The 57,671-nt window shown below is 35.9% G+C and carries 54 protein-coding genes and 1 other RNA gene (2 of these 55 only partly in view); 7 read left to right on the forward strand and 48 right to left on the reverse strand.

Translation table 11 applies throughout. From position 1 onward, the window contains the following. From BN3004_RS07785 to BN3004_RS07875, 19 genes are all read right to left on the reverse strand, one after another. A protein-coding gene (locus BN3004_RS07785; protein WP_058260612.1) for a radical SAM protein crosses the window boundary here: on the reverse strand, positions 1 to 897 show its 5' portion. The gene continues 18 nt to the left of window position 1, outside the view; only the first 897 of its 915 coding nucleotides appear in the window; its start codon is at positions 895 to 897; its stop codon lies beyond the left edge, outside the window. Continuing rightward, positions 887 to 1,843 carry a radical SAM protein gene (locus BN3004_RS07790; RefSeq protein ID WP_058260613.1) on the reverse strand — a complete coding sequence of 319 codons (957 nt, stop codon included), beginning with the start codon at positions 1,841 to 1,843 and terminating at the stop codon, positions 887 to 889. Before BN3004_RS07790 ends, BN3004_RS07785 begins: the two co-directional genes overlap by 11 nt. Further along, positions 1,844 to 2,188 (reverse strand): hypothetical protein, encoded by a 345-nt coding sequence (locus tag BN3004_RS07795; protein WP_058260614.1) that lies wholly within the window; start codon positions 2,186 to 2,188, stop codon positions 1,844 to 1,846. A 279-nt stretch (positions 2,189 to 2,467) separates the two neighbouring features. Further along, complete coding sequence (locus tag BN3004_RS07800) at positions 2,468 to 3,547, reverse strand: IS30 family transposase (RefSeq protein ID WP_058259272.1); 1,080 nt, start codon at positions 3,545 to 3,547, stop codon at positions 2,468 to 2,470. Between the two features lie 66 nt (positions 3,548 to 3,613). Then, a complete protein-coding gene (locus BN3004_RS07805) occupies positions 3,614 to 4,897 on the reverse strand; it encodes a B12-binding domain-containing radical SAM protein (RefSeq protein ID WP_058260615.1) in 1,284 nt (427 codons plus the stop codon). Positions 4,898 to 5,166: 269 nt separating this feature from the next. Next, on the reverse strand, positions 5,167 to 6,126 hold the full coding sequence (gene cbiB, locus BN3004_RS07810) for an adenosylcobinamide-phosphate synthase CbiB (RefSeq protein WP_058260616.1): 960 nt from the start codon (positions 6,124 to 6,126) through the stop codon (positions 5,167 to 5,169). After that, positions 6,107 to 6,946: a cobyric acid synthase gene (locus BN3004_RS07815; protein ID WP_058260617.1), complete on the reverse strand. Its 840-nt coding sequence runs from the start codon at positions 6,944 to 6,946 to the stop codon at positions 6,107 to 6,109. Before BN3004_RS07815 ends, cbiB begins: the two co-directional genes overlap by 20 nt. Beyond that, positions 6,947 to 7,354: a hypothetical protein gene (locus tag BN3004_RS07820; protein WP_058260618.1), complete on the reverse strand. Its 408-nt coding sequence runs from the start codon at positions 7,352 to 7,354 to the stop codon at positions 6,947 to 6,949. Positions 7,355 to 7,356: 2 nt separating this feature from the next. Further along, positions 7,357 to 8,706 carry a sensor histidine kinase gene (locus BN3004_RS07825; RefSeq protein ID WP_058260619.1) on the reverse strand — a complete coding sequence of 450 codons (1,350 nt, stop codon included), beginning with the start codon at positions 8,704 to 8,706 and terminating at the stop codon, positions 7,357 to 7,359. Beyond that, the gene (locus BN3004_RS07830) at positions 8,696 to 9,373 is read right to left on the reverse strand and encodes a response regulator transcription factor (protein ID WP_058260620.1); all 678 of its coding nucleotides are present in this window, start codon (positions 9,371 to 9,373) and stop codon (positions 8,696 to 8,698) included. The genes BN3004_RS07825 and BN3004_RS07830 overlap by 11 nt, the downstream gene beginning before the upstream one ends. A gap of 89 nt (positions 9,374 to 9,462) precedes the next feature. Then, complete coding sequence (locus BN3004_RS07835) at positions 9,463 to 9,747, reverse strand: glutaredoxin domain-containing protein (protein WP_058260621.1); 285 nt, start codon at positions 9,745 to 9,747, stop codon at positions 9,463 to 9,465. A gap of 118 nt (positions 9,748 to 9,865) precedes the next feature. Beyond that, the gene (locus BN3004_RS07840) at positions 9,866 to 10,894 is read right to left on the reverse strand and encodes a hypothetical protein (RefSeq protein ID WP_058260622.1); all 1,029 of its coding nucleotides are present in this window, start codon (positions 10,892 to 10,894) and stop codon (positions 9,866 to 9,868) included. Positions 10,895 to 10,983: 89 nt separating this feature from the next. Further along, positions 10,984 to 13,395 (reverse strand): leucine--tRNA ligase, encoded by a 2,412-nt coding sequence (leuS, locus tag BN3004_RS07845; protein WP_058260623.1) that lies wholly within the window; start codon positions 13,393 to 13,395, stop codon positions 10,984 to 10,986. Positions 13,396 to 13,404: 9 nt separating this feature from the next. Continuing rightward, positions 13,405 to 14,787 carry an asparagine--tRNA ligase gene (gene asnS / locus BN3004_RS07850; protein ID WP_058260624.1) on the reverse strand — a complete coding sequence of 461 codons (1,383 nt, stop codon included), beginning with the start codon at positions 14,785 to 14,787 and terminating at the stop codon, positions 13,405 to 13,407. Between the two features lie 10 nt (positions 14,788 to 14,797). Next, the gene (locus BN3004_RS07855; RefSeq protein WP_242854201.1) at positions 14,798 to 15,538 is read right to left on the reverse strand and encodes a peptidylprolyl isomerase; all 741 of its coding nucleotides are present in this window, start codon (positions 15,536 to 15,538) and stop codon (positions 14,798 to 14,800) included. A gap of 8 nt (positions 15,539 to 15,546) precedes the next feature. Continuing rightward, positions 15,547 to 15,885 (reverse strand): DUF1667 domain-containing protein, encoded by a 339-nt coding sequence (locus tag BN3004_RS07860; protein WP_058260625.1) that lies wholly within the window; start codon positions 15,883 to 15,885, stop codon positions 15,547 to 15,549. Further along, positions 15,882 to 17,234 carry an MATE family efflux transporter gene (locus BN3004_RS07865; protein ID WP_058260626.1) on the reverse strand — a complete coding sequence of 451 codons (1,353 nt, stop codon included), beginning with the start codon at positions 17,232 to 17,234 and terminating at the stop codon, positions 15,882 to 15,884. Before BN3004_RS07865 ends, BN3004_RS07860 begins: the two co-directional genes overlap by 4 nt. Next, a complete protein-coding gene (gene map / locus BN3004_RS07870; RefSeq protein ID WP_058260627.1) occupies positions 17,235 to 17,993 on the reverse strand; it encodes a type I methionyl aminopeptidase in 759 nt (252 codons plus the stop codon). A gap of 121 nt (positions 17,994 to 18,114) precedes the next feature. After that, the gene (locus BN3004_RS07875; protein WP_058260628.1) at positions 18,115 to 20,133 is read right to left on the reverse strand and encodes a heavy metal translocating P-type ATPase; all 2,019 of its coding nucleotides are present in this window, start codon (positions 20,131 to 20,133) and stop codon (positions 18,115 to 18,117) included. A 213-nt stretch (positions 20,134 to 20,346) separates the two neighbouring features. Between BN3004_RS07875 and BN3004_RS07880 the strand changes: the two genes are divergently transcribed. From BN3004_RS07880 to BN3004_RS07890, 3 genes are read left to right on the forward strand one after another with little or no spacing between them, the layout of a single operon-like run. Continuing rightward, entirely contained in the window at positions 20,347 to 21,072 is a 726-nt protein-coding gene (locus BN3004_RS07880) for an ABC transporter ATP-binding protein (protein WP_058260629.1), read from the forward strand. Further along, positions 21,056 to 23,494 (forward strand): COG1361 S-layer family protein, encoded by a 2,439-nt coding sequence (locus BN3004_RS07885; RefSeq protein WP_058260630.1) that lies wholly within the window; start codon positions 21,056 to 21,058, stop codon positions 23,492 to 23,494. Before BN3004_RS07880 ends, BN3004_RS07885 begins: the two co-directional genes overlap by 17 nt. Beyond that, a complete protein-coding gene (locus tag BN3004_RS07890; protein ID WP_058260631.1) occupies positions 23,484 to 24,887 on the forward strand; it encodes an ABC transporter permease in 1,404 nt (467 codons plus the stop codon). The genes BN3004_RS07885 and BN3004_RS07890 overlap by 11 nt, the downstream gene beginning before the upstream one ends. Before the next feature lie 99 nt (positions 24,888 to 24,986). Here the strand turns inward: BN3004_RS07890 and BN3004_RS07895 are convergent, their stop codons facing one another. The 29 genes from BN3004_RS07895 to yedE all read right to left on the reverse strand — a co-directional run bounded on the left by BN3004_RS07895 (position 24,987) and on the right by yedE (position 54,460). Beyond that, positions 24,987 to 26,114 carry a phosphodiester glycosidase family protein gene (locus tag BN3004_RS07895; RefSeq protein ID WP_058260632.1) on the reverse strand — a complete coding sequence of 376 codons (1,128 nt, stop codon included), beginning with the start codon at positions 26,112 to 26,114 and terminating at the stop codon, positions 24,987 to 24,989. 114 nt (positions 26,115 to 26,228) lie between these two features. Next, a complete protein-coding gene (locus BN3004_RS07900) occupies positions 26,229 to 28,328 on the reverse strand; it encodes an S-layer homology domain-containing protein (protein WP_058260633.1) in 2,100 nt (699 codons plus the stop codon). Between the two features lie 14 nt (positions 28,329 to 28,342). After that, a complete protein-coding gene (locus tag BN3004_RS07905; RefSeq protein WP_058260634.1) occupies positions 28,343 to 29,098 on the reverse strand; it encodes a hypothetical protein in 756 nt (251 codons plus the stop codon). 337 nt (positions 29,099 to 29,435) lie between these two features. Then, positions 29,436 to 30,416 carry a tRNA dihydrouridine synthase DusB gene (gene dusB, locus BN3004_RS07910; RefSeq protein WP_058260635.1) on the reverse strand — a complete coding sequence of 327 codons (981 nt, stop codon included), beginning with the start codon at positions 30,414 to 30,416 and terminating at the stop codon, positions 29,436 to 29,438. After that, positions 30,409 to 31,185, reverse strand: a complete 777-nt coding sequence (locus BN3004_RS07915) for a type III pantothenate kinase (protein ID WP_058260636.1) — start codon at positions 31,183 to 31,185, stop codon at positions 30,409 to 30,411. The genes dusB and BN3004_RS07915 overlap by 8 nt, the downstream gene beginning before the upstream one ends. Before the next feature lie 2 nt (positions 31,186 to 31,187). Continuing rightward, positions 31,188 to 31,940: an ECF transporter S component gene (locus BN3004_RS07920; protein WP_058260637.1), complete on the reverse strand. Its 753-nt coding sequence runs from the start codon at positions 31,938 to 31,940 to the stop codon at positions 31,188 to 31,190. 154 nt (positions 31,941 to 32,094) lie between these two features. Next, positions 32,095 to 33,309: a DUF819 family protein gene (locus BN3004_RS07925; RefSeq protein WP_058260638.1), complete on the reverse strand. Its 1,215-nt coding sequence runs from the start codon at positions 33,307 to 33,309 to the stop codon at positions 32,095 to 32,097. Between the two features lie 386 nt (positions 33,310 to 33,695). Beyond that, entirely contained in the window at positions 33,696 to 35,507 is a 1,812-nt protein-coding gene (gene ftsH / locus BN3004_RS07930; RefSeq protein ID WP_082244146.1) for an ATP-dependent zinc metalloprotease FtsH, read from the reverse strand. Between the two features lies 1 nt (position 35,508). After that, entirely contained in the window at positions 35,509 to 36,057 is a 549-nt protein-coding gene (hpt, locus tag BN3004_RS07935; protein WP_196792499.1) for a hypoxanthine phosphoribosyltransferase, read from the reverse strand. Beyond that, positions 36,047 to 37,402 (reverse strand): tRNA lysidine(34) synthetase TilS, encoded by a 1,356-nt coding sequence (gene tilS, locus BN3004_RS07940; RefSeq protein ID WP_058260640.1) that lies wholly within the window; start codon positions 37,400 to 37,402, stop codon positions 36,047 to 36,049. The genes hpt and tilS overlap by 11 nt, the downstream gene beginning before the upstream one ends. A 90-nt stretch (positions 37,403 to 37,492) precedes the next feature. Continuing rightward, entirely contained in the window at positions 37,493 to 37,975 is a 483-nt protein-coding gene (locus tag BN3004_RS07945) for a S1 RNA-binding domain-containing protein (RefSeq protein WP_058260641.1), read from the reverse strand. Positions 37,976 to 37,999: 24 nt separating this feature from the next. Next, positions 38,000 to 38,308 (reverse strand): FtsB family cell division protein, encoded by a 309-nt coding sequence (locus BN3004_RS07950; RefSeq protein WP_058260642.1) that lies wholly within the window; start codon positions 38,306 to 38,308, stop codon positions 38,000 to 38,002. 19 nt (positions 38,309 to 38,327) lie between these two features. Further along, the gene (locus tag BN3004_RS07955) at positions 38,328 to 38,567 is read right to left on the reverse strand and encodes an RNA-binding S4 domain-containing protein (RefSeq protein ID WP_058260643.1); all 240 of its coding nucleotides are present in this window, start codon (positions 38,565 to 38,567) and stop codon (positions 38,328 to 38,330) included. 88 nt (positions 38,568 to 38,655) lie between these two features. Next, positions 38,656 to 38,949 carry an HU family DNA-binding protein gene (locus BN3004_RS07960; protein ID WP_058260644.1) on the reverse strand — a complete coding sequence of 98 codons (294 nt, stop codon included), beginning with the start codon at positions 38,947 to 38,949 and terminating at the stop codon, positions 38,656 to 38,658. A gap of 138 nt (positions 38,950 to 39,087) precedes the next feature. Then, on the reverse strand, positions 39,088 to 40,656 hold the full coding sequence (locus BN3004_RS07965) for a putative polysaccharide biosynthesis protein (protein ID WP_058260645.1): 1,569 nt from the start codon (positions 40,654 to 40,656) through the stop codon (positions 39,088 to 39,090). Between the two features lie 3 nt (positions 40,657 to 40,659). After that, the gene (locus BN3004_RS07970) at positions 40,660 to 41,343 is read right to left on the reverse strand and encodes a response regulator transcription factor (RefSeq protein WP_058260646.1); all 684 of its coding nucleotides are present in this window, start codon (positions 41,341 to 41,343) and stop codon (positions 40,660 to 40,662) included. 8 nt (positions 41,344 to 41,351) lie between these two features. Continuing rightward, positions 41,352 to 43,265 carry a selenocysteine-specific translation elongation factor gene (gene selB / locus BN3004_RS07975; protein WP_058260647.1) on the reverse strand — a complete coding sequence of 638 codons (1,914 nt, stop codon included), beginning with the start codon at positions 43,263 to 43,265 and terminating at the stop codon, positions 41,352 to 41,354. Further along, the gene (gene selA, locus BN3004_RS07980) at positions 43,265 to 44,647 is read right to left on the reverse strand and encodes an L-seryl-tRNA(Sec) selenium transferase (protein WP_058260648.1); all 1,383 of its coding nucleotides are present in this window, start codon (positions 44,645 to 44,647) and stop codon (positions 43,265 to 43,267) included. Before selA ends, selB begins: the two co-directional genes overlap by 1 nt. 7 nt (positions 44,648 to 44,654) lie before the next feature. Then, complete coding sequence (selD, locus tag BN3004_RS07985; RefSeq protein ID WP_082244149.1) at positions 44,655 to 45,698, reverse strand: selenide, water dikinase SelD; 1,044 nt, start codon at positions 45,696 to 45,698, stop codon at positions 44,655 to 44,657. Between the two features lie 4 nt (positions 45,699 to 45,702). Further along, a complete protein-coding gene (locus tag BN3004_RS07990) occupies positions 45,703 to 46,311 on the reverse strand; it encodes a helix-hairpin-helix domain-containing protein (RefSeq protein WP_058260650.1) in 609 nt (202 codons plus the stop codon). A gap of 305 nt (positions 46,312 to 46,616) precedes the next feature. Next, positions 46,617 to 46,965: a transfer-messenger RNA gene (gene ssrA / locus BN3004_RS08295) on the reverse strand. Positions 46,966 to 47,040: 75 nt separating this feature from the next. Beyond that, positions 47,041 to 48,165, reverse strand: a complete 1,125-nt coding sequence (locus BN3004_RS07995) for a hypothetical protein (protein ID WP_058260651.1) — start codon at positions 48,163 to 48,165, stop codon at positions 47,041 to 47,043. Next, positions 48,158 to 49,147, reverse strand: a complete 990-nt coding sequence (locus BN3004_RS08000; RefSeq protein ID WP_058260652.1) for a GNAT family N-acetyltransferase — start codon at positions 49,145 to 49,147, stop codon at positions 48,158 to 48,160. The genes BN3004_RS07995 and BN3004_RS08000 overlap by 8 nt, the downstream gene beginning before the upstream one ends. Before the next feature lie 2 nt (positions 49,148 to 49,149). Continuing rightward, entirely contained in the window at positions 49,150 to 50,196 is a 1,047-nt protein-coding gene (gene mnmA, locus BN3004_RS08005) for a tRNA 2-thiouridine(34) synthase MnmA (RefSeq protein WP_058260653.1), read from the reverse strand. Between the two features lies 1 nt (position 50,197). Continuing rightward, the gene (glmM, locus tag BN3004_RS08010) at positions 50,198 to 51,526 is read right to left on the reverse strand and encodes a phosphoglucosamine mutase (protein ID WP_058260654.1); all 1,329 of its coding nucleotides are present in this window, start codon (positions 51,524 to 51,526) and stop codon (positions 50,198 to 50,200) included. Further along, positions 51,526 to 52,845 (reverse strand): CCA tRNA nucleotidyltransferase, encoded by a 1,320-nt coding sequence (locus BN3004_RS08015; protein ID WP_148344918.1) that lies wholly within the window; start codon positions 52,843 to 52,845, stop codon positions 51,526 to 51,528. The genes glmM and BN3004_RS08015 overlap by 1 nt, the downstream gene beginning before the upstream one ends. An 86-nt stretch (positions 52,846 to 52,931) precedes the next feature. Further along, on the reverse strand, positions 52,932 to 53,204 hold the full coding sequence (locus tag BN3004_RS08020; RefSeq protein WP_058260656.1) for a putative Se/S carrier protein: 273 nt from the start codon (positions 53,202 to 53,204) through the stop codon (positions 52,932 to 52,934). Beyond that, positions 53,182 to 53,394, reverse strand: coding sequence for a sulfurtransferase TusA family protein (locus BN3004_RS08025; protein ID WP_058260657.1), 213 nt, complete (start codon positions 53,392 to 53,394; stop codon positions 53,182 to 53,184). The genes BN3004_RS08020 and BN3004_RS08025 overlap by 23 nt, the downstream gene beginning before the upstream one ends. Beyond that, complete coding sequence (yedE, locus tag BN3004_RS08030) at positions 53,384 to 54,460, reverse strand: YedE family putative selenium transporter (RefSeq protein ID WP_058260658.1); 1,077 nt, start codon at positions 54,458 to 54,460, stop codon at positions 53,384 to 53,386. The genes BN3004_RS08025 and yedE overlap by 11 nt, the downstream gene beginning before the upstream one ends. A gap of 262 nt (positions 54,461 to 54,722) precedes the next feature. On the opposite strand from yedE, the gene BN3004_RS08035 reads away from it, so the two are divergent. The 4 genes in view from BN3004_RS08035 to BN3004_RS08050 are tightly spaced (each overlapping or abutting the next) and all read left to right on the forward strand, a layout consistent with a single transcriptional unit that may run on beyond the window. Beyond that, positions 54,723 to 55,478: an acyl-CoA dehydratase activase gene (locus BN3004_RS08035; protein WP_058260659.1), complete on the forward strand. Its 756-nt coding sequence runs from the start codon at positions 54,723 to 54,725 to the stop codon at positions 55,476 to 55,478. Further along, positions 55,478 to 56,212, forward strand: a complete 735-nt coding sequence (locus BN3004_RS08040; protein WP_058260660.1) for a hypothetical protein — start codon at positions 55,478 to 55,480, stop codon at positions 56,210 to 56,212. Before BN3004_RS08035 ends, BN3004_RS08040 begins: the two co-directional genes overlap by 1 nt. Next, the gene (locus tag BN3004_RS08045; protein WP_058260661.1) at positions 56,205 to 57,482 is read left to right on the forward strand and encodes a double-cubane-cluster-containing anaerobic reductase; all 1,278 of its coding nucleotides are present in this window, start codon (positions 56,205 to 56,207) and stop codon (positions 57,480 to 57,482) included. Before BN3004_RS08040 ends, BN3004_RS08045 begins: the two co-directional genes overlap by 8 nt. Continuing rightward, positions 57,475 to 57,671: the 5' portion of a putative Se/S carrier protein gene (locus tag BN3004_RS08050; RefSeq protein ID WP_242854202.1), read on the forward strand. It continues 76 nt past the right edge of the window; only the first 197 of its 273 coding nucleotides appear in the window; its start codon is at positions 57,475 to 57,477; its stop codon lies off the right edge, out of view. Before BN3004_RS08045 ends, BN3004_RS08050 begins: the two co-directional genes overlap by 8 nt.

The raw sequence follows: 57,671 nt of genomic DNA on the forward strand, positions 1-57,671 counted from the left end.
AAATCTTTTAAAATTAATTTTACTAAATAGATAAGCACACAATTCACAAGATGATACAAATTTTTTAGGAAGTTCTATATCTAATTTATTTTCTGCTAGATCAACAAAATAATCAAAGCCAAAATTCCTAAGGCAATATAATAATTTGTTATCTCTAATTTTTTTAAGGGCACTATCTATATTCGCATTTTGACTAAGATATATATTATCAATATTTAGCTCAGTCTCATTTATATATGGAGAGCAACAAGGCCAAACAGTTCCATCTGCTTCTATCATGAAAGTACCACTTTTTTCACATAAAAGTCCCTTTTTATCACGACTCTTTATAAACATATCACTACTAAAATTTTTAGAAGCATTTCCGACTTGATAACAAGGAAAAAACAAAATATTAATATCAGGTAAATAGCTAACTAAATCATTTATCCATTTTTTATTATTGTTTTTATTTAATATAACAGTTTGAATAGAAACTGGAAGTTTTTGTCTTTTGCAAGCTTCCAAAATATTTATTATACACTCTATACTTATGAATTCATTGTGATATTCATCGTAACTTAATGTTAATTGATTCAAACCTAACTGTTTCAAATTCTTAACTATTTGATTTGCTTCTTTAATATCATATCCCCAAAATCCATTAGATACACAGTATGCTTTTTTATTACTTTCATTTATAAATTTAATCCACTTATATACTTTATTTATATCAAGAAATATTTCTCCGCCTGTTAAACATATTCTTTTTATATCGCTATTATATTTAAGTCCACGTAAAAAATGAAAAGCAATATCGTCATTTAAAACTTGGTTCGATTTTGGCATCCCACAGCAAATTTTACAATTAGCATTACAGTTGCTGTTTAAAGATATTGCTAACGTATCATAATGCATTTAATTTAACCTCCGAAACATTTAAATTATTATATAGATTTTTTTCATAAAAATTTTCATTAGAAATATCAAAAAATAATTTACATAACTCACAAGAAGATGTAATCATTTCTGGCATCGACAGACATCCGTAATCTTTGAATAATTTTATATAATAATTAAATCCTTTGTTTCTTAAAATTTTTAACTTTTTATTATCATTAATAGCTTTAAGAGCGTCAGCTACAGTTTTGATATCATAATATATGGAGCCTACAGATAAACTTGTACTATATACAACTGGGCAACAACACGGCCAAACAGTGCCATCATACTTAACGCTAAAAGTGTGTCCTTTCCTGCATACAGGCATTTGTTCCATATTTCTTTTTATTAAATCTTTTTCAAGCACTATATTATCAGCTCTTCCTACTTTATCACAAGACATAAAATTTATTGGAACATTAGAAATGCTATCACCTAATAAATCAATTAAATCTCCTATTTTTGAATTCTTCAATACAACTGATTGTACACTTGGATATAAGTTAAGCCTTTTAGCAACGATTAATATATTTTTGATGTTTTCACAAGATATATACTCATTATGAAATTCATCAAAACTTACACCGATTCGTTTTAACCCACAGATTTTTAATTCTGTTAAAGTATTAAGAACATCCAAAAAATCATTTGCCCAAAACCCATTAGTTATTACTGTAGTATTTTTATTATTTTCACTGCATATTTTAATATATTTTTTTAGTCTATTATAATATAAGAAAGGCTCCCCTCCAGAAAAATGGACCCATTGTATTTCTTTTGAATCTTTCAACGAATACAAATAATTACTAATATATTCATCATTAATTAGCTCATTAGACTCAATTGTTGAATCGAAACAGCATATGTTACATTTTGTAGTACATTTGTTTCCAATTAAAACAACCATTTCCGAATAATTCATCTAATCACTTTCTTTCTTAATTATATGTTTTACTTTAACATTTTTACCAATTCTATACAATTTAATATAATAATCTTCTTTAACATAAACCTTATCCTTCAATAATTTTTGAACATTAAATTTAAACATTTTTACATCTTCAATCTTATCTCCTAAAAAAAAGTTTAATTTAGATTCATCATAATATAATGATGCAAAATATATGTCTTTACTCTCATTTGGGACTTTCTCTTTTTCTAAATAATCTATAATTAAATCATTTATTTTAGGCAACAAATATTTTGATTTATCTACAGTTCTATCTATATAATCTATCGACCTATAAATATCAAAAAATTTCTTCAATATCTCGTCCGTTCTATAATATAATTCTTCTAACGAATAGATATTTAAAAGTATACATAAAGTATTATAATAAAAATCTGACATAGTATTTAATAGTTCTATAAAATAATCAAATCTACAAAATTTATTCTTTACTTCTGAATCGTATGTATAATATTGTGAAAAAATTTTTGGGTATTTAATTATAATATTTTTATAAATTGCAACAATAAGTTAGCCACCCAGACATCATATAGACTAAATGTATAGTATAGCTTAAAAGTATTTATTTTTATTAAACTAGATACTTTTAAGCTGTTTTATTTCCTTTATGAACTCTTCTTTTGCAGTTTTGTAATTAAAGATTTTTCTTGGCAAATTATTCATCCACTCGTTTATTCTGTATATTTTTTCTTTTGATACTTCTTCTATTGATGTGCCTTTTTGTATAAATCTTCGTATTAATTTATGTTGACATTCACTAGTTCCTCTTTCCCATGATGTATATGGATGACAAAAATATATATCTACATATTCTGCTAATTCTGATAAGCTTGAAAATTCTGAACCATTATCTGATGTTATACTTTTAAATATTTCTTTGTTTAACTGCGCATTATCTTTTAAGAATTTAAGTCCAATGTCTACTGCATCGGGTGTTTTTCCATGTATTTTTATCAGCTTTTCATATCTTGTTTTTCTTTCTACTAATGTAAGTAGTACTGGATCTGTCTTTTTCTTTTTACCTATAACTGTATCTATTTCCCAGTGGCCGAATTCTTCTCTTGTTTGTATTTTATCTGGTCTTTCTTCTATGGATATGCCAAGCTTTTTCTTGTTTTGTCTTGTTCTTCTTGTGCTATTTTTGTTTTTTCTCTTTACTTTTTCTAGTAGATCTATATTTTTTGTTTTCATTAGTGACTTATTTATCCAGTTGTAGAGGCTTTTTGTTGATGGTATTTCTGATGATGGAAAGAGTCTATTTGCTTTTGCGTATCCAACACATACATCTGGAGACCATTTATCTTTTAACATTTTATTGTCTGCCCATTTAAGAAATTCGACTATATCTATATATTTTGGTCTTCTTCCGCAAGAAGATCTATTGTTTATATATACCTCATAATTAGTTAAGGCAAAGTATTTTTCATCGTAGTAAGTATATGTTTTGTTATTACTTTTTATTATTCTCTTTTGCTTTACTGTGCCTTTCTTTATTGCGTTGTTTATTGTCTGCGGGGCTCTATTTAGCCTTCTTGCTATCTCTCTGTTGCTATGTCCATCTATTTTCCATGCCTGTATTAATGACATTTCATGTAGTGATAGATGTGAATTTTTCTTGCGTTCTGTAAATTCTATGGTATAATTTATATGAGTCATGTGTACCTCCGTATAGTTGTTTTTTTGTTTGTTACTAATACTATACCATATGTACACATGATTTTTTTATTTGGTGGCTAAGTTAATTATACAATCTTCCATTATAATATTTTTTATTTCTTTTAAATTTATATTTAAATATGTCATTTCAGTGGCTTTTTCATCAAAATACATTCTGTTTATAATCTTTTCAGTATCTGCTGTTCCAGGTAATGGCATAAATTTATGTAGTTGTATATTAGTTACTCCAGATTTGAATAAATTTTCCATTAATTTTATAGTCTCTCTAAAATCTTCTATAGTCTCATCTGGCAAACAAAATATAAAAGATGTTGTTAGCTTTATATTAGTATTTAGAATAATATGTTTAATTTTAGTCAATGCGTTGCTTAAATTTAGATTTTTATTCATAACTTTTTGCATACGTTTAGATCCACTCTCTAAACCTAAGTAAATTGATTTACAACCAGACATATCCATAAAATCAATTAACTCATTATCCAAAGTGTCAATTCTACAAGAACATTTCCAAGTATAATTTTTTCTGTTTTCGATTAAATGTTTACAGAATTTAATAATATAATCTCTATCTGCTGTAAACATATCATGTTGAATTGCAAAATCTTTAATACCATATAATTTATTAGCTTTATCCATTTCTTCAAATATACTATTTAATTTTTTTACTCTATACTTTCTTCCCCAAAAAGTACTTGTCGTACAAAATGAGCACCCGAAAGGACATCCCCTTCCACCTTCAATGTTAAATTCGCTTTCTTCACTCAAGGTAAATGGCGAAAAATCAAAAACTGTATAGTTAGATAAATCTTCATCAGTCAGTATATTCTGATTTTTTATATAATGTATTTTTCCATTTTTAACAGATGCTACTCCTGGCAATAATGATATATCTTCTTCTCTCATCATTTTATCAATTAAAATTTTTATATATTTTTCTGACTCGCCAATACAAATTGCATCTATAAAATCAAAATTCTCAAAGCATTCTCTATATACAATTGATGCGTGTGGCCCTCCAAATATAATCCTAATGTTTTTATTTTTTTCGTTTATGTATTTAGCTGTAAGAAGTGTGATAACGAAAGCATTGCATATTGTATAAAATCCAACTACTTTAGGTTTTCTACTTAATATGTAATCTCCCATTATTCTTATATTTTCTTCTAAATTATCTGAATATTTTAATTTCCCAATCTTATTCATTAAATCAAAATTGATGTATTCAACATCATAAGTCTCTTTTAGTATATCCCTTATTATGAATTGACCAATATGAAAACTATCCTTATCAGAAAAATAAACTGCGTTTACTAATAAAATTTCACACATATATATTACCTCATTTGAAATTAATTTACTTTCTTTATGTTTATTCTAAGCCTTAAATATAAAGTTTAAGTAAAGTTTGTATAAAGTTTGTGTAAACTATTTTAAATAAAGTATTAAATTAATTTTCACCTTCGTGATTCAAAACACGGACAAAGGCATTTGAGTGCTATATAATATGAACATACTTTTCAAAAAATAATTTCCTAAAAATTTAGCTTACTAAAAAATGCACAGATGTAAAACAATTGTTTTGACATAAGTGCATTTTTTTATTTTAGTATTAATTTTAAATATATAGCTGCGATAACTATAACTAGTAAAGCAAGTGCCTTATACATCGCCTTTATGGTGAAGTAAACGCCAAGGCTATTAACTTCGCCATCTATATCGCCAATATATGGTTTATCGAATATTTTGGAAAAATATTTATGTGGTCCACCTAAACGAATTTTTAAAAGTCCCGCTATAGGCGCTTCAAGGAAGGCACTATTTGGGCTTGCGTGTGCATATCTATACTTAAAAAACGTTTGACACGCGTAGAGAATATTTTTATTGAAGATGTTCGTGATTAATATTAGAAGCGCACTTAATCTTGCTGGCACTAGATTGACCAGGTCATCTATCTTTGCTGCGAAAAAACCAAGATCGCCATATTTTTCGTTCTTGTAGCCCCACATCGAGTCCATGGTATTGATAAATTTATAAACCAAGCCAAGTGGTGTATATATCGCGATGTAGATAAGCGGCGCGATGACGCCATCAGAAGTATTTTCAGCGACTGTCTCTATACACGCTTTAAGTATCTCTTCTTCACTTAATTCACTTGTGTCACGGCCAACTATGTAGGAGAGCCTCTTGCGGCCTCTCTCTAGCGAATGGCCTAACTCTTTTACGACCATATCTGCCTCGAAGTGAAGCGAGCGTGCTGCTAAGCACACGTAGACCATGTATGAAGTGTAGATTAGATACAAATATTTATTGATCTTAAATAATATTATTGCCAAGTAACCAAACAAAAAGGCAAGGCTCATGTTGAATAGTACTGCGATTAAGCCAAGTACTTTCATATAGCCGCCTCTTGCTCCTGTCCTTCGAATTAATTTTTCTTCATAGCTAATAATATTACCCATGACCTTAACTGGATGAAAAAAGTTATATGGGTCGCCTAAAATCAAATCAAGTACCACGCCAATAAGTATGGCGATGAGTTTATAAGCCAAGTATTGCATTTAACTTATCTATATCGATGGCTTCTTCAAATACTTTAGCTAGCCTATCGATCTCATTATTCATCGCATCGTGCTCTGCCATGTGAGCGTTGACCGCCTTTTCGTAGTCATGTAGCGAGTCTTCGTCCGCTATCTCAAGCTTTGTATATGGCACTATGCCGAGACAATCAAGGTCTGTTAGCTCGTGAAGCTTTTTTATGCCTTCATCAAGTAAGCTCGCATCGCCTCTAAACTTGTTGATGATGTAGCCCTTTATTCTTGATCTATCTTTTTCGTCAAGTATCATGTATGTGCCGTAGATTGAAGCAAAGACGCCGCCCTTATCTATATCTGCGACTATAATTGCGTTACTATCAGCAAGTTCAGCCATGCCAGTATTAACGAAATCATCCTCAAGTAAATTTATCTCAGCTGGTGAACCAGCTCCTTCTATAATCATGACATCATATTTTTTTTCAAGCTCTTCAAAAACTTCTTTAACCTTAGCTTTTAGTTCTTTCTTAATCGAGTAGTACTCCTTTGTATTCATGTGCTTATATAATTTGCCAAGCACATAGACGTCGCTACCTGTATCTGACGATGGCACTAGAAGTATCGGGTTCATGTACTCGTCCGCCTCTATGCCAGCAGCGTAGGCTTGTATCGCTTGTGCGTTGCTAATCAGCTTTCCGTCTTGAAGCTTAAATGAGTTTCTCGACATGTTTTGTGATTTAAACGGACATACCTTGTAGCCCTTGTCTTTATAGTATCTGCACATAGCAGTCGCTATCGTCGACTTACCTGCGGACGATGTCGTTCCATATATCATTATCTTTGCCATTTAAAATTCCTCTTCGTTGTATTCGATAGTGCCTAAATCAGTTTCAATCGCAATTAAACTTTTCTTCCACTCTCTATATTTAGCCACTTCTTCGCTTATAGACTTAATTAGTATTGACACGCCAAATATTTTCGATGCTATAGTGAAGAAAGCATTTTTCTTAAATGAATTTGGATACAAAACTATAAGCAGACCCGAAATGATAAATACTAAGTTTTTATTGTCAATACCTTTGTACTTGCCATTGTAATAGTCTTTGACAAGGTCCAAAAAGTCATTCAATAGGTCTTGGTACTTTGCCAAATCAGTATTTGTTTTGATTGCTTCACCAATGCCTTCAATCTTGTTCATGGCTTCATCCTTATTGAAATTACCAATGTTCATGTCTTTTAAAAAATCAAAGTTCATATCTACACTCCCTTTTTTAATACAAAATAAAAATTCGATCCTTTTCCGTAACTGCTCTCTACGCCAAACTCTGCCTTGTGAAGCAAAAGCACTTCGCGTGCGATGTATAGGCCGAGTCCTGTCGCATACTTTTTAAGCTCATGGTTAGCGCTCGAGATGTAGTAGCGGTCCCAAACCCTCTTGATGTCCTCTTCCTTGATGCCCATGCCGTGGTCGATAACCTCGTATCTAACGCCATTTGCCTCCTCAGTGATCCTTACAAGAACATCTTTATCCTCTGGTGAGTAATTTATAGCGTTTGATAAATAATTATATATAACGCTTCTAATTTTCTTCTCATCAGCCATGACCATGGTAGAGCCACTTACGTCTAATTTAATTCTCTCTCTATTTTCAGCAGTATTTAATTTATCTATAAGATCCTTGGAAATGGCTTCGAGCGAAATTCTTTTTAATTCAAGTTCACCAAGGGCGCTTACGTTCTTTGATGCTTCAAGCATCTCGTTAATCATGCCGTTTAATCTATCTGCCTCTGTGATGATGGTGTCGAGATTATCTTCACGCTTTTCTTTATTATCGCCTGTTATGTCCTTAATCATCTCAGCATAAGACTTTATCACGCTTAGAGGCGTCTTGAAGTCATGCGATACATTAGCAATGATATTCTCGCGAAAGTCCATAGTCCTCTTTAAATCGTCATTTGCACTCTCGAGACTCTTCTTTAGCTCTTCAATCTCTTCGTAGCCGCCCTCTTCTTCTATGGAAAAGCTCTTTGTACCAAGAAATTTGGACGCTTCTGAAAGATTTTTGATTGGCTTAGTAAGTTTCTTTGCCAAAAAATACGAAAGAGCAAGAGCTAAAACTATTGCAACGAGACTTATGTATAAAAGTTCTTCCTTTAGCATCTTCTTTACTGAGCCATCTTCATCGAGATTGTCAATAAGCTTCATATATAGTTTTGCATTAACTGTTTCGTATCTCTTTAAAAAGACTAGGTACTCTCTATCGTCATGCTTCTTGATGTAGTCTATGCTATCCTCATTGCTTTTAACAAAATCAAGGTCTTCCTTATCAAGCTCAATTAGATAATTTGGGTACAAAACTAGACCATTCTCATCAAAAATAATTATGCCAAGCCTTGTTTTGCTCGTGGCGTTATTTAAATATGAGACGAGATCAGTTCCTGAATAAGAAGAAATTTCTTTTTCAGTGTTTTGAATGAGCTCCCTCTTCTTTTGTGTGTATATCTCTTTGAAGAAAACTATGTTAAACAGCCACATTGTTGATAGTATCAGTATTGTGAATATCAAAAAGTAGCTTATTAACTTTGTGAATAATGATTTATTCTTCATCTTTTTTCTCCAGCTTATATCCATAGCCGCGAACCGTGCTTATTATATCCTTTTCAGAGCCAAGTGAGTTTCTAAGCATCTTGATGTGAGTGTCAACAGTTCTATTGTCCCCGAAGAAATCGTAGCCCCAAACATTTTCAAGTATAGTCTCACGCGATAGAGCTATGCCTTCGTTTTGAGCTAGATAAGCAAGTAGCTCATACTCCTTTGGTGTTAAATCTAATTTTTTGTCATTAATAAAAGCTTCTCTCGCATCAAAATCTATTTTCAAGCTTCCATTGTGATAAATATTTGCCTTTACATTGCTCACGTGTCTTGCAAGTATCGCCTTTACCCTCGCCATAACTTCACGCGGGCTAAATGGCTTAACAACGTAATCATCGATACCTATCTCAAATCCATAAAGCTTGTCGTACTCCTCGCCTTTTGCGCTAAGAACAAGAACTGGCACGTCCTTTACTTCCTTAATCCTCTTGTAAGCCGAGAAGCCATCAAGCTTTGGCATCATTATATCTAAGATGATAAGGTCTATATCATTATTATTAACTTTGTTAAGAGCGTCGATGCCATCAACTGCCTCGATCACGTCATAGCCATTAATGACGGAGTACTCCTTAAGCACGTTTCTTATATTTTCATCATCATCAGCTATAAGTATAGCCCCCATATCATCACCTCTATCAATTTTTACCCGATAATAATCTTTTTAAACGCTTTATATACAAGTAGAGCCTTGCATTAACAAGGCCCATGTAATTATTTTAAACTGTCTAGATATTCCTTAAGCTCATCTATATCTAGTATGGCTCTTTCGTTGTCACCAAGTATAAGAGCTGGTATGCCGATGTTGCCAGCGCTCTTTACTCCGTCAAATTCGCTCATTGTGTCTCTTGCCTTTAAAAACTTTTTCATGCTCGCAAGATTTTCTGTTATGTCTAGGTACAAGAAGCGTACGCCCGACTCGTCCATCACTTCTTTAAACGGTCCGCAGTCTGGACACATAGAGCTACCAAAAACTATCTTCTTTTGTACTTTACTCATTTCATTTCTCCTTTACTAATATATTTACTATTTATCTTATCTTCATTGTAATGGTAATGGCAGTTTTTGTCAAGAAAAAAGAAAGAGCTAAGTTAATAGATCTTTCTTCAAATCAATACTAATTACTAAATACACCAAGTTTATCTGAAATAAATTCTTGCTTGCCGTCTCCATCTATCTTTATGGTGTAGACGCTTTGAACGACATAGCCTTTGTCACTATCGCCTCTTTTCATAAGAAGTGCAGAATATAATTTACCATCTTCAATATCATAAGTGACTTCTGTAAGTATCATATCATCTTCTTTGTGTGCTGACTTTTTATTAAGTTTAACTTCATTAATGAAGCCGGACTTAAAGTTTTCAAGCTCCGCAATCTTCTCTTTGATGTACTCTTCATCAGCTACTTCATCAAAAGTTTTATCATAGTCTTCATCAGAGACAGGTGAACTTGGTGCTTTCCAATCAAAGTCTTTATATTCCTTTTCAAGGGCATATTCTTTGCCTTCATTCCACCTTTTCAAATCAATTTTAAATATAGGCATCTTAATATTATTTTCTATGCTAATATCATCAATCGCATCTCTATCGACATTATCTAAAGCTATATCGTGCTCTTTAATTTTCTTAATATCATCTAAACTCACATTGCCCGCTGCAATTATGACAGGCTTAATCTCACTTGTATCTACATAGTTAATACCATCTTTTCTTTCAAGCTTGTAATCATTAACTGCTATCACTATAGACTTAAGAAAGTCTTTATAATAAATTTTTCCTATGCTATTTGTGTAGTTTTTATTAAAGACAGAGTTTTGATACTCACCATCAACAAAGCTGTTCTTGACATTATATACAAGTTCTTTAACGTTCCAAGCGTCCTTTTTAGCTGATTGGCTAAATCTTGAATAATCCTTCCAATACTTCATTATGTCAAGGTCATCAAGGTAAATGCTTCCAGTGAATTCATCAGCGGCAAAAAACTTGTGCTTATAATTTAAATCCATATGCAAAATTGATTCGCTCCACTTGCCATCTCTATATACAAAGGCTTTCACATCACTTGTATATGGAAAGCTAAGTACTCCAAATCTAATAAAAAAGATTATTGCCAATATGATTATAATTATTATTGTTTTCTTTTTCATATTGAACGCCTCCTTACTTAAGATAATTATATCACATTTAGAAATATTTGTGCAAAAAAAGAAAGACCATATAGATCTTTCTTTATAAACTATTTGATTACTACTGTAAATATTTTGTTCTTAACGTAAATTTCTTTAACGATGTTCTTGCCTTGCTTTGACTTTTCAAAAAGTTCGTGTGCGTAAACTTTTTCTTTTACTTCGTCTTCAGAGGCATCTCTATCGATCTCAACTGTGTATCTAACCTTGCCATTGAATTGAACTGGTATCTCTATTGTTTTGATTATGGTTTTGTCTTCATCAAAGCTTGGCCAAGTTGATTTATAAAGTTCTGTATCGAAGCCCACCATCTCGTTGATTTCTTCTGTGATGTGTGGTGCAATTGGATATAGAAGTGTGATGTATGTCTTAAGCTCTTTTCTTGTGATGCTTCCCTTTGAAGTAATCTTGTTAAGTAGCTCCATAAGTTTAGCAACTGCTGTGTTGAACTTTAAGTTTTCAAAGTCTTCTGAAACTTTTTTAATAGTGATGTGAAAATCTTGTTCTAAGTCTTTAGAATAGTTTTCATCGTCATTGACTATGTCCATCAAGCGATAAACTCTTTCAAGGAACTTTCTTGAGCCTTGTATACCAGTCTCTGACCACATAGCAACTTTTTCGTAGTCGCCCATGAACATTTCGAAAACTCTTAGTGTGTCTGCGCCATACTCTTCAACTATATCATCTGTATTTATTACGTTGCCTCTTGACTTACTCATCTTTTCTCCGTCTTGAGCAAGTAGCATACCATGTGATGTTCTCTTTTGATATGGTTCGCTTGTTGGTACTACGCCTATGTCATATAGGAACTTATTCCAGAATCTTGAGTATAGTAAGTGAAGTGTAGTGTGCTCCATACCACCGTTGTACCAATCAACTGGCATCCAGTATTTAAGTGCGTCCATGGATGCTGGTGCAGTAGCGCATTTTGGATCAGTGTATCTTAAGAAGTACCAGCTTGATCCAGCCCAGTTAGGCATAGTGTCAGTCTCTCTCTTAGCAGGTCCGCCGCAATGAGGACAAGTTGTATTAACAAAGCTATCGATCTTAGCTAGTGGTGACTCGCCTGTATCTGTTGGTTCGTACGCTTCAACGTCTGGTAATGTTAGTGGTAGATCCTCTTCATTAAGTGGCACCCATCCGCATTTTTCGCAATATACCATAGGGATAGGCTCTCCCCAATATCTTTGTCTTGAGAAGACCCAGTCTCTTAGCTTGTAGTTTGTCTTAACAACGCCTACTTTTTTATCTTCAAAATATTTAATAATCTTTTTCTTTGCTTCGTCAACTGATAGACCATTTAAAAAGTCTGAGTTAACAAGCGTACCTTTTTGTGTATCAGTGTATGCTTCTTTACTAATGTCGCCACCAGAGATAACTTCTTTTATCTCTTCGCCAAAGGCTTTTGCGAAGTCATAGTCCCTTTGGTCGTGACCAGGTACCGCCATGATAGCACCTGTACCGTAAGTCATTAATACGTAGTCTGATACATAGATGGCAATCTTTACTCCATTAGCAGGGTTAATAGCTGTTAGGCCATCAATTTTAACGCCTGTCTTTTCTTTAACAAGTTCTGTTCTTTCAAAATCAGATTTTAATTTTGCCTTATTTTGATATTCATGAACTTCGTCAATATTTTTGATAGTATTTTTATACTTTTCTATAAGCGGATGCTCTGGTGAGATAACCATGTATGATACACCGAAGATGGTATCTGGTCTAGTTGTATAAACTTTTAGCTTGTCATCTACTTCGTCTATGTCAAAGTCAAGCTCCATACCGTGGCTTCTGCCTATCCAGTTAACTTGTTGTGTCTTAACTCTATCGATGAAGTCAACTGTGTCAAGGTCATCTATAAGTCTGTCAGCATACTTAGTTATAGCAAGCATCCATTGTGTTTTAACTCTGTGTTCAACTGTGTGTCCGCATCTTTCGCAGTGGCCTTGAATAACTTCTTCGTTCGCAAGACCAATCTTACAGCTTGGGCACCAGTTAATGTTCATTTCCTTTTTATAAGCAAGACCTTTTTTGAATAGTTGTATAAATATCCATTGAGTCCACTTATAATATTCTGGATCAGTTGTGTTTATCTCTCTATCCCAGTCAAAGGATAGTCCCAGTGATGTCAACTGATGCTTGAAGTGAGCAACATTTCTTTTAGTAACATCCTTTGGATTCATTTTGTGCTTTATGGCATAATTTTCAGTTGGTAGACCAAAAGCGTCCCAGCCCATTGGGTACAAAACGTTGTAGCCCTCAAGTCTTCTCTTTCTAGCAACTATGTCAAGCGCTGTGTAACTCCTTGGGTGACCAACGTGTAGTCCCTCTCCTGATGGGTATGGGAACTCAACCATTAAAAAGTATTTTGGTTTATCTGAATCGTTTTCTGCGTGAAAGGCTTTATTGTCAGCCCAAATCTTTTGCCATTTGCCTTCGACATCTTTATGATTATATTCTTTCATAGCGCCCTCCTAAAATTCGCAGTGATGAACTGTTCTTGGGAATGGTAGGACGTCTCTGATATTTTCAATACCTGTTATATACATGATAAGTCTTTCAAAACCAAGTCCATAGCCAGAGTGAACTACTGAGCCATACTTTCTAAGGTCCATATACCAGTCATATGAATCCATATCAAGACCTAATTCATTAATTCTCTTTTCAAGCTTATCGTAGTCTTCTTCCCTTTGTGAACCGCCGACAATTTCGCCAATGCCAGGAACTAAGCAGTCCATAGCAGCAACTGTCTTATTATCTGGGTTGAGCTTCATGTAGAAGGCCTTGATGTCCTTTGGATAATCTGTTACGAAGATTGGTTTTTTGAATATTTGTTCAGTTAAATATCTTTCGTGTTCTGTTTGTAGGTCCATGCCCCATTCAACTTTGACATCAAATTTTTCTTCGTGTTCTTTTAGTATTTCTATAGCTCTAGTGTAAGTAACTCTTTCGAAATCTGAGTTTCTAACGTGATTTAATCTATCGATTAGACCCTTGTCAACGAATTGATTGCAGAATTCTATTTCTTCCTTAGCATTTTCCATAACATAGTTAATAACGTACTTAAGCATAGCTTCAGCCACGTCCATGTTTTGATTGTTATCCATAAATGCCATTTCTGGTTCTATCATCCAAAATTCTGCCGCATGTCTAGTTGTATTTGAATTTTCCGCTCTGAATGTAGGTCCAAAAGTATATATCTTTGAGAAAGCCATGGCAAATGTTTCGCCCTCTAATTGACCTGATACTGTTAAGTGAGTTGGTTTGTCAAAGAAGTCTTGACTGTAGTCAACAGCGCCATCTTCTGTTCTTGGCGGATTATCAATGTCAAGTGTAGTTACTTGGAACATTTCGCCTGCACCTTCAGCGTCTGATGCTGTAAGTATTGGTGTGTGTACATAAACGAAGTCTTGTTCGTTAAAAAATTTGTGTATAGCAAAAGCTGCTAGTGATCTAATTCTATAAGCTGCTCTAAAAAGGTTAGCTCTTGGTCTTAAGTGAGCTATGCTTCTTAAGAATTCCATTGAGTGACGCTTATTTTGTAGTGGATAATCAGCTGTTGAGTCGCCTAAGACTTCAATCTCTTCTGCCTTGATCTCAAAAGCTTGTTTATTATTTGGTGTAAGAACTACTTTGCCCTTTACTCTGATTGACGCACTTAGATATAGCTTTGATACTCTTTCAAAGTTTTCTAGTGTGTTATCATAAACGACTTGAACACTATTAAAGAAGGATCCGTCATTAATTTCAATGAAGCCGAATTCTTTTTGTGCTCTTAAATTTTTAATCCAAGCTTGAACCTCAACAGTCTTGCCGTCAAGCTCCTTATAGCTCTTATAAATTTCTCTAATATCCATACTCTCACTCCTATTTATAATCTTCTACTGTAATAGTTTCAATTACAACGTCTTCAAGAGGTTTGTCGTTTTCATTAACTTGTGATTTTGCAATCTCGTCAACAACGTCCATGCCCTCATATACTTCGCCAAAAACTGTGTGCTTGTAATCAAGCCAGAATGCGCCGCCTATCTTTTTATAAGCATCAACAACAGCCTTTGGATATCCCTTTTCTTCGCCAGCTTCTTCCATTTGTTTGATTATGTCATCTTGAACAGCTTGGCCTTGTACTATGAAGAATTGTGATCCGTTAGTATTAGGACCAGCATTTGCCATGCATAGAGCGCCTCTGAAGTTTCTTGTGTTTATATCAAATTCGTCTTCAAATGCATCGCCCCAGATACTTTCTCCGCCAGTTCCGTTACCATTAGGGTCGCCGCCTTGTATCATAAAGCCATTAATAACTCTATGGAAGATTAGATTGTCATAGTATTTATCTTCAGCGTGTTTAGTAAAGTTCTCAACTGCCTTTGGAGCTACTTCAGGAAATAGTTTTACCTTGATATCGCCCTTATTAGTCTTGATAGTCGCTATCTTGTCTCCTGCTTTTGGATTTTGTAGTTGAACAAGTTCTGCATCGTCTGTAGTTACTTCGCTTTCGCTTCTTTCTTTTTTCATTTCACTCTCACCGCCATTGTCATTATTTTTGCTACATGCTGTTAAGCTAAGGCACATAGCCATCGTTAGTAATAATAAAATTATCTTTTTCATAATTCCTCCTACTTAAGTATTCTTTTTTGACTCACTATATTTACATCCAAGTCTAAAATATTTTCCTTTATTACATCGCCTACATTTATAGGCGCCTTCGCACGTAAATCAAATATTTCTTTTAATATCGCTTGATGATAAATTTTCTTTACTTTCTTATCAGTCTTTACAGGGAGGCCCGAAACCATCTGACTGTCTATCCTAATCTTGCCATAAACGTAGTCATCCTCTTCTTCAAGAAGGCTCTTTGCGTAATTATATCCTCTTCCGCAGCGATTGCCAGAAATTTCTTCGCCATTGATTTTTATTCTGCAGCATACTGGGCAGCAGACGCATTGTACTATCATGCTATCACCTTCGGTTCTATCTCTTTTTTAAGTATAATCTTAAACCAAACATAAGCAACTATCCCTTTTAATATTGACGATAGTGATATTGCTATCCAAACGCCATCTAGACCATAATATTTCATAAATATCATTGCAAATGGTATACGCATTAAATTTAGAACTACGCCTGAATATGATGGCTCCTTCGTTCTGCCTATGCCATTGAAGAATCCTGTTACACCTATCTCTATAACCATAAATAATTGTGAATATCCAAGTATTCTTAAGTAGTCGGCTCCTGCCTGCATTGCTACCGGATCGTCTGGTAAAAACGCTGCAAATATCGGCTGAGCAAATACTATAAGTAATAGTGATGTAGCTGTTCCTAGTGTCGCCATGATTCTCATGGATTTCTTAAAGCCAAGAACTATCCTATCGTAAGTGCCTTTACCATAGTTTTGTCCAGTAAAAGCAGTGTTAGCAACAGAAAAGCCGTTTGCCGTCATCCAAGATATTGACTCAATTTGCGAGCCTATTGACATGGCTGAAACTGCATAGGCACCAAGCTTTGTTAAGTAGCCTGTTAAAACCATAGATACTGATGCGTGGCACGCTTCCATAAGCGTCATTGGTACGCCAAGTTTAAGTATATGCATAGTTATTTCTGATGGCACTTTCTTTAGATAATTCACTCTTACATAGATCAGGTCATTCTTAAAGCCTATGTAGATATATATAAGGAAGATTACTAAGGTCGCTATAACTGATGCAATCGCAGTACCCATCGCTCCCATGTGAAAAACAAAGATGAAAACTGGGTCCAAGACCATGTTTATAAGTAAACCTATGGAGCTAATTATAAATGGAGTCTTGCTGTTACCCATGCTATTGAATGTCGAAGCAAATAATGGGTTTAAGAACATAAAGACTAGTCCAAAGGCAATCGCCACCATGTATTCACTTGCTAATTCTTGAACTGCCGCATCGCCTTCTTTGAATGAGTATAAGCCAATTAGCTCATTATGAAAAATTATAAATATGGCTGTGATTGTCATAGAGATTAAAAATCCTAGCCTAAAGCCACCGCCAATATAATTCTTAGTATTTTCTAAATCCGATTTACCAAAGCTTTGTGAAACGCCGACAGATAGACCTACCTGACAAAGTATAATCAGTGAACTTATTAGCCAAAGGTACTGACCAACTATGCCTACAGCTGCAACTGCTTGTGTACCGACTTTGCCGAGCCAAAACATATCTGTGATTTGGTATGACATCTGTAGTAAAGATGTCCCCATAAGTGGAATCGCTAGCTTAAACAGAATCGGCGATATCTCTCCTTGTGTTAAGTCTCTAGTCTCTGTCATCTACACATCTCCTTGATCCGTCGTTATAATCACACCATTATCGGTTAAAGCAAGAGTGTGTTCAAATTGTACGCACTTGCTGCCATCTTTTGTTCTAGCAGTCCAGCCATTCTTATCAAGCTTCATCGCTGCAGAGCCCATGCAAATCATTGGCTCTATCGTAAAAGCCATGCCCTTAACAATTCTTGGTCCTTTTACGCCAGCATTGTAGTGAAAAACTTGTGGATCTTCATGCATGTTCTTGCCGATGCCGTGACCAATAAATTCTTTTACTATAGAATATCCCTTAGGTCTTGTAAATGCTTCGATACACTTACCTATCTCCCCTACACGAACATTCTCATCAACAATGCTGATAGCCTTGTACATAGCCTCTCTTGTGTGATCAAATAGCTTTTGATCCTCTTCAGAAAGTTTTCCTACAGCGTAGGACCAGCAAGAGTCCGCCATCCAGCCTTTGTAATTGACAACCATGTCGATGGAGATGATGTCGCCATCTTTAAGAACTACATCATCGCTTGGAAAGCCGTGGCATATCTCGTCGTTAACTGATGCGCATATAGCGTAAGGAAAGCCTTGATAACCTTTTTGCTCTGGGTAAGCGCCTTGACTCACTATGAAGTCATCAACAAAGTCGTTTAACTCCATAGTCGTAACGCCCTCTTTAACCTTATCTCTTAGTGCATGATGAACGCTAATAAGTATCTTGCCTGCGTCAATCATCTTATTAATTTGATCTTTTGTCTTTAAATATATCATATAATACTCCTTTTAAGTCTATTCTATTATTATATATATTTTAGCCCAATATGTCAAGAAGTTCACAGCATATAGACAATATATCTATTAACTGTGAACTTCTTGTAAAGCTCTTATTAAATTATCTAATTCTTAATGTGTTTATTACTGATAATAGTGTTACGCCTACATCGCCAAAGACCGCTACCCATAGAGGTAATTGTATGAACAAAGCTAATATGATGATGGCCGCCTTGACAAAACCAGTGAAGATTAAGTTTTCAATTATAATCTTGTTAACGAAATGCGATGTGTCAAAGATGTTTACTATCTTTTCAATCTTATCATCCATGATAACGATATCCGACGCTTCGATGGCTGCATCAGATCCAAGAGCACCCATGCTTAGACCGATATCTGCCCTCTTAATAACTGGTGAGTCATTGATGCCGTCACCAACAAAGGCTACGAGGCCATCCTTACCTTGCTCTTTCTCGAAGAATTTTATCTTGTCTTCAGGAAGCAGTTCTGCCTCGAATGAATCAATGCCTAAATCATGAGCGACCTTCTCAGCATATATCTTCGTATCGCCTGTAAGCATAACTGGCTTAACATTTCTTTCCTTTAATTCGCGAACAAGATTCTTTGTCTCGTCCTTTATCTCATCTTCTATATATAGATGCGCGATAAGCTTATCGTCAAGATAAGTGTCAAGAACTTTGTATTCACTTTCTTTTTCACTCGTAATAACCTTAACGCTGCCAAATTTTGTTTCAGCTGAAACACCATTCTTAAGGCTTGTGTAAGAAATTATCTCTTCTTTGTTTATAGCCTCTCTATCGTCAAGTATAGCGCTTGCTATAGGATGCTTTGAGTGATACTCAGCAAGTCTTGCTAAGTGCAGAGCTTCTTTCTCATCCATGCCAATGGCTTCAACACGAACTAGCTTAAACTTGCCGCTAGTTAGTGTACCAGTCTTGTCAAAACAGAAGGTCTTTATATTTCTAAATTGATCTAAGAATTTTGTTCCTTTGAAAAGAATACCGTTCTTGCTCATCTTGCCTATACCTGAGAAATATGCTAATGGCACTGAGATGATGATTGCGCATGGGCACGATACTATAAGAAAGGCGAAGCATGTGTGAAGAGCTTCCTTAAGTGGCATTATATTTAATACTGGTGCTAATAGTGCAATCATTGCCGCAATCAAAACGACTATAGGTGTATAGACCCTAGCAAATCTCGAAACGCCTGTCTCAAGATTAGCCTTATCGCTTTGTGAGCTTCTAACAAGCTCTTGTATTCTAGCTGCTGTTGAATTCTTCGCAAGTTTAGTAGTCTCAATAATTAAGTAGCCTTCCTTGACTATAGCGCCTGAGTAAACCTCACTATTGATATCAACATAAACTGGTTCTGACTCGCCGCTTATATGAGCGTTATCGACCTTTGCGCTTCCTTCAATAACAGTGCCGTCTATGGCGATGGACTCGCCTTCACGAACTATTATCTTAGAGCCAATAGCAACGTCCGCTGGTTCAGATTGAATTTCTTTGCCATTATCCAAAACTGTTGCAAAAACTGGTGACTTAACTATAAGCTCCTTAATCTTGTCTTTTGACTTATCAACTGCTATGTCACTAATTATTTCTCCGATTTGATATAAAAGTGATACCAAAACTGCCTCTAGATACTCGCCTATGAATATGGCGCCTATGGTAGCGACACTCATTAAAAACTCTTCAGCAAGTACACCATGAAAAGCGCCTTTAACGCCGTTAATGATGATGTCGTACGAGATGACGATGTATGCTATGGCGAAGAAGACCATCTTGTACGGGCTGTCTATGAATAAAAATGCTGCTAAGGCAAGTAGCGATACTGCTATCCTTAGTAAAAATATTTTTGAAAAGCCCTCTTCCTCTTCTTCTTCGCTCTCTTCTTCACCGCGTGTAACTAAGACGTCTGGCTCTAAGTCATTAATGTATTTAGTAATCTCTCTTAAAGCTACCTCACCATCTGCTCCGTCTTTCATTTCAATACTAAGAGTAGTATTTATAAAGTCTAGACTTGCGCTTTCGACTGATGCATGATCATTTGCAAAGCGCTCTATCTTTTGTGCGCAATTGGCGCAAGTAAGTCCATTTAAAAATAATTTTTCCATTGCTGCCTCCTAATCTATGTCTTTTAAATTTATATAAATGCAATATTTATATGTATGAACACATAAACATATATTTATATATCAATACTAATATAACACAAATATATTCAAAATGCAAGAGTTTTTTTTAAATTTTTTAATTCTTTTAACAGTTTTGTATACATTTAAGACGCGCTATATGTTATAATCAAGATATGTAGTAAAGGAGGAAACATGCAAGAAATTATCGAACTGAAAAATTTAAAGAAAGCATTTAAGATCGGTAAAGAAAGTCTTCTTGTACTTAAAGGCATTGACCTAACTCTATATAAGGAGCAAGCGATATGCATTGTTGGACCATCTGGTTCAGGTAAATCTACTCTTTTAAATATGATGGCTGGACTTGAAAAGCCAACGTCTGGGGAGATAGTTGTCGGCGGTATACACATAGAGAATCTTAACGAGGATGACCTAACTAAGTTTAGGCAACTCAATGTTGGTTTTGTGTTTCAATCGTATAACCTCATCCCTACCCTAACAGCACTTGAAAATGTTGGATTGGGTTTGATATTTAAAGGCATACCTAAGAAAGAAAGAGATGAGCGTAGCGCGTATCTACTAGAGAAGGTTGGTTTGAAAGATAGAATGAAGCACAAACCAAGTGAGATGAGTGGTGGTCAGCAGCAAAGAGTAAGTATAGCGAGAGCTTTTGTTAATAAACCGAAGATAGTCTTTGCGGACGAACCAACAGGTAACCTTGATACTAAGACTAGTGTCGAGATTATGGAACTTATGACTACTATGACGAAGAAGGATAAACAGACGCTTATCATAGTAACTCATGACTTAGAAACAGCAGTCTACTCAGACAGAATCGTTCACGTGCGTGACGGTCTGATTGAAAAGGACGAAGTAAACAGAAATAAAAAGGAGGCAGAATTAAGTGAAGAAGATATTTAGCATTTTATTAATAGCTGTAATGATGATAAGCAGCTTGAGTGTGAATATATTTGCAGGTAAGGGTGGATCAGGACCAGTTAGTGAAAATTTGATATCAGATAATTTAGTAGAGCTTAATGCAGATGGAAAAGTAGTTGTAGAATTTAAGTTAGTTAATGCAAATAAAGAAGACTACACTAATATTAAAGCTGAAATTAAAAATAAGAACTGCTACGTTGAAGATTATAAAAGTAAAGATGGTATAATTTATGTAACTGTTAGAGCACCTAAAACAGCTGAGGCAGGAAGATATCGTTTAAATGTTACAGCGCAATACAAAAAAGGTAATGACATTATAAATGTATCTGGAACGTCAATAATAAAGGTCAAAGAATATAGCGGCACACCAGATGTAAATCCAGATACAAATCCTGGCACTACACCAGAAGAAAGACCAAAAGAAAAAATTGATGAAATCGATTTAATAAGTAATTCAACAACAGAATTAAATCCTGGTGATGACGGATCAGTTATTTTTGAAGCAGATAGATTTTTCTTTGGATTAAGTTTCTATGGAGTTAGAGCTACAAGTGATAACCCTAGTAATTGCTACATTGTAAATGCCTATGGTGGCCGTGATGTTGAAGTAAGAGTTAGAATACCTCAAAGCGCTGAAGCAGGTACTTATAAAATTTCTGTTACAGGTAAAACTAGAATTAATGGTGAAGTTGTAAAAGTATCTGGAGAAGCTTATGTAAGAGTAAACGGCGGAAGTCAAAACAAGGCTCAACTAAAAATAAACAGAGTTGACGTTCTACCTGAAGCAAATATTGTACCTGGCTCATATGTAGCTCTTGGATATGAAATTGAAAACATTTCTGATGTTTTAGCGAAAAATATCGATCTAAATATCTCTTTACCTGCTGAAGCTGGTCTATCTGTTAGAGGCGGCACTACTACTCAAAAAGTTAAAGCCATCGAACCCGGTAAAAAAACATATGTTTACTATGAGATGAACGTAGGCAAGACTGCTAAGTTTGGTTCATATGAAATAAAAACTTCACTAAGCTATGAAAGTGAATTTAATAAAGAAGCAATAAAAGAAGAAACATCTGCCTTTATTAATATAGGTGGAGATGCTTCACAAAACTCACAATTAATAATACAAGACCTAAAGTTTCCAGCAGCAACACTTGGAGTAAACAAAACATTCGATGTAAGCTTCAAGATCAGAAATCAAGGTCAATCCGTTGCTAAAAGCATCAGAGCAAGCGCTAAGAGCGACGACCCATCAGGCGTTGTATCAAGAACAGTCTCCGACATACTTGTTAGGGACCTAGCTCCTGGCGAAGAAGAAACAGTTAGCTACAAATTCTTTACAACAAAGGGCGGCTCGACTAAGAACTACCCTATCAATATTAAGATAGAATATCTTGATGATTTTACTGATTCAAAAGAGCCAAAAACTGTTGAGCAAATCGTCGGCGTCTTCCTAAACAACCCAGAAAACATTGGCGATGGTAAAGACGCGAAGAAATCAACACCTAAGCTAATTATAGATAGATACGAATTCACTCCAAAGCTTCCACTTGCTGGAAATGAATTCGAAATGAATCTATCATTCTATAATACAAATGCGAAAAAAGCAGTTAAAAATATTAAGATAGATCTAACAAGTCAAGACACTACTGATAATAACTCAAACACATCAGGCTCATCAGTCTTTACTCCAGTTGATAGCTCAAATACCTTCTACATTGGTAGGATAGCTCCAAATGGCAAAGTTGAAAAAACTATCAAAATGTTTGTTGTGCCAGACGCTACAGCAAAGACATATACTATCACAGCTAATTTTGAATATGAAGACGATGAAAATAACGAGTACAAATCAAGTGAAAATATTGGCGTGCCAGTTTATCAAGAATCAAAACTTGATATTGACCCAATAAATTATCAAACAAACGCCTTTGTTGGTGACAACATCCCTATCACAGCAAACTTCTATAACACAGGTAAAGTTACCCTATATAACTTCAAAGTGACTTTAACATCTGATAACGCCACTATAAACAACGGCACATACTATATCGGTAACTTCAACTCAGGTGGACAAGACATTTATGAAGGCTCAATCATGCCGAATGAACCAGGCGAGATCAAAGCTCAATTGAAATTCTCATATGAGGACTCAACTGGTGAAGTCAAAGAACAAACTGAAGATATTAATATAACAGTTGATGAAGCTCCACCTATGGACCCAGAGCTTGGACCAGACGGAATGCCAATGCCAGACGGCAATATGGCTGTAGACGTGCCATGGTATAAGAATCCGCTATTCTATATACCAACTGCTCTAGTCTTATTAGGAGCAATCGCTTTTGTAATATTTAAAAAGATTAAAAATAAAAATAAAGAAAAGGATCTGAAGATAGATGAAGACTAAAGATCTAATATTGATGAGTTTGAGAAATCTTAATCGTCGTAAATTAAGAACATTCTTAACAGTATTAGGTGTAGTTATTGGCTCCATATCCATCATCATGATGATATCCTTAGGCTTCGGTATGACGGACTCAACTAAAAAGCAGCTTGCATCAGCGGGCTCCTTAACTCAAATAGACATCTACCCCGCCAATAGATATGGTGGCATGGATGAGGAAGATGGTAAGAAGAAAAAAACTGACAAGGTGGCTAAGCTTGACGACGCATCTGTTGAAAAGCTAAAAAAGATTCCTCACGTAGAAGCAGTTCTTGCTACTGAGCAGTTCGAAGCGCAAATCAATGTCAAGAACCTACAAGGCTACGCGAGCATCATAGGCGTTGACCCAGTTGAATACGCGAAGTTCGATATAAGGCTTGACAGCGGTAGAATGCTTCAAGAAGGCGATGTGAATCAAGTGGTAATGGGCCGAGACGTGCTTAGATGGTTAAGCAACCCGCAAAGGCCTCGCATGGGAGCCTCGCAGCAAGAAGAAAGAGACCCTCTTACAACGAAGATGTTTTTAACGCTTAATCAAGCTGGTGGCTACGACCCAGATGGTAAAATCAATGAGGCTAACAAGCCTAAGCAAAAATATCAAATAGAAGCAGTCGGCGTATTTAGAGATGATGACTATGAAAATAATTATTATATCGTTATGCCGATAGATTATCTTAGAAAGATGAAAAAGGATGCCAAAAAATTACAAGCAGGCAATAGGCAAAATGGCTACAATGACTATATGTTTGGCGGACGTCAAGATAAGGAAAATAAATACAATAACATCAAAGTTAAAGTAGATAATGTTGACAACGTTCAAAAAGTTCAAGAGCAAATCGAAGCTATGGGTCTTAAGCCGCACTCGCTAAACGATATCCTAGTCGAAATCAATAACTCATCTAAAACACAAAGACTGATACTTGGCGGTATCGGCGCCGTATCCTTACTTGTCGCAGCCATCGGTATCTCGAATACCATGGTCATGAGTATATATGAAAGAACTAAAGAGATCGGCGTTATGAAAGTTATAGGTGCGAGCGTCTCCGATATTAAAAAGATGTTCCTTACTGAATCAGCTTTCATCGGGCTACTCGGCGGCCTAGTAGGTATAGTCCTCAGCTACGCGATAAGCGCCCTCATCAATTACTTGGGCGTGAAATATGGCTTTGCTGCCAATATGTCTGGAGGCGGATTCTCGCCAGACTTTGATCCATCTCAGTTAAAGATGTCAATCATACCAGCTTGGCTAGCACTAGCGTCCTTAGTGTTCTCAGCACTAATAGGTATAGTATCAGGTTACTTCCCTGCTAAGAAAGCAACTAAGCTAAGTGCACTTGAAGCGATGAGACAAAACTAAATAGATAAAGGCAAAAGAGTGAGCAAATTAATCTGCCCACTCTTTTTTCGCATAACGATGGCGATGGACTCATCCATCGCCAATATTTATCTTTATAATCTATTTCTTCTTCTCTGGCTTTACATCTTGTACTAAAAATACTGTGTTAAGCGCTCTTCCTGCATTTCTAAAGTACTTGCCATTCGCGTACATAGCGCTCGATGCGCCGCCATCAAGATTAAAGGCGTCAGTGCAGCCAAGGTCTTGCATTATGCCTGTGATTTGCGCCATAGTTCCCGAAGTAGTCACCATGACTAATTGATTTGACTTATTGATGCCTATCAAGGTTCTTGCGCCTGCACCAGTCGTCATCTTTGCTTCCATGCCCTTTACATACGTTTCGTAAACGCTATTTGTGTTTTCTATTAGTAATGGTCCTGCTGAGATTATCTCAGTCACTTTTGTATATGGAATTTTTTCTCCATTGTAATCAAAATCAGTTTCAGTCACAAAGCCGTCTTTAGTCTTCTTTGATAATACTAGTTCAAGTTCAACAGTTCTTCCAATTTTGAATCTATCATCAATATATTTATCGTCGCAAGCCTCTTTGCCATAGTAAATAATGTAGCCATTCTTTGGTAAAACCATGTTTTCAGATGATTTATATACTTTACTTACTTTATTATCAACAACTTCTATAACAGTTCCGCCGCCAAACTTAGTAGGAGCGTTTCTATATGAATTATATACGTATGCAGTCATTTCGCTTGTTAAATTGCCATTGACATCCCAAATCTCAAAAGTGTTTGCTTTATTTGGTATAGTCCAATCATTCTCCCTTAATCCATCAAGAAAGCCATTGTAGCGAAGAAAGCCTTGTACTATCTTAAATTTATTTTTATCAAAAACAAGTAGACTCGCGTGATCGCCAGACATGTTTATCATCGTGCCCTCAGTCATTTGTGTGCCATATGGGTAGTAGCCACCCTTGTATGCTTCAAAATAATTTGCATTTATCGCTGCTCTTGGCTTGTATGACGCGATATAATTTTTGAAATTCGTAACGCCAACTTGCTTCATATTTGGCTTAACCACCTTAAAAGCAGTAGTATCGTCAGCTGTAACAGTAATTACATTGCAGCTTCTGTTTCTAAGCTTCACTTGTTTCACTTCAGTCTTTGCGAGTAGATTCACTTGACTTGCAAGTATCATGATGACCATGACTAGCGCCAATATTTTCTTCTTCATAATACTACCTCTCTTCGTTTACTTTATTCTATTATATAAGAAATGAAATATAATTGCAAGAGAAAAGCTGAAGTATTTCTACCTCAGCTCTTAATCTTATTTAGCTAGTTAATCTTATTTATCGTAAACAAAAGTTTTTAAGTTAACGTTTAGCCAATTTTCTTCAATTGTTCCTTGTCTAGTGTAGTCATGACCATTGCATGCTTCAACAATGTCGTAGAATGCCCAGTGAGTAGGAGTATCAGTAAATCTAAGTATTGCTGATCTATGTTTAGTAATAAAATCTTTGTCAGCACGTCTTGTAAGCATTCTATTTGTGATACTAACTACTTCAGCTCTTGTAATTTTGTTTTCAGGCTTAAATGTGCCGTCAGGGTAACCACTTACCCAACCAGCACTTGCTGCCTTAGCTATAACATCATTAGCCCAGTGAGTATATGGAACGTCAACAAATCCTTGAAGTCCACCGCCAAATAGATTAGCAAATCTAGTTGCCATAGCAGCAAACTCAGCCCTTGTAATACTCTTTTCTGGTTTGAAAGTTCCATCAGGATAACCCTTTATTAAACCAAGCTCATTCATGTAGCTAATAGCTGTCGCAGACCATCTAGTATTTGATAAGTCTTTAAAATTATGATTGTAAATGTGTCCCTTTATTGGTCTTCTGACCATAAGTCTTGAGAACATTACTGCAACTTCTTCTCTAGTCATGTTGTTATTTGGTCTGAATGTTGCGTCCTTATATCCGACCATGTATTGATAGTGATCATTAATGTTTAGCATTGGCTCTTCATCAGCTGTTTCACGCTCATCATCATATCTTCTGTCTTTCTTGTAAATAGCGTAAACAGTCATGTCTTCATAAACTACAGTGTCACCAGTAAATGTCATGCCGCTTCCGTCAGGCATAGTGTTCCACTCGATAAACTTGTATCCTCTCTTTTCTGGATCTCTTGGCATATAGCTGTTTTGGTTTATGGATGTGCCTTCATAAACTTCTCTTTCATCGTAGTATCTGTCGTTATTAATGAATGTAACAACTGGATTATGGCTTGCTTTTCTTTCTTCAACATTAAAAGTATAAGAAATTAAATTTGGTTTGTTTTTATCAGCAGCTGCGTCTGTACCTTCATTTGATTGTTTTGCTGCAAAAACAACAAATCTTCTAATTCCATCTGTTGTTTTATTAAATTTTAAATTATCTAAAACACTTTTATTTTTTGATAAAATAATATCATACATGCCTGCGATAGAAGCTGTTATAGTATAATTTTTATTATTTTTAATTGAATTATTAAACTTTATACCCTTAATCTTCAAAGTCACATTTGGATTCCACTTATTAAGAGTGTTATAAAAATCAATATAGTTCATTGTAGGTTTGATATTGTCTTCATCTGCATAAATAATAATTTTCTTTCTGTCACTATCATTACTTCTTAACTCTTCATGTTTTAAATTATATCCTTCTAAGCCTTCTATTTCAAATTCAGCATCTTCAGTAAGTATAGCTTCTTTTGGAAAATCTAAAGTAAATGCAAATTTATCATCTTTTCTTGCATACCCATTTCCTTTTTTGCCTATTCCACGTAGATATCCATCTGAAATACCCATTACTAATCCATAAGTGTTCTCGGCTTTAACTAGTGTAGATAAATCAACTGTTAAAGCTAAATCCATACTTGAATCATTTTTATAAGTATCTATTGAAGAAGAGTCTACACTATTAATTTTATACATATCACCATAAATGTTAAAATCATTTATATTCATTATTGTATCTTTATTTAAATCAATATTAAACTCATTCCAGTCATTGTAAGGTTTATTATTATCTTTAAAAGCATCATAGTCTTGATTAAGTAATCTTCTAAAATCATCAACTATCTTCTTCCCACCAGCCATAATTGTACCATCATCACCAAAATAATCAAATAATGCAGTTCTATCAGTTCTAATTCCAGTGTTTAGCCATGGATAATACAATTCATCTACTTTTATATTTGTACCTAATTTAGATTCTTTATTAGGATTAACGCCTATTGGGACTGCATTTAGTCCATCTTTCTCAAGTTCAACCCAATAATTATCTTTTATCCATCCATCAACATCATCTCCTGTTACAATCGGGCCGAATTGTGCATATGAATTTAATGGAATTACAGATAATATTAATCCTAGTAAAAGAAAAAGCGAAATAATTTTTTTCTTCATTTATATTTACTCCTTTATTTTACAATGCTTATTTCATGTTTTTTAAGCTCAACATCAACTAATTGCGTTCCACTAAATTTGTTTCCACCTTTAAATAAAGCGCAAACACCTTCAGAACTAACATTTCCTAAAGTATCTTGATTATTATTTGTGATATCTACAGAGTATGGAATACTTATTTCAATCTTGTGTCCTGTTTCACCTTTAATTTTTTCATACATAGCAAAGAATCCTTGATAATCATTCCAATTACCTAAATAAAATCTTAACTTAAAAGTTTTTCTTTTTTCATCCTTTACATTCGCAAAATCTTCTATTTCAATCTTACTTACAAGTGTTGTGCCTGATTTAAGTTCAATATTGTCATAATCAATATTAAAATTGTTAGGGAATGTTACAGTTAGATCAACTGTAGGAAATTTATCTCCTTTATTAAACATAACAAAATTTTCAGCTTTGCCAAACCAATAAACGTGACCTTTATAATCCTTTTCATATTTATTATAAGCCCCTTCGAATAAATCAGTTGCTTCTGCTGAGCCTACAATCTTGCCCTTATAAATAGTTTTTCCGTCATCATTTGTAAATTCATTTTCTTTAAAATTGTTTACTACATTTGATAAATCAACCCAACCATCAATTGTCCATCCCTCTTCTTTGTATCCGCTTTTAATATTATTTGCAGCAAATACACTTACACTGCCTACAATAACTGTAAGCAACATTACTAGAGCTAATGCTAAGCTCATAATCTTTTTTGTCCTTTTCATTTTTCTTCCTCCTTATATTTTAATTTTTGCATAAAAAAAGTTGACAAAGAACCTACCGGTAACGGTAAGTACCTTTATCAACTTCAAAAATTACACGAAAATAAGACAGAAAACTAGCTGTCTGTCTGTCTGTCTGTCTGTCTGTCTGTCTGTCTGTCTGTCTGTCTGTCTGTCTGTCTGTCTAACGATTTTCTCAAATCAAACATTATTTGTCAACTCTTTTCGTTATTTATATCATAATTATACAACATTTTTTATACTATTTCAATATATTTTATTCTTATTGTAATAATATTTTATTCTTTATTGTAATAATATTTTGTGTTATAAAATTTTTCTATACATAAGTATTGTTTTTTAAATTTTCTCTATACTTTAGCAAAATTTCATATATCTCATCAAAGTCTTTGCTCTCGCAGATTGCATTCTTCACCTTGGCTGCGTTTCTTAAGCCTTTGATGTACTGTAAGAGCTGCTTCTTCATATTGTTTTTTAATAGCTCCTTGGGATATAGTTCTAGATCTAGGTCCATGTGCCTTAGTGCGACGTCTATCTTTTGGTATTCTTCTGAAATATACTCTTCGCCTTTTAAGTAGCTAGCTATCTCTTTAAATAAGAATGGATTTGCAAGTGCCCCTCTACCTATAGCGACGCCCGCTGCCCCTGTCACTTCAAGTATCTTAATGTAATCATCAAGGCTCGCCACATCGCCATTGGCAATGACGGGTATACTGACTGCATCTACAATCTTTTTGATGTAGTCCCAATTGGCGTGTCCTGTGTAGAAGGCCTCTCTCGTCCTTCCGTGAACGGTGATTGCGTCCGCTCCAGCATCTTCTATCGCCTTAGCGTTCTCTACGCCATTAAGGTGCTCATCGTCCCAGCCGATGCGTATCTTTACAGTAATGGGCTTAGTCGAAGCGCTCTTCGCAGCTTTTACTACGCTATATACTTTTTCTGTATCTTTTAAAAGCGCGCTGCCATCGCCATTCTTAGTAATCTTTGGCATAGGGCAGCCCATGTTTATGTCTAGGATATCGATGTCCATAGCGTTTAAGTGATCTTCAATCGCTCTTTTGTAGTCATCCTCATCGCTTCCAAAGATTTGAACTGCGTAGATGGCTTCGTCCTTTATCCTTTTAGTTAGATCCAAGGTCTTTTTGTCACCATGAACAAGGCCCTTGACGTTAACCATCTCGGATACCGTCATGCCAGCGCCTAGCTCACAGGCTATGTGCCTAAAGGCGTAGTCGGTGAAGCCTGCCATCGGCGCTAAGACTAGTGAATTTTTTATCTCAAAATTCGATATTTTAAGCATGATTCATCTTGTAAATTTCATAAAGGCCTAATAATGTTAGATTTGGCTCGATTAAATTAACATATTCGCTATGAACCGCGACTTTTTCAGCAAGTCCGCCTGTTGCAACGATTAGGACCTCATCCTTTGTCTTTCCTATCTCTTGTAAAATCTTCTTTATGATGTAGTCCATCTCACCAATCTTTGAGTTCATTATACCGCTTTTGATGCTCTCAACAGTGTTTTTGCCAAGAACGTGCTCAGGCATTTCAAGCTCAACGCGTGGAAGCTTTGATGTTCTCTCAGATAGAGCGTCCATCGATATCTTAAAGCCTGGCGTAATGATGCCGCCTAAGTAATCACCTTTTTCATTTAAGTAGTGATAAGTGTTTGCTGTACCTAAGTCTATGACTATAGCGGGCTTATTTGTGATGGCTCTAACGGCTACTGAGTTTACTATATTGTCCGAGCCAACCTCCTTTGGATTGTCCATAACGATGTTGATCTTTGTCTTAAGGTTTTTGCCGACAAGCTCTGCGTCGACCCCAAAATATTTTTTGATTGCATCAATCAGTGGTCCTGTCACAGGCGGCACCACCGATGAGATGATGGCTGCATTTATATCTTTTGCATCGACTTTTGCAAAATCTAAAAAGTCATGAAAGATGATACCATATTCATCCAAAGTTTTATCCTTATCAGTCGATAGCCTAAAGCTTTCTTTCATATTATTATCGTCGAACAAGCCTAAAACTATGTTAGTATTGCCGACATCCATTGCTAATAGCATAATTATCTCCTCTCAATTGCTAGTACTCTTGAAGCAATAACAGTCACCGCTACTATGGCTATGATGAGTTCAGGAATTGCGTTTGTTGTTGCAATCGCAAGTATATAGCCCTTCGATGCTCCTGCTTCTAGTCCAAGCGCTACCTCTATAAACGTGCCATAAATTAAATACATAAATGACAAGACAAGTCCAGTGTTTACAAGCGTTCCAACGAAAGTCGGCACGACTATGTCAAGTCTGTACTTTTTCGAGCCTTTGATGATAAAGGCAAGTATCATAAGTGTAAGCAGCAAGAATACTGCGTTAACAACTTTGATTATGGTCTTGATCTCAGGACTTCCGACATATAGGATGACCCATCTTAAGTAGTAGATGAAGATCAGCGTAAACACTGTTAGAGTGATCGCTTTGTTAGTTTTTTCATCTCTTTTACTCATAAATTTAAACACAAGACCCGATAGTAGTCCAATCAAAACTCTTGGCACAACCGCTATAATCGGGTTTAAAAATACTAGGGATATAGGATTTGGCTTGATGATAGCATTGATTATGCTTGTTATGCCAAAAACAAATCCGACTATGGCCCCAATAAGTGGACCTTCTAGTATACCCGCCAAGATGACTGGTATATGTAGTGTTGTTGCATTAGTTAGACCAACTGGCACGAAGCCTATCGGCGTAAATGCGAATAGTAGTACGATAGCTATGTATATAGCTGTGTACGCAACTCTTTTTGAGTTCTTGCTCATGTTCATAAAATTACCTCCATTCCGGTTCACTAAGGATACCGTTTGTTTTACGATAAATATTATAGCACAAAAAGCATTACCATTGCAATGATTAAAAAAATAAGCAGCCAATATAATGACTGCTTACTCTGTAATAATATAGTTTACTAATTAATTCTTTTTATTGTAGTATTGTTCCTACTAAAATACCGTACCAGTTACCTAATACGTAGCCAAGTGTACCAACTAATAGTGCTGGAACGATAAGTGCTTGCCAGCCCTTAGATACAGCCATAGCTGCTGCTGTTGTTGGTCCACCAACGTTTGCGTTTGAAGCAATGATAACTTCTTCGATTGAGAATTTGAATATCTTGCCAAATAGTAGTGATATGATTAAGTTTGTGAATACTATGATAGCTGCTAGTGCTAATAGTAGTGGAGATTGTTCGATGATTAACTTTAATGAAGCTGGTGCTCCGATTACAGCGAAGAATAAATAGATTAAGAAAGTACCGATTTCTTGGCTGCCGTTAATCTTTTCGAAGAAGCCGCTAAATACTGATGCAAGTATCATAGTGATAGTTGTCATGATTAAGTATTTGTTACCTAATAGACCGTTAAATAATTGCAATACAAAGTTGCTTGTAGGTATAACTGAACCTAAGAATGAAGCAATAAGGTCTGATACAGTAACGATTAGGAAGGCACTTGCAACTACTGTTGCTATATCAAGTAATGATATATCCTTTGCTCCCCAATATTGAGCTGCCATAGTCTTGCTGCTGTCTTTAAGATCAGCGTTCTTTTCAAGTTCATCGATGTATGGGTGTTTGTAAGCTTTTTGTATGAATGTCATACCTGGTAGAGCTATAAGCACGAAGAAGTATATAGCCATAAGTAGGTTATCTGCAACTAGTGCCGCACTTGTAATTGATTGATCAACTGCATAGTTGTCAGCCATAGCTACGAAGTTAACACTACCACCTGTGTATGTTCCTGTGAACATAGGGATAATATTGCCAATATCTGATATAGCGCCTCTTAAAATATAAAATGCTGCAAAAGAACCAAGTATAGTTCCTAATGAACTTAGTAGATAAATAATGAATACTCTACCTGATTCTCTAGCAATCTTCTTGATATTTGCTTTGAATAATAGCATAGGTACTGCTAGAGGTACTACGTAGTCCCAAACCGCATCGTAAACTGGTGCACCAGCTGGTATAAAGTTTACGTTTGATAGTATCATAGTGATAGTTAGCGCTAGGATACAACCTGTTACCTTGTTTGCCCATTTGTACTTTTGTTCTAGGAATATAGCTAGAGCTGCTGAGCAGGCTAAAACTGACCATAGAGCCCAAGTATTCTCAGGCGAAATAAAACTTGCTAAAAACATAAAATCACTCCTTTATAGTAAACTATTACAATAATAATTATATCACTAGATAAATATTTTTTCAAGTATAAATGCTCATTTGTATAAATTTTTCTTATTCTTTATTGAGTATTTGCTAAATTAATCAATAGTGAGTGCCCTATGCTAATGCTTTTGCACACCATATTGCACCCGCGCGACAGATGTCATATGCTCGTCATATATCATTTGCCCGTCGTATGCCATCTGCTCGTCATATGTCACCCGCTCGTCATATGCCATCTGCCCGTCATTTGCCATCTGCTCTTCATATATCATCTAATCGCCATATCTCATCTATTAGGACCTTGCTTAGCAAAGCTATTAGCAAAATAAAAAAGCACCTGCCTAAGCAAGTGCTCTATATGCTATTCACCAAGAACTTCTAAAAATTCTTTTCTATTAATTGTTTCTTTTTCAAGAAGTGTTTGAGCTAATTTCTCTAGCTTATCCTTATGCTCTAAAAGTATTTGTGTTGCTTCTTCTTTTGCTTTCAAGATAAAGTCTTTGATCTCTTGATCTATAGCATATTGAACTGCTTCTGAATAAACTTTCGTTCTGCCATAGTCCCTGCCGATGAAAACATTTTCGCCTTCATTGTCGTAGCAAACTGGTCCAAGCTTATCACTCATACCGTAAACAGTAACCATGTTTTTCGCAAGGTCTGTAGCTCTCTCGATGTCGTTTGATGCGCCTGTAGATATATCTTTGAAGATAATCTCTTCAGCTATTCTACCACCAAGTAAGGACTTAAGCATATTCTCCATCATGGACTTTGTTGTGTAATTAAAGTCTTCTTTTGGAAGATATTCTGTGAAGCCGCCTGCCCTGCCTCTAGGAACTATAGTTATCATGTTTACTGGATATAATTCGTCTGTGTAGTGACTAACTATTGCATGGCCTGCTTCGTGGTAGGCAACTATCTGTCTTTCTTTTTCTATGACTGTTTGTGATTTCTTTTCCGGTCCTGCGACTACCTTGATTGACGCTTCTTGAACTAGTCTCATAGGTATCTTGTCTAAGTTTTCTCTTGCAGTTAATAGAGCCGCCTCATTTAGAAGGTTCTCTAGGTCTGCTGGTGAGAAGCCAACAGTTTTTTTAGCAATATTTTCAAGGTCAACATCTTCATCTATCTTTTTGTTCTTTGCATGAACTTCAAGTATTGCCTCTCTCGCCTTTACGTCAGGAAGTGAAACGTAGATATTTCTATCGAATCTACCCGGTCTTAATAAGGCTTTATCTAGTATGTCAGGTCTATTAGTTGCCGCCATAACGATGATGCCTTCGTTTTGCGAGAAGCCGTCCATCTCTACTAAGAGTTGATTAAGTGTTTGCTCTCTTTCGTCGTTACCGCCACCAAGGCCAGCGCCTCTTTGTCTACCAACAGCATCGATTTCATCGATAAAGACTATGCACGGAGCATTCTTCTTCGCTGTTTGGAATAAATCTCTTACTCTTGAAGCACCAACGCCGACAAACATTTCCACAAAGTCTGAACCACTTATAGTGTAGAATGGCACTCCTGCTTCACCAGCAACGGCCTTAGATAGATATGTTTTACCTGTACCTGGCTCACCAACTAGCAAAACGCCTTTTGGTATTCTCGCGCCAAGCTTGATATACTTCATAGGATTTTTTAAGAAGTCAACTATTTCAAATAGCTCTTCTTTTTCTTCGACAAGTCCTGCAACGTCCGCAAATTTAACGACTTTGCCATTGACAGTTTTGGACTCTCTTGCTCTGGATCTACCAAAGTTTTGAGGGCTCGTTCCATCTTGACCTCTTGGTGATACTAAAGCTCTCATGATAAACATGAAGAATATCATTGATCCAAGCATCATTAGTATGTTTATCATCATTGAGTTATCTCTAGGCATAGTAACGTCGTATTGAAGCTTGTCCGCTATAACTCTGTCTTTTACATAATCATCGTAAATGGATTTCCATACGTTCGGGTCTACCTCTACGTAATCGCTCTTGCCATCGTTCTTTGTATATTTAAATCCGTAACCTTCTTGGCTAATTCTCTTTACTTTTCCATCTTTAATATCGTTTATGAAGGTATTGACATTGGCCCTGTCCTCTTCAAAAAAGCTGCCCGAGAAAAATCTCAGTGACACGAAGACAAGTATCAATATAAATGCATAAACAATTATATTTCTCATTGAAGATCTTCTCAATTTATTCCTCCTCACTTAAACAAGTTTCGTCTAAAACTCCAATATATGGCAGATTCCTTAAGTGCTCGTTATAATCAAGGCCGTAGCCGATAATGAACTTATCAGGTATTTCAAAGCCAACGTAGTCAACTTTTATATCTACGACTCTTCTTTCACTTTTGTTAAGCAGTGTAACTATCTTAACTGATTTTGCTCCCTTATTTAAAAGGTACTCATGAAGACACTTTAGCGTAAATCCTGAGTCGATGATATCTTCGATAATCAGTATGTCTTCGCCTTTTGGATCAAACTCCATATCTAGCTTTATATTAACTTGGCCATCTGATTTAGTCTTGTTACCATAGCTTGACGCTCTCATAAAGTCTACTCTAAGCTCGTGATTATCAACGTTTTTTATTAAATCACCCATAAATACAAAGGATCCCTTTAGTATACCAACGAAGATTGGGCTCTTGCCTTTGTAATCCTCAGTCAATTGTTTTGCTAGTTCTAAAACTTTTGCTTGAATTTCTTCTTCTGTGAACATTATTTCTTTAATTCTATAAGCCATCATTACCCTCCATTATAACGTTTAGATAGTTTTTAGTTTTGCTACTTGCCCTATATTTATCAGCGATGTCGTAGCCCACAACGCAGGCTATCTCGTCACCATTCATCAGAAACAAAACTTTACTTCTATCGTCCGAAGACACTTTTTTATCAACAAAGTAGTCCTTAATCTTCTTAGTGCCCTTCATGCCAAAGGGGTTAAACCTATCGCCGCTGCGTCTATTTCTAAGACTAAGCTTACCAGTCAATAAATCGTAATCTAGGTACTTTTTGCTAAGTATTTTATCACTTAATACAAATTTAAATTTACTGCCATAAATATTGTATACTTTATCCAATTTAAAGTCAAGCGATATTTCTTCTGAAAGCTCATTAATATCAAGCTTTTTGAATATAGTTTTGTCAAAATCATTCACAAGATAATGCTTGCCATCTATATCATATTTTTTACCCGAATCGAGCTTAATTAAATTAATCATATCCTCGATATTGTCTTTGCTGATATTGTTTAAATAATTTAAATTATCTCTTAAAAATTTTCTTAAAACAAGAGTCTTTTCGTAGTGATTAAGATTGTTGAAGCCCTCTCTATCAATGGTATTAGCCTTAACTATGTCAATGTACTTATCGTTAATAATGCCATTGAGATAAAGATTATTTTCTTTTGCAATAGAGGCTAGTCTCGACATAGACGAAACGATATTCTCATTAAAATTCTTTTTGATAAATGGAATAATCTCGTTACGAATCATGTTTCTTTTGTAATCGTTAGTGAAGTTCGTCGAGTCATCGACGTAATGGATATTATTTTCTTTTAAAAAATCAAGTATCTCTGACTTTTCAAAGCAAAGTATAGGCCTTATGTAAAAGTCCCTTCTTAATGGAATCGATTCAAGTCCATCGAGCCCTGTGCCTCTAAATATATTTAGGAATATGGTCTCGGCCACATCGTTTTCATTGTGAGCTATGGCGACCTTATCTGCCTTGTGCTTTTCCTTAATCTCTTCGAAGAAAAGGTATCTTAGCTTGCGGCCCGCCTCTTCGCAAGTAAGTGAGTGCTCCTTGGCGTAGCCTGCCATGTCGATGTGATCTACTTCATATATAAGTCCGTTTTTTTCTGCGAGCTTCTTAACAAAGTCTTCATCTCTTTGTGCTTCAGCGCCTCTAAGGCCATGATTCACGTGAGAGACTATAATCTTAAGATTATAATTATCTTTGATAGCTAAAAGCATTTCAAGCATAAAAACGGAGTCAGAGCCGCCTGATACAGCGCTGACTATGGTATCGCCCTTATCGATTAAATTATTTTCTTCGATGAAATTTTTGAACTTTTCTAATGTATTCATAATAACCTCTGCTCTTAGAAAAAATATATAAAGTAAAATTAAAGGCTGAACAAATTGTTCAACCTTGCTAAATTCATATTGCTTAAGAAGCTATCTATCGTAATTACCCTTCTTTGAGTGATAGCTGCTCCTTCTGTTTTCTTTAAACTTCATTTGATCCATCTTCTCAGTACTTTCTTTTAAAAATCTTGAGATCTTATCTTCGAAGCTTAAATCTTGAGACTCTGTCTTTTCTCCTTCCCAAGTGTAAACCTTCCTAGCTTGTGGCTTAGAAAAATCTTTTCTTGGCTTTGAGAAATCTTTTTTATTATTAAAATCTCTTTGCTTAACAAATTCTTTTTTTGGAAGAGTTTGCTTAATTGACAAACTTAGCTTTCCGTTCTCATTTGACAAAACTTTGGCTTTAACCTCTTGTCCCTTCTCTAAAACATCTGAAACGTTTTCCACGTAATCATTTGATATCTCCGAGATATGTACAAGACCATTTTGCCCACCTTCTATTTCGATAAAAGCACCGAAATTAGTAATATTAACAACTTTTCCACTCACGATGTCTCCAACTGAAAGCGTCATAAAAAACAAAATCCTCCTTAATTATTATTTGTTTTCCTTAAATATATCAGTGTCGACTTTGTCAACAACTTTTATTTCTTTAGGCTTAATCATGCCTAATTCATCTCTAGCTATTAGTTCAATAAATTCTTGAGTTTTGGACTTAGAAAGCAATACCTTTACGTCTGATATTTCATCCTTAAGTTCTGCAATCTCCTCTTGCTTTGCCTTATCTTCTTTCACTAATTTATTGTAAGTTACTACTTGATTATATAAGTGGATTGACACAATTAATAATAAGGATATAACACCTAACTTAAATGCTGTAATACCACCTTTTTTATTTTTTTTCATAATCATCACTCCTTACAAATCATAGCTCTTTATACATCAGCTTAGCCTGATCCTTGTTTGGACTCTCCATCAAGGATAGTACTTCATAGCTTCTGTGCTCATCGTTAAACGTTGTCGTTATAACGTCGCCAATTTTTAATTCGTCGCCTGGCTTAGCTACTTTAGAATTTATAAGTATCTTGCCGCTCTTCGCAGCATCGTTAGCTACTGTTCTTCTCTTAATAATTCTCGATAGTTTTAAAAACTTATCAAGTCTCATGAAATCACCCTTATGTACATCGTAGAAAGTCAGGCAGAGCCTGACTTTTTACTTATTCTGCTAAAATAAACTTCCCTTAGGGTCTAGCTTATTTTCTTTTTCCTTTAGTGTTAACAGTTTCTTTTAAAGTCTTACCAGCTTTGAAAACAGGTGCTTTTGATGCAGGAATCTTAATTTTTTGCTTAGGATCTCTTGGGTTTCTTCCTTCTCTAGCTTTTCTGTCCTTTACTTCGAAAGTACCAAAGCCAACTAATTGAACCTTATCACCTTTTTTAAGTGTTTCAGTAACAACACCTGTAAAAGCGTTTAGACAAGCTTCAACGTCCTTCTTAGTCATTTCAGTTTTTTCAGCCATAGCTGCAACTAATTGAGATTTGTTCATAATAAATCCTCCTTTTAAAAAGTGCTTTGAAAAGCCATTTGCGGCTCTTCTATACTTATATTATAACCTATTTTCGCTAAAAATCAAGGTTTTTTTGCATTTTTTTCTAATTTTATTGAAAAAATAGCGATTTTTTTGCTATTTTGATATAAAATCTTCTATTTTTACCAATTTTAGTAAAAGTGCAAGACCAGCATAAACTATAATCCCAAAGGAAATCGATAGCGATGTCGATATCAAAAGTGAAAATCTCATGCTTAAAAGTTCATATACTATCTTAACTGAGACAGCCATAATTATGCTTATGGCTAAAACTTTTATCGCGTAAGATAATAAATTATATTTTTTATCGACTATCTTTTCTAGATCGATATAGTTTAGTACCATAGCTACTAAGAATGCGACAACTGTACTTATTGCCGCGCCTTTTACATTAAAGTAGCTGATGCCAGTTAATACGTATGTTAAAACGATTTTAACGAGTGAGCCAATCACGAGATTCTTAACTGGCTTTTCTGGGCTGCCTACCGCTTGAAGTATGGCAGTAAGTATCTGTATCAAACATAGGCAGATAAGGCTTATTGATAGTATGCTAAGCAGTTCAGCTGTGCCATTTATGGCCTCAGGCGAATTATTATAATATATTAAGGATATGATTGGTTTACTTAGCGCGATAAAACCTAGTGCACATGGAAAGGCAAAAAGGCAAGTAAACTTAAGTCCACTATATATCGTTTGATGCATTTTTTCATGATCATTTTTAACCATGTAAGCAGAAACTAGTGGCACTATACTCATTGACAAGGCTATGGATATAGCTTGAGGCATGTTAATAAGTGTTGTCGCCATACCCTTTAACCAGCCGAACATATCGTTCGCCTGCTCCATAGTGTAGCCTATGTCTGTTAATCTCATAAATACTAGCTTTGTATCGATGAAGTCCATAAGTGGATTGATTGACGCGCCTATGGTGATGGGAACTGCTATGGCTAAGATGTCTCTTATTACTTCCTTATCATCATAGATGAAGCCGCTCTCATCAAGTCTTTCTTCTTCCTTATATGATTTATAATTAAATAAAAATACTATAAGCAAAAATAAAAAGCCGAAGAAGGCTCCGATTGAACCGCCTGATTGTGCTGCACCTGCTGCAACGGCTACGCCATACATCTTTAGGGCGTACTTTGTAAGCATTAGCCCAAAGATTAGTTTGAATAGCTGCTCTATAACTTGTGAGATGGCTGTCGGCACCATATTTTCCTTGCCTTGATAAAAGCCTCTAAATGATGACATCAACGGTGCAAATATAAGGGCTGGTATAAGTGCGACTAAGGAGTACCAGCTGTTTTCATTTTGCAAAAAGCCAACTATTTGGTGGCTGAAAACGTAAACAAAGAGCGCACTCGCTATACCCAGTATGAACATAAGCTTTGTCGACTCTCTGAATACTTTATGTGCTGCCTTTACTCTTCCTAGCGCATAATTCTCTGAAACAAGCTTGGCAACCGCTATCGGTAGGCCCGCTGTTGATATAGTTAAGAGTATTTGATACACAGGATAAGCCGCTTGATAGTAGCCAATCCCTGTATCCATAATGATGTTTGTTATAGGTATTCTATATACAGCGCCTATAATCTTAACTAAGATGCCCGCTATAACAAGAATAAAGGTATTCTTAAAAAATTTATTTGTTTTTTTCTTTTCCATATATTAATCTACGAAGTAGTAGCCTACCCCCCATTTAGTCTTTAAAAATTTTGGTCTCTTGCTGCTCTCTTCTATCTTGTTTCTAAGCCTTCTGATGTGAACGTCAACAGTCCTTTCATCGCCGTAGAATTGATAGCCCCAAACCTTTTCCAATAGGTCCTTTCTCGAGAAAACAACTTCTTTATTTGAAGCAAGTATATAGAGTAAATCAAATTCCTTGCCTGTTAGTGAAATTTCTACACCATCTTTAAAAAGTTTTCTGCCAATGGTGTTTATGGTGAAGTGATTAAACTCAAGTATATTGTTCTTCGAATCGTCATTTGCGCCTTGAACTCTTCTAAACAAGGACTTCATCCTAGCTTTAAGCTCAAGAATATTGTAAGGCTTAACTAAAAAGTCATCTGCACCATATTCAAGTGCAAGTATCTTTTTAATCTCTTCCTTATTATTTGTCGATATGATTATGGCGACGTTTGAGTCCCTTCTGATGTCTTGGCATAGATTGAGACCGCTCTTGTCTGGCAAGTCTATCTCCATAATTATTAAATTATACTCATTTGGCTTAAGAAGCTTTTGTGCCTCTTCAGCGCTATATGCTGTATCTATAAGATACTCATCTTGTTCTAGACTGTATTTGAGACCCTGAACAAAGGTTTCATCACTATCTATTAATAAAATCTTTTGCATATATACTCCTACCTTTTTAATACTCTCTTATCGCCAAGCCTCTTCGTTAAATTGGCCTTGTCAAAATCTTCAAGCAAAGCAAGCGATATCTTTCTATTTGACGAGATAAGGTCCCTGTACTCTACTAGACTTATCTCTTGATTCTTATTTAAATACTTAATTAGCTCTTCTCTTGCATTTAAGAAGGCTTTGTAGCTTATATAGTCGTCTTGAAGTCTGTAGATGCTCTTGCTAGCTTGTAAATCTTGTAGTGCTTCATTTAAAAATTCTGTATTGATCTTGATTTTCTCTTGTATAGCATCTTTTGTGATACCGTCATATTTTGCTTCTTCTATCATATTCAAAACCATGTCCATGGACTTTTTGTCTTCATCCGACAAGCTTGGTGCGTAGCCCTTGATTGAGACTAGCTCGCCATTTAGCTCTAAACTTCCTTCATCAAGTATTAGCTTAAGAAGGCTTTCATATAGCTTTTGATTGTTATTAAGCTTCTTAAAGAATCTATTTTTAATCTCTTCTTTGAAAATTCCTCTTCTAAGTGGATATTTTTCGTAGTATTTATTTAGATGAACTATTAGTTCTTCGTTCACATTGTGTATATATCTTAACGATACAGGATAGATGCCGTTCTTTAATTCATATATAGCGATGGCTCCATCATCTACAAGTTCCTTTAGCTCTTTATCTACTAAGTCCTCGGACTTACTTAACAATTTTGCGATTTCTTTTTTATTTAAGAAATCATCTTGTCTTGTGTAGATAAGATTGTTTAGAACGTCTGTATCTGAGCCCTTTTCATTTATCTTAAACTCTTCAACGGCTTCTTCGTCAAAGCGCTTTTTCTTCTTTGGATTAGTTTCAAGTATAACGCCGCCCGCTATAGTCGACATCGGCGAGTAAAATCTTAATATGAATCTATCCATCCTCTTACAAACTGTTTCGCTCTCAAGAATTAGTTGCGCGTAGCCTTCTTCGCCAGGATTAAGTACGTCTCTATCTAATAAAACGACTCTTGCTAAAATTTCTTCAGTGCCTAAGTATAAGAAAACTCTTGATCCATTCTTTATGGCTCTTTCTTGATCCTTAATGCACTCGATCTTTACGTCAATTAGATTAGTATTCTTAAGTGCATCAGGAAGACTTATAACGCTGCCCCTATGTATATCTTCTTTTTTAACTCCAGGGATGTTCAGAGCGCATCTTTGTGAAGCATAAGCCACATCTTGTGACTCTTGATGCACTTGTATGGACCTAATCTTAGTCTTTATTCTCTCTGGATATATTTCAATCTCATCTTGTAAGGATAATTTTCCATCCATAAGCGTGCCTGTAACTATGGTACCAAAGCCTGATATAACGAAGACCCTGTCAATAGGTAGCCTTGGTGTATCGTTCTTTTCTTCTTTTTCAAAGCTATCGGCGTGCTTCCTTAAAATATCTTTTATATCATCAATACCTTCTAAAGTCTTGTTAGAAACCCTGACTATTTCAGAATTTTCAAGGAAAGTGCCTTTTAAACTGTCTCTTATGTCTGATGTGACAAGCTCTATCCACTCTTCATCGACTAAATCAGTCTTAGTTAAAGCAACAAATCCGTGCTCAACACCAAGCATAGTAAGTATGTTTAAGTGCTCGATGGTTTGAGGCATAACGCCCTCATCGGCCGCAATGACAAGCATAACAAGGTCCATGCCGCTAACGCCTTGAACCATATTTTTAATAAATTTCTCATGACCAGGCACGTCAACTATACCTACTCTTAAATCCTTTTCTAGATCAAAGTAAGTAAAGCCAAGCTCTATCGATATCCCTCTCTTTTGCTCTTCCTTTAGCCTGTCAGTTTGTCTGCCAGTTAAGGCGCGTATTAAAGAAGTTTTTCCGTGGTCAACGTGACCCGCAGTTCCAAGTATTAAATGTTTCACTATCTCTCTCCTAAAATCCCCTTAAGTTCACTCGCAATAATTTCGTACTCTTCTTCGTCAATAGTCCTTAAATCAAGTAAGATCTTGTCCTTGTATATCCTAGTAATAATCGGTACTTCAAGCTTTCTAAGTCCTTCTTCAAGCTTTGCAGCTGATATATTTTTTGGATTAATTTCAATTGCTTTAGACTTGATAAATTGGTTTGGAAGTGAGCCACCGCCTACTTCAGAAGCTGTTTCAACTATATTTAGCTCAGCTCCCTCTATACTCTCAAGCATTGAGAATAGTTTTTCCGCTCTCTTCTCAATTGATTCGAAAGATTCAGTAATCATCTTTATAGTCGGTATCTCAAATGTCTTATTCTTATCAATATAATATTTTAGTATTGTTTCTAAGGCTGCTATAGTCATCTTGTCCACACGTAGCGCTCTAAGTAATTGATTCTTCTTGATTTGGCTGATGTATTTTTCCTTGCCGACTATAATGCCCGCTTGTGGACCGCCTAAAAGCTTGTCACCACTAAAAGTAACTACATCGACGCCACTTGCAACTGATTCCATAACAGTTGGTTCGTGCTCAAGACCATAGTCCTCAAGATTAATTAAAACGCCCGAGCCTAGGTCCTCAATTAGAGGTAAATCGCCCTTTATAGTAGCAATTTCACTTGCGCTAACGCTTTCAGTAAAGCCTAAAATTTTGTAATTTGATGTGTGAACCTTTAGTATTGCGCCTGTCTCTTCATTTATAGCGTTTTCATAATCTCTTAGGTGCGTCTTATTTGTTGTGCCGACCTCCCTAAGTGTCGCCAAGCTTCTCTCGCAAACGTCAGGTATTCTAAATGATCCGCCTATCTCGATAAGTTCGCCTCTTGAAGTAATTACTTCCTTGTTCTTGCTAAGTGTGTCAAGTACAAGCATAACAGCTGCAGCATTGTTATTTACAACAAGTGCCGCCTCTGCTCCAGTTATCTTTTTAAGCTTTTCTTCTATATGAGAGTATCTTAGTCCTCTTTCGCCTCTGTCTAAGTCATATTCAAGATTTGAGTAGCTTGATAATAGTCTCATAATATTTTCTTGAGCCGATTTTGGTAGTTTTGACCTACCAAGATTAGTATGGATGATGACACCTGTCGCATTTATAACGGGTCTAAGGCTATAATTAAGCTCATCAGCTAGCCTTTGTGCGACAGCCTTGTCAATATTTTTAAGTCTCTCTCTAAGTCCGTCCTCATCAAGACCCTTCTTAATCTCGTCTCTCATCTCATCTAAGATAGTTCTTATAGTATCGTTAATCAGTTTTGCGTCGTGAAGCTCAAATAATTTCTTAATTTCTTCATTTTCCATAACTTGATCAACGCCTGGGATCATTCTAAATAAATTCATATCACACCTACTTAATTAAAATATATTTATCGTCAAATTTTTTTGCCTTTGCAATAATATTTACATCAAATGGAAGGTCTATCCTTTCCATATAAGTCTTCGCATCTTCTTCTGATAGCGATATTAATAGTCCTCCAGAAGTTTGTGGGTCAAATAATAGGTCTTCCATCTCTCTTTTGATGTCCGCATCTATCCTAAAGTTATCACCGACAAAAACTCTGTTGTCATAAGCACCTGCTGGCACAAGGCCCATCATCGCATAATCAAGCGCTCCCTTTAGTATAGGTAATTTCTCTGTATATAGCTCAACTGTAACATCAGTATTTCTAAGCATTTCGTATACGTGACCCATAAGCCCGAAGCCTGTAATGTCAGTGCACGCGTGTACATCAAGGCCTTCCATAGCGTCCTTAGCCTTTTTATTAAGTGTCTTCATTACTAAAACTGCTTCATCTAAGGAGTCCTTATCGCATATATCGCCCTTTACAGCTGTATTTATGATGCCTAATCCAAGTGGCTTAGTTAATATTAGGACGTCGCCCTCTTTAACACCAGTATTTCTCAAAACTTTATCAGGATGAACAAAACCAGTAACGCTCATGCCGTACTTAAGCTCATCGTCTTGAACAGTGTGTCCGCCTATTAGCAAGGCACCTGCCTCCTTAACCTTGTCAAATCCGCCCTTTAATATTAGCTTTAGCACATTTGGCGACAAACAGTTTGGGAAGCACGAGATGTTCATCGCAAGTATCGGCTCTCCACCCATGGCATAAACGTCTGAAAGCGAGTTCGCTGCTGCTATTTGCCCAAATGTATATGGGTCGTCAACTATTGGCGTAAAAAAGTCCAAAGTTTCTATGATGGCTCTGTCCTCGCTAACCTTGTAAACAGCTGCGTCATCACTTGTTTCCAAGCCTACTAATAGGTCTGGATCTGGCGAATTCTTCTCTAATCCTTTTAATATTTGATCTAAAACCTCCGGTTTAACTTTCGCTGCTCAACCAGATGTCTTGGCAAAACTTGTTAATTTTACATTTATATCATTACTCATACAATCACCTTCCGCTTACGCTTATATAATCTTTCATGTTCTTAAACTTGTTCTCTCCGATTCCTTCTATGTTCATGATATCTTCAATCTTCTTAAACTTCTTTTTCTCTCTGTAATCAATAATCTTTTGCGCAGTCTTTTCGCCAACGCTTGGTATTGATGTAAGCTCATATAGATCAGCCGTGTTAATGTTGATTTTCTTCGTTTGAACAGAGCTTGCTGCATGACTCATCTCGTCAGCTTTGCTCGCGCCCTTTGCAGGAACTATGATTCTCTCCTCATCAACCAGCTTTTCAGATAGATTGATTAGGTCGATGTCAGCGTCCTCAGTAAGACCGCCCGCCTCTTTAACAAGGTCGTCCATACGAGTGCCCGCCTTCATCTTGTATACACCAGGCTTTTTAATCTCGCCAGTGATGTGAGTGTAGATGTAGCCCTCTTCAGCATCAGCCTCGCTCAAAGAGTCCTTAGTGCCAGTATCAAAGGCTCTATCGACCTTGACCTCGCCATCGCTTTGATTAAAGAAGTCCTTATTCATTATATTTATAAATACTATTATCAGTATGACTATAAGAAATATCTTTAGTCCCTTTTTGATTTTATCGATGTCCATAGAATCACCACATATATTATACCATAAATTTGATAAAAATGAAACAACTTTATGAACTTTTATTCATAAAGCTTTATGATGCTTGCAATTGCTTATTCTTATATGCAGTCACTGTCCATATAAATAAACTTAAAGTTTTGTCCAATAAATCAACTATTATAAGTAAATAACTTACTTATAATAGACTATCAAGTGATTAAAATTTATAATTATATTAAAATTCATATGCTAGTCGAACACCAAAAGTATTCCGAAATCCAGCTATAAGCATAAAAAAAGCCTATAGACTAAGTCTATAAGCAATCTGGTGGAGATGAGGGGAGTCGAACCCCTGTCCGAAAACCCTTCCTAAAGAACTTCTCCGAGCGCAGCTTTTTATCAAACTTCACTAAGACCAATTTAAAAAGCAAAATAAAGTCTTAGCTAGCTTTGAAATAATCTTTTAGCTTTTAAGCTTGGCTAAAAGATTTTCTCGTCTAAGTTGACCCAATATAAAGCCGAACGAGAAAACTCTATATTGAGAGCCGCCTAACTAGGCAGCGTATGCAAAATTATTGTTTTCTGCGTTTATATTTTTTGACAGATGTGACGTATCCATCGACCCGGCTCGCTATTCTAAATTCCAAATCCCCGTCGAAACCAAAATTCATCCCCGTACTATTAATTTTTACCCAAAATCTCTCTAAATATAACTTTGATAATAATTTAAGGTGCGCAAGGCGCCCTAAACTATATATCCATTTGATAAATTCTATAAGTTATATTGATCTTTGCTCCAAAGCTTTCAACGTCGTTCATCATATCTTTGTTGTACTCCCAAATTGTTGATCCTTCAAGCTCTGTATAGCCTTTCTTGATGGCGTTGATGTATGTCTTTAAGTACATAACGCTTGTAACGCCCTTCTTTTGATACTCAGGCACTACAAATAGAACGAAAAATCTAATTCTATCGATCTTTCTCTTGTGATACAAAAACTTTATAAAGCCAAATGGAAGTAGTCTTCCTTTCATCTTTTTGATGGCTTGGTTGTAGTCTGGTAGAGTTATGTTAAAGCCGATAGGCTCGTTTGTTTCGTTGTCTCTTGCGATAAATATAAGCTCTGGATCGGCATATGGTTTTAACTGCTTAACTACCTTTCTGATCTCTTCTTCGTCAAGTGGAGCGAAGTCGTCCCATTCTTTTGGCATAGCTTTTTCAATTACATGCATAATGTCTGCTGCATCGCTGTCAAGTCTACTAAAATCAATATTGTCCACTCTAAAATTGAACTTCTTCATTGCATATGGAACAAGTTTTTCAAATCTCTCAATATTAGCATTTTCAATTGTGTCTTTATAAGCATAGCAGTCAAAATACTTTTCGAAACCATATTTCACGAAGAAATCGTTATAGTAGCTTTTGTTGTATGTGTTCATTATGTATGGTTGATCTTCAAAGTTATCGACTATAAAGCCTCTGTTGTCCTCGCCGCCTGGCAGTGAAACTGGTCCTTTCACCTTATTCATGCCGTGCGCCCTAAGGTATTCTACTGCAGCATCAAGAAGTTTCTCAGCATATTCATAGTTATTTTCGCACTCGAATTGTGAGATGTATCCTTCTTTAAAACCGTGGTAATCATTAACGATTTCATTGATACCGACCAAAAGTCTTCCAACTACTTTATCTCCATCGTAGCAGATAAACTTTGTATTTGGTCCTGCGTTGTTTAGGTCGTTGTCCACGCCTTGTAAATATTTTAAATATTCTTTTCTAATTGGTGGAACAAAGTTCTTGTCACCTTCATATATATCATAGATAAAATATGCAAACTCCTTTAAAGTTTTTTTGTCAGTAACTTCTTTTACACTAATCATTGTTACCACTCCTTTTTATTTCTAAAAGCTCATAAACGTCCGAGCTTAAATATTTTTTACAAGCCGAAAAATCATTTTCGTAGCACTCTCTGACCTTCGACGCGCTGATAACTTCGCCATCTATAGTCTTTCTCTCTATAAATTCAGTCGCTATACCATATTCAGAAAGTATCTTCATCATCATTTCATTATACTTTTGAGTCACTTTGTCAATAGGCTCCGTGCCGAAGTACCTTTTTTTGATATTCAAATCCTTTGCAATGCGCCTTGCGAATATCTTTGCGTCAAGCTCTGTATACACCTTAAGCTTATCTGTATCCTTCTTCAAAAAATATGTTGGGAATGTCGCTCTAGATATGATGTAGGGGCCTGATTTATAGACATGAACTCTATCATTATCTTGATAATGCTTTTTAACTATCTCGTATCTATCCCTAGTACTAAAGTATGAGGCATCCTCTTCCAGAACGAAGATTATTAAGTCTCTATCATTTTCTAAGGCTTTGTCAACTAGGTACTCATGACCAAGTGTAAGTGGATTTGCATTCATGACTATGGCATTGTACTCGTCTTTATCAAGATCTTTCTTAATTATCTCTATCCAGTCCGCGTACTTGAAGAAACCGCCTTCTAAAAGAACAACATCTTCAGTCTTTTCAATAGTATCCATAGATAGTGAAGTGAAAATATTTTCATTCTTTGCCTTAGTAAAGACAAAGTAGCTTCTATATCCCTTGGCGATGATGTCTTCAAGCGCACTATTAATAAGCTCTATCGCTAGTCCCTCGCCTTGATATTTATCATCAATGTAGAAGAATTTAATTAAATTCTTCTTTACTGATACTGTCGCGATTATTTCTCCTTCATCTCTTATAACGTAGCTCGAATCAAGATCTTCATAGATGACATCTCTTTCTAACAAAAATTCTCTAAGAGCTGTTTCACTCGATGAGCCCTTAATTATTCTATCTACATAAAACATGGCTAGTCCACTATAACGCCGCCGCCCACTACCGTTTGGCCGTCGTATACAACGAGGCTTTGTGACAGAGTTATCGCTCTTTGCGGCTCTTCAAAAGTAACTGTGTAAGTACCGTCGTTATTCTTCTTTACTTTTGCTTTTTCATCATTTGATCTATATCTAACTTTTGCTGTATATACCTTGTCTTCATCGATTTCATCAATTGAAATCCAGTTCACATCTTTAATTACAGCAGTCTTTTTAAATAAATCCTCTTCTGGTCCAAGAATGATCTCGTTAGCCTCTGGATCTATCTTAGTCACAAAAGCTCTTTGACCTAAGGCAACATTTAGTCCGCGTCTTTGGCCTATAGTGTAGTTTCTAATGCCATCGTGCTCGCCTAAAACTTTGCCGTTCTTATCTTTAATTAGGCCCTTCTTGCTAATATTTTCAGAATATTTATTTAAAAATGCCTTATAATCATCATTTGCAATAAAGCAAATCTCTTGCGAATCCTTTTTATTGTATACAGGTATGCCCGCTTCCTTGGCAATGGCTCTGGTTTTGTCCTTATCCATGGCGCCAACTGGGAATATCGCATCTCTTAGCTGTTCTTGCTTAATATTGTATAGGAAATAGCTTTGATCTTTTCTAATGTTTGTAGATTTTTGAAGATAGTGAATGCCATTTGCCTCGTATTTTTCAACATAGTGACCAGTCGCAATAAAGTCAGCATCGAAGTTTTTCATCTCATCGTGAAATCTCTTGAACTTGATGTTTTTATTGCAGAAGATACAAGGGTTTGGCGTGTGGCCAAGCTCGTACTCACGGATAAATGGCTCAATTACCTTCTCTTTGAAGTCTTCCTTGTAATCGACAACGTGATGCTCTATGCCAAGGTAGTCAGATACCCTCTTTGCGTCCTCTATCATCTTTGTGTAATTGTCTTGAATAATATCGTCGCACAAATTAAAAGTGATAGCTACTACATCGTAACCAGCCTCTTTTAACAAGTATGCGCTGACGGAGCTGTCTACCCCGCCCGATAAAGCTATTAAAACTCTCTTCAAACTATTTCGTCTCTCTTTCTATCAAATCAACTAAATCTTTAGCTAATCTTTTTATTTCATCTTCATCTTCGCCTTCAAGCATAACCCTTAGAAGCGGTTCAGTGCCTGATGGTCTGATGACAACCCTCATGTCTTGATTGTTCTTAGTTAAATCATCTATAGCGTTTTTAACGCTTTTTATCTCTAAAACTTTATTTTTTATTTCATTAGTAACTTTTGCATTTAAAAGCACTTGTGGATATGTCTTCATAAGTCCGTTTAATTCAGCAGCTGTCTTTTTAAGCTCGACCATGGCATTGATTAAAAATATCGCGCTTAAAAGGCCATCGCCAGTATTTTGGTAATCCTTTAATATTATATGACCCGATTGTTCGCCGCCAAGCGATAAGTCATCCTTAATTAATTCAGCTAGAACATATCTATCGCCAACGCTAGTTACATCAAGCTCTACGCCAATAGTATCAAGATACTTCTTTAGGCCAATGTTTGACATAATAGTCGCAACAAGTTTATTCTTCTTAAGCTTATCATGCTTTTTCAAATATGTCGCAAGCGCTGCCAATATATGGTCTCCGTCCATAATCTTGCCATCATTATCAACCACTTGTAATCTATCTGCATCGCCATCAAAGGCAATGCCTATGTCTGCCTTATTATTTTTAACAGTTTCTATAAGCGATTCCAGATGAGTTGAACCGCAATTTTTATTGATGTTTCTGCCATTTGGCTCGTCATGAATGTATATCATCTCAGCGCCTGATTCATTTAAAACTTCTTTCGCCGTCACGTAATTTGCTCCATTTGACATATCACAGACAATTTTAAGACCGCTGTAGTCCATCATAAGTGAACGTAAATAGCTTATATACTCAGTTTTATCAATTTCATCTGTAATGTAATTACCAAAGCGCTCTGGTTTTTTTAGCTCTTTATCATTCAGCATATTAGTTTCAATAGCTTCTTCTACTTCATCTGCAAGCTTGTAGCCGTCCTTGTTAAAAACCTTTATACCGTTGTATTCATAAGGGTTATGCGATGCAGAGACAACGATGCCGAATAAAGAATCATTCTTGCTAATTATGTAGCTTGCTTCTGGTGTAGATGTTACGTTTAAATCATATACATCAAGTCCCATAGATGTGATGGCTGCTGCAAGCGATAGCTTTATCATGTCCTTTGACTCTCTTGTGTCGCTCGCTATAAAAACTTTTTTGCCCTCGCCGCCAATAAAGTAGTCCGCTATATATTTACCTAATTTGTATGAAAATTCACTAGTTAAAAACTCGCCAGCGACGCCTCTAACGCCGTCTGTGCCAAATAATTTCTTCATTATTCTTCCTCCATATATTCTTTAAGAAGCGGGAGCAAAGTTTTTCTGTCGTTCTCAAGCTCGCCCAAACTCACCATTTCTTTAATTTTTCCAAGTGCGTGTGCAAATTTTTTGCCTGGAGCGTAGCCCATCGCAATCAAATCATCGCCGCTAACAGCAAGTTTAAGCTCGCCGCTTTTGTCAAGACTATCTTCAATCTCTTTTATGTATGTCTCAAATTTTGTGATATTATCAAGCTCTCGGCCCGGTCTCGTCGCAATACTATCTGCCCTAATTAAATCAAGGTAGCGATAAATGTTCTCCTTGCCATAGTAATTATAAAGCCTTCTCACAGCCTTGATGCCAAAGTTCGGATCCTGCTTCATGTGCTTCAAGATGAGGTCATGAACTAGATTTATGGTCTTCTTGTCATAATTAAAATTTTTTAAAATATCTACTGCCATCTCGGCGCCGACCTTGTCGTGATCGTAATAGTGCGATACAGCTCCATCTTCAGAACGGGTTAATGGTTTTGCCACGTCATGAAATAAAGCTGCAAGACGCGTTGGCAAATCTTTTTCAGTCGCTTCAACCGCCTTCATCGTATGAGTAAATAAATCGTAGCTGTGATAAGGATTGTTCTGGTCATAATCAAAATCCCTGTCAATCTCAGGAAGCATTTCCTTCAAAATGCCTAGCTCATGCATAAGTGTAAAAGCGTAATGAGCATTGTCAAGGAGCAAAATCTTGTTGAACTCTTCGCGAAATTTGTCCTTCGATAGAGTTTTTACATAAGGCGCATATTTTTTCGCCGCCTTAAAAGTCTCTTCTTCTATCTCAAAGCCAAGCTTCGCCGCAAAGCGCACTAAACGCAGTATTCTTAAGTAGTCCTTTGCAAAACTTTCATACGGATCAATAACAGTTCTTAAAATTTTCGCATCAAGATCTTTTTTTGCGTCCAGAAAATCATAAATATTTTTACTCTCATCCATTAACATAGTGTTTATGGTGAAGTCGCGCCTAATAATGTCTTCTTTGACATCGCTCGTAAAGCTTAAAGTGCTCGGGTGCCTGCCATCAGCGTAGTTATCTTCACGCCTAAATGTAGTTATCTCGATTGCATTCTCGCCCTTAATCTTGACAGAGCCATATTTCATAAACTTAGTATCAAGCTCATAATCACTTAATAGACTAACAACTTCATCAGGTCTCTTCGCTGTGCAAATGTCTATGTCGTATACATCCTTGCATAACAAATAGTCCCTCACAGCACCTCCAACAATGTATGAGGAACTCCCTAATCTTTTCAAGATATCAATAGCGTAATCTAAATTTTTCATAATATACAATAGATTATATCACATTCATAAGAAAAAATCAAAAATATCTAAAAGAAAAACAGCCACATTATGTAGCTGTTAATCCATTATAATATTTCTTTTAACTTATCGCTTTCGTATAAATAATAATCCTCTACTCTATCGACCTCATAATCAAAGTCATCGATGACCTTTTCAAGTGCTTCTCTGTTCTTGATCGAAGTGGCTAAACTATTGCCACAGGATGAAGAAAGATCTCTCGGTGTTGGTATGATTAGTGATTCGATTCCGAGCTCCTTGAGTTTATTATTTAGCATAAGGCACGACGATATCGAATAGAATGTTACTATAACAACGTTATTTTGTTGCTTTAAGCTCAAAGTCTTCTCCGTCTTCTTTAACTGCTACAGTGTAGCCAGCATTTTCAAGATATCTTGTAACATTTTCTTTAGCAACTTCTATGTCAACTAGAACTGTAAAGTCCTTTGTGCCTTTGTCTGCTTCGTTTTTAGCTAAAATAACTGGTTCTGGACAAGAAAGTCCTCTTGCATCAATAATATTATTTGCCATTTTGAGCTCCTTTCTTTCTTTCAGCTATGATGAAGTATGCTGCGATTATAACGAATACAAATCCGATGATAACTGCAACTCTACCATTAGCAGTTGTTCCCTTACCTGATGAAGCTAAGCCAAAGTTGTGTGATGCAGCTGCTCCGCATATAAGACCGATAACAGTCATGAATGCGTCTGTATCGCCTTGTGAAGCAAGTATTGTTTGTCTGATTGGACATCCACCAAGTAGTACAGCTGTTAAACCAACTAAGCCCATGGATAAGAAGTTCCATAAGTGTTCTGAGTGAGCTACTGGTTGAGCTTCGAAGCCAAAATTAAATTGACCTAGGCAAAGGTTTAGAACTAAGTTTGCTAGTACTATACCAAGTATTCCATATAGGAAGTGATAGTCCTTGATTAGTATTGCATCTCTAAAGCCTGCTGCTGTACAAAGTCTTGTTCTTTGTAAAATACCGCCAACGATTAAACCTGCTACTAATGAAATTATGAATGGCGCATGCATTGATCCAGGTCCTTCTGTTGAGAAGTGGATGAATGCTGGTTTTGCTAGTGCTAAGATTAATAATACAACTGCAAATATTGGCATAATAAGTCCAGATAATTTTGATTGATCATGGTTTCTGCCTAGAGAGTAACCTTTCTTAATAAATACAATACCTACTCCAATACCTGCGATAAAGCCTAGTAAACCTACTACAGCGTTCATGTCTCCAGCGCCGATTCTTAGAAGCATTCTAAGTGGGCAGCCTAAGAATACTAAAGCACCTATCATCATCACGAAGCCGTAAACGAAACGAAGTGCTGGGTTTGATCCACCCTTTGCTCTGAATTCGCCTTTAGCCATAGAAATGATAAAAGCACCTAATATAAAACCGATGATTTCAGGTCTTATATATTGAACAACTCCTGCAGAGTGTAGGCCCAATGCTCCTGCTATGTCTCTAAAAAAGCATGCTACACAGATACCCATGTTAGCTGGGTTACCAAAGTGCATAAGTAAAGCTCCAATTATACCAATAATGGCGCCTCCTATGAAGATAGTCAAATTTTGTTTTTTCTTCATAATATCCCTCCTTTATATGAGTATATCACAATTAGAGGCTATTTTTCCATATATTAAAAAATTTTATAGTTTCAGCATTTATTATAAGATATAATTATTAAGATTTTTCTATATGAGCATGATTATGGTCTAGCTATTATTGAATATTTTTATAATAAGTCCTATGTATATAAAATTATTTTATACTTATTGAATGTGAATTCTTTATGATATATAATTTAATTAATACTATTACTATGGTAAAATTTAAGAGAGGTGGATTATGCATTACATAGGAATTGACATAGGATCAACTGCTTCTAAGGCTGTTATCCTAGATGAAAACAAGGAAAAAGTATTGCACGAAAAGATCATGCCAAGTGGCTGGAACAGTAAAGAAACTGGTGAAGAAATCAAAAGCTGGATAAAATCACTGGGCTACGGCGACGATGATGTGAAAATCACTGCGACTGGCTACGGAAGAATCAGTGTGCCTTATGCGGACAAAACCGTTACTGAAATCACTTGTCATGCTAAAGGCGCTCACTTTTTAAATCCTGAAGACATGACTGTTGTTGACATAGGTGGACAAGATACTAAGGTTATACTTGTGCAAAACTCAAATGTCATGGACTTTATTATGAATGACAAGTGCTCTGCAGGTACTGGAAAGTTCTTGGAAGTTATGGCCAATAGGCTTGGACTTTCATTAGAAGAGATGTTCGAGTACGCTAAGAGAGGCCAATCTGTCAACATATCATCTGTATGTACAGTATTTGCTGAATCAGAAGTAATCTCGCTTATGGGTAAAGGCACTCCTCGTGAAGACATCGCAAGAGGTGTTGTTGACTCAATAGTTAAGAAAGTCGCTGCACTAGCAACAAGAAAAAATGCATCAGATAATTACTTCTTAACTGGTGGTTTCTGCGACTCAGAATTTACAGTTGAACTTTTAAGCGAAAAACTTGGCGCACCTGTAAAAACACATCCAGATGCAAGATTTGCTGGAGCCATAGGTGCTGCACTACTTGCAAAATAATGATAGACGTAGAATTCTTTAAAGAATTAAGGCGTAAAGCTTATGTCGATGCCGTCACATTTAAAATGAGTGAAAACAACGTCATCGGCTACTTTGCTAAAGACATCGACGAGGCATTTTTAATGAGCTACGGATTAGTTCCCTACCCAATCGAATCGACTGACACAGAGATTTTAGCTTATGGTGAGTATAATACTTGCGACATGATAAGCGCGACTACCATTTACATGACAACAAAAAAGTGCCCACTAATCTATTCTTCCAAAATCTTTTTGATTGAGGATATTTGCAAAAAATTCACTGATGTCTTTAGTGCAAGTTGCGACAGATATATCTATAAATATAGTGGGGATATTGCAGGAACTGATATTGACGGCGTAATAAAATCTGTTTACGGCTTTAATTTTGATGAGAAGAAATACAAGCAAATGAAAAAAATATTTTCTAAAATCGATGAGCTACTATTGGCAATAGAAAAAAAGCTTGAGCCATATGAGTACAATATTGTTAAATACTACATTCGTTATGTGGCTGAACCTGAAAAAAGAGTAAAAATTCTTGAAAGGGTTTTAGAAGATAATCAAAACAACATTAATATTAAAATGAATAAATGTATTAATGTCGCCTGTCCAGAAATAATTCTGGATGAACTCAAAGGCCCTATATCTGAGAGCTACAAAAACATTGACCTAGCTCCAAGGGGCTGCATATTAAAAGGAGGAAAAAATGGATAAGAATCATGAAATGTGGACTAATCTAGGCATGGACGTTGAAAAACACGATATGCTATGTGAAGTTTTACCAGGAGCTTTTGGAGACGTATTCCTAAGCCAAGAAAACAGACCAAAGGGTATGGACTACTGGAACATGGTAGTTGGCGATATCCACGGTATTAGACCAGCTGAATTAATCGAACACCAAAAAAATGGTGGCAAGGTAGTTGGTACTTTCTGTATACACGTACCAGACGAAGTGCCTATAGCAGCTGGAGCAATAGTTACAGGTCTTTGCAGTGGATCTCAATTCTGGGTGCCAGGCGGAGAAAAGAAGCTTCCTACAGCAACTTGCCCACTAATCAAAGCTTCACTAGGAGCAAGATTTGACAGAACTTGCCCATTCTTCAGAATAGCTGACCTATTCGTTGGTGAAACTACTTGCGACGGCAAGAAAAAAGCTTGGGAAATATTAGCTGAAGATGCTCCTATGTTTATCATGGACATACCTCAAATGAAGAGAGACGAAGACTTCGAAAAATGGGAAGCTGAAATTAAACGCTACATGAAGAGAATCGAAGAGCTTACAGGCAATGAAATTACTGAAGAAGGACTAAGAAAAGCTATACATATTGTTAACAACAAGAGAAGAGCTTTAAAGAGACTTAACGAATTTAGAAAGAATGATCTAATTCCAATAAGCGGTAGAGATGTTCTAGTTATAACACAAGTCGCTTTCTATGACGATCCAGAAAGAACTACAGAAATGATTAACAAGCTTTGTGACGAACTTGAAGAAAGAGTTAAGAACAAAGTTTCAGTTTACAAACCAGGTGCAAAGAGAATACTTCTTACAGGTACTCCACTTTCTATTCCAAACTGGAAGATGCACCAAATCATCGAATCGCTTGGAGCAGCTGTTGTTTGCGAAGAAATGTGTACAGGAATTCGTTACAGCTACAAACTTGTTGAAGAAGATGCGGGTGCTGATATGGATACTATGGTTCACAATCTTGCACAAAGATACCTTGGCAGCATAAACTGCGCTTGCTTCACACCAAATACAGCAAGAATCGACGATATAGTAAGACTTGCTAAAGAATACAAGGCAGACGGCGTTATCGACCTTAACCTTAAGTTCTGTAACCTATATGACACAGAAGGCTACTTCGTAGAAAAAGAACTTAACAAGCTAGGTATACCAGTTATGGGTATAGAAACAGACTACACAGACGAAGACGCAGAACAATTAAAGACAAGAATCGGCGCTTTCTTAGAAATGCTTGACTAATTTAATGAAAGAGCTAAGAAACTACATTCTTTTAGGCGATTCAGCTTCGGCTACAAAACTATACTATCTGCTTAAAGATAATGGCTTTGAAGTAACCATAGCACCAACGCCGAGAAATGCAGACCATTGCTGTGGTTTGTGCATTATATACGAAGCTAAAGATAGAGAAAAGATAGCGATGCTCGCAGA

This window comes from Fenollaria timonensis, from assembly GCF_001457835.1.
GTDB lineage: Bacteria > Bacillota > Clostridia > Tissierellales > Peptoniphilaceae > Fenollaria > Fenollaria timonensis.

Coding starts and splice junctions, on each gene's coding strand:
- BN3004_RS07790 (WP_058260613.1), bottom strand. CDS start 1,843: ATGAATTATTCGGAAATGGTTGTTTTAATTGGAAACAAATGTACTACA.
- BN3004_RS07800 (WP_058259272.1), bottom strand. CDS start 3,547: ATGACTCATATAAATTATACCATAGAATTTACAGAACGCAAGAAAAAT.
- BN3004_RS07805 (WP_058260615.1), bottom strand. CDS start 4,897: ATGTGTGAAATTTTATTAGTAAACGCAGTTTATTTTTCTGATAAGGAT.
- cbiB (WP_058260616.1), bottom strand. CDS start 6,126: ATGCAATACTTGGCTTATAAACTCATCGCCATACTTATTGGCGTGGTA.
- BN3004_RS07815 (WP_058260617.1), bottom strand. CDS start 6,946: ATGGCAAAGATAATGATATATGGAACGACATCGTCCGCAGGTAAGTCG.
- BN3004_RS07820 (WP_058260618.1), bottom strand. CDS start 7,354: ATGAACTTTGATTTTTTAAAAGACATGAACATTGGTAATTTCAATAAG.
- BN3004_RS07825 (WP_058260619.1), bottom strand. CDS start 8,706: ATGAAGAATAAATCATTATTCACAAAGTTAATAAGCTACTTTTTGATA.
- BN3004_RS07830 (WP_058260620.1), bottom strand. CDS start 9,373: ATGGGGGCTATACTTATAGCTGATGATGATGAAAATATAAGAAACGTG.
- BN3004_RS07835 (WP_058260621.1), bottom strand. CDS start 9,747: ATGAGTAAAGTACAAAAGAAGATAGTTTTTGGTAGCTCTATGTGTCCA.
- BN3004_RS07840 (WP_058260622.1), bottom strand. CDS start 10,894: ATGAAAAAGAAAACAATAATAATTATAATCATATTGGCAATAATCTTT.
- leuS (WP_058260623.1), bottom strand. CDS start 13,395: ATGAAAGAATATAATCATAAAGATGTCGAAGGCAAATGGCAAAAGATT.
- asnS (WP_058260624.1), bottom strand. CDS start 14,787: ATGGATATTAGAGAAATTTATAAGAGCTATAAGGAGCTTGACGGCAAG.
- BN3004_RS07855 (WP_242854201.1), bottom strand. CDS start 15,538: ATGAAAAAGATAATTTTATTATTACTAACGATGGCTATGTGCCTTAGC.
- BN3004_RS07860 (WP_058260625.1), bottom strand. CDS start 15,885: ATGATAGTACAATGCGTCTGCTGCCCAGTATGCTGCAGAATAAAAATC.
- BN3004_RS07865 (WP_058260626.1), bottom strand. CDS start 17,234: ATGACAGAGACTAGAGACTTAACACAAGGAGAGATATCGCCGATTCTG.
- map (WP_058260627.1), bottom strand. CDS start 17,993: ATGATATATTTAAAGACAAAAGATCAAATTAATAAGATGATTGACGCA.
- BN3004_RS07875 (WP_058260628.1), bottom strand. CDS start 20,133: ATGGAAAAATTATTTTTAAATGGACTTACTTGCGCCAATTGCGCACAA.
- BN3004_RS07880 (WP_058260629.1), top strand. CDS start 20,347: ATGCAAGAAATTATCGAACTGAAAAATTTAAAGAAAGCATTTAAGATC.
- BN3004_RS07890 (WP_058260631.1), top strand. CDS start 23,484: ATGAAGACTAAAGATCTAATATTGATGAGTTTGAGAAATCTTAATCGT.
- BN3004_RS07895 (WP_058260632.1), bottom strand. CDS start 26,114: ATGAAGAAGAAAATATTGGCGCTAGTCATGGTCATCATGATACTTGCA.
- BN3004_RS07900 (WP_058260633.1), bottom strand. CDS start 28,328: ATGAAGAAAAAAATTATTTCGCTTTTTCTTTTACTAGGATTAATATTA.
- BN3004_RS07905 (WP_058260634.1), bottom strand. CDS start 29,098: ATGAAAAGGACAAAAAAGATTATGAGCTTAGCATTAGCTCTAGTAATG.
- dusB (WP_058260635.1), bottom strand. CDS start 30,416: ATGCTTAAAATATCGAATTTTGAGATAAAAAATTCACTAGTCTTAGCG.
- BN3004_RS07915 (WP_058260636.1), bottom strand. CDS start 31,185: ATGCTATTAGCAATGGATGTCGGCAATACTAACATAGTTTTAGGCTTG.
- BN3004_RS07920 (WP_058260637.1), bottom strand. CDS start 31,940: ATGAACATGAGCAAGAACTCAAAAAGAGTTGCGTACACAGCTATATAC.
- BN3004_RS07925 (WP_058260638.1), bottom strand. CDS start 33,309: ATGTTTTTAGCAAGTTTTATTTCGCCTGAGAATACTTGGGCTCTATGG.
- hpt (WP_196792499.1), bottom strand. CDS start 36,057: ATGGCTTATAGAATTAAAGAAATAATGTTCACAGAAGAAGAAATTCAA.
- tilS (WP_058260640.1), bottom strand. CDS start 37,402: ATGAATACATTAGAAAAGTTCAAAAATTTCATCGAAGAAAATAATTTA.
- BN3004_RS07945 (WP_058260641.1), bottom strand. CDS start 37,975: ATGACGCTTTCAGTTGGAGACATCGTGAGTGGAAAAGTTGTTAATATT.
- BN3004_RS07950 (WP_058260642.1), bottom strand. CDS start 38,308: ATGAAAAAAAATAAAAAAGGTGGTATTACAGCATTTAAGTTAGGTGTT.
- BN3004_RS07955 (WP_058260643.1), bottom strand. CDS start 38,567: ATGAGACTTGATAAGTTTTTAAAACTATCGAGAATTATTAAGAGAAGA.
- BN3004_RS07960 (WP_058260644.1), bottom strand. CDS start 38,949: ATGAACAAATCTCAATTAGTTGCAGCTATGGCTGAAAAAACTGAAATG.
- BN3004_RS07965 (WP_058260645.1), bottom strand. CDS start 40,656: ATGGAAAAGAAAAAAACAAATAAATTTTTTAAGAATACCTTTATTCTT.
- BN3004_RS07970 (WP_058260646.1), bottom strand. CDS start 41,343: ATGCAAAAGATTTTATTAATAGATAGTGATGAAACCTTTGTTCAGGGT.
- selA (WP_058260648.1), bottom strand. CDS start 44,647: ATGAATTTATTTAGAATGATCCCAGGCGTTGATCAAGTTATGGAAAAT.
- BN3004_RS07990 (WP_058260650.1), bottom strand. CDS start 46,311: ATGGACATCGATAAAATCAAAAAGGGACTAAAGATATTTCTTATAGTC.
- BN3004_RS07995 (WP_058260651.1), bottom strand. CDS start 48,165: ATGATTAGTGTAAAAGAAGTTACTGACAAAAAAACTTTAAAGGAGTTT.
- BN3004_RS08000 (WP_058260652.1), bottom strand. CDS start 49,147: ATGTTTTATGTAGATAGAATAATTAAGGGCTCATCGAGTGAAACAGCT.
- glmM (WP_058260654.1), bottom strand. CDS start 51,526: ATGAAGAAATTATTTGGCACAGACGGCGTTAGAGGCGTCGCTGGCGAG.
- BN3004_RS08015 (WP_148344918.1), bottom strand. CDS start 52,845: ATGAAAAATTTAGATTACGCTATTGATATCTTGAAAAGATTAGGGAGT.
- BN3004_RS08025 (WP_058260657.1), bottom strand. CDS start 53,394: ATGGCAAATAATATTATTGATGCAAGAGGACTTTCTTGTCCAGAACCA.
- yedE (WP_058260658.1), bottom strand. CDS start 54,460: ATGAAGAAAAAACAAAATTTGACTATCTTCATAGGAGGCGCCATTATT.
- BN3004_RS08035 (WP_058260659.1), top strand. CDS start 54,723: ATGCATTACATAGGAATTGACATAGGATCAACTGCTTCTAAGGCTGTT.
- BN3004_RS08040 (WP_058260660.1), top strand. CDS start 55,478: ATGATAGACGTAGAATTCTTTAAAGAATTAAGGCGTAAAGCTTATGTC.
- BN3004_RS08045 (WP_058260661.1), top strand. CDS start 56,205: ATGGATAAGAATCATGAAATGTGGACTAATCTAGGCATGGACGTTGAA.